Genomic DNA, 56603 nt, shown 5'->3' on the forward strand with positions numbered 1-56603 from the left:
CGTCGCGCAAGTCAGCGAGCGCTGGCTGCAGGAGTGCTTCCGCCGGCAGGTCGGCATGTCACCGATGTCCTATCTGCGCGAGGTCCGCATGGAACAGGTGCGTGCGGAGCTCACCGAGGCCGACCCGGCCTACACGTCCGTCGGCGATGTCGCCTACCGCTGGGGCTTCAACCACCTGGGACGCTTCGCCCAGCACTACCGCGCTCGCTTCGGAGAACTGCCCTCACACACGCTGACCTCCTGACCCGAGAGCATCTCGGCGCCCCTGAAGCCCCACGTCACAGGTCGGCCTGCCGGTGTCTTGCCGGTTGAGCCGAGACGGGGGTGCCGGGGTCACCGGTGAGGGGGGAACCGGCTTGGGACACAGGTTCCGTGATCCGGGTGAGCCGTCGGATCCGCGCGGTGCTCAAGGCGGACACAGCGAGCGCGGAGGTGGCCGACACGGCGCCGGCGAGGATCAGGCTCGATCGGGCGCCGAGGGTGTCCGACACCAGGCCGACCAGCGGGGCGCCGATGGGGGTGCCGCCGAGGAGGACGAGGAAGTAGACGGAGATGACCCTGCCTCGCAGGCGTGGGTCGGCATGAAGCTGAGTCAGCGCGTTGGCGGTAGTGGTCACGATCACGGCGGCGAAGCCTGTGGGGATCAGCAGGGCCATGAACGTGCCGTAGTCCGGCATCAGGCCGAGTGCGGCTTCGAGTGCCCCGAAGACGACCGTGGTGGTGATCAGCCGTCGTGCGGTGGGGGGCTTCCCCCGGCTCGCCCCGTATAGCGCGCCGACAAGGCTGCCCAAGGCGTAAGCGGCGGAGAGGTAGCCGAAGGCGGCGGCACCGGAGTGGAAGACCGTGATGGCCACGAGCGAGATGGTGACCTGGAAGTTGAGGCCGAAGGTGCCGACGAAGCCGATGACGGAGATCGGCAGGAGCAGCTCCGGGGTGGCGGCGATGTCCCGGAAGGCGTCACGCAGCCGGGTGGTGGGGTCCGGTGAGGACCTGCCGAGATCGCCCGGCTCGTGCGTACGGATGGTGATCAGACCGTAGAGGACCGCCAGGTACGAGACGGCGTTCAGGAGGAACACGGGGCCTGCGCCGAAGGCGGCGACGGACAGGCCCGCGAGGGCGGGGCCGAGGATGCGGGCCACGTTGAACTGGGCGGAGTTCAGGCTGACCGCGGTGGCCACGCGCTCGCGGTCGACGAGTTCGCAGACGAAGGCGTTGCGGGCGGGGCTGTCCACGGCGGTGGCGGTGCCGAGGGCGAAGGCCAGCGCGTAGACGGACAGCAGGTTCAGCGCTCCGGTGACGGTCAGCACTCCGAGCAGGAGCGACTGCGCTCCCATGGCGGTCTGCGTGAGAAGCAGAAGCCGCCGCTTGGGGAACCGGTCGGCGAGGACGCCTCCGGTCAGTCCGAACAGGGTCTGTGGCAGGAACTGCAGGGCGGTCACGATGCCGACCGCGCCGCCGCTGTTGCCGGTTATATGGAGGACGAGCAGGTCCTGGGCGGCGCGCTGCATCCAGGTGCCGACGTTGGAGGTCAGCTGCCCGAGCAGGTAGCGGCGGAAGTTCCGGACGGTCAGTGTGGCGAGCACCGCGCTCATGACATCTGAGGGGCGTAGCCGCGCGGGACGGACGCCTCCACGTCGTCGAGGTGGTGGAAGGTCGGGTGGGGGTGCATGAGGAAGGCATGGTGGGAGATGTTCCAGGCGTAGGCGCCGGCCATGGCGAAGGCGACTCGGTCGCCGATGCGCAGTCGGTCCACCATGACGCCGCGTGCCAGGACGTCCTTGGGCGTGCAAAGCTGTCCGACCAGTGTCACCGGCTCATCGCGGGCTTCCGGGCGGTTCCAGGGCGGGAGCCATTCGTCGTCGGGGATCACCTCGAAGGGCTGGTCGTGCTGTTTCGCGGCCGGGGTGCGCAGATGGTGGGTGCCTCCACGCAGCACGGCGAACGCCTGCCCCCGGCTGAACTTGATGTCCAGGACCTGGGTGACGTACCAGCCGCAGTAGGCGCTGACCGAGCGGCCGGGTTCGATCCTCAGCGTGAGGTGAGGATGGCGGCCCAGGATCCGGCGCAGTCCCTCGCCGAAGGCGGACCAGTCGAACACCTTGTGCGGATGCGCGTAGTCGACGCCCATCCCCCCTCCGACGTTGACCTCGGCCAGGTGGACTCCGCGTTCGCGAGCCCAGCCTTCGGTCCAGGTCAGGACTTTGTCGGTGAGGGCCAGTTGGGCGTGCGCCCGCAGTCCGCTGGCCAGGTGGAAGTGGAGGCCCCGCAGCCGGATGCGTGGGTCGGACGCGATCACCTCCAGGCAGTGGTCCAGTCGCGCGGGGTCCATGCCGAAGGGGCTGGGCCGGCCGCCCATGGCGAGGGCGACCTGGCCGGGGTCGACGGGCAGGTTGACGCGCAGCAGGACGTCGACGAGCCCGTCACCCAGCACGGTGGTGACCAGACGCAGTTCGTGTTCGCTCTCGATGTGCAGACGCTCCACTCCGGTGTTCAGCGCGCAGATCAGCTCTGTCTCTGTCTTGCCGGGACCTCCGAAGGCGATCGGCGCATCGGGAGTCACTGAGCGGACGTGGCTCAGCTCACCGCCGGAGGCCACCTCGAACCCGTCGACGTAGCAGGCCAGCGTCCGCAGGATCCGGGGGTCGGAGTTGGCCTTGGCCGCGTAGAGCAACTCGACGCGTTCCGGCAGGGCGGCCCGGATGGCGTGGACGTGCTCGCGCAGACCCGGCAGGTCGTAGACGTAGGCGGGCAGGTCGTCGGCGGTCATCCTGCCGACGAGGTCGAGGAGTGCGGGCCTCACCGGATCACCTCGCGGGGGAAGTCCGCGCCGAGCGGGCTGGGCAGGGGGACATAGGTGGCGTGCCGGTCGGCCTTGCGGGCCCAGCGCAGGAGGAGATTGGCCTTGGCGGGCAGCGGCACTCCGGACAGCAGGGCACGCAGGCGTGGCGGCTCGGCGGCGGTGCGGGCGTAGGCGCCGAGGTGGTCACGGAGCCGGCCCCAGAGGGCGGGTTCCAGCGTCGGGTCGAGGTCGGCCAGGGCGCCGAGCACTTCGGCGGCGTGGTTGACCAGGAGGCAGTACGCGACCCGGTTCCAGCCGCGTTCGGCATCGTAGGTGAGGGGCCCTCGGACGTCCTCCGGCAGGCCGCCGAGGGTGCGCTCGTGATGCCCGGGCAGGAGCTTGGTGCCCTCCAGGTCGCGGAAGAACATCTGCGCCGGTGTGCCGTCGGCGTTCACACCGACGACGACGTTCTGCAGGTGGGGTTCCAGTACGACGCCGTGTTCGAAGTAGGCGGCCAGTACCGGTGGCAGCAGCAGCCGTAGGTAGGTGTCCCACCAGGCCAGGATGTCGCCGTCGCCGCGCGCCAGCAGATGCGAGACGTGGGCCGGGCTGGTGGGGTACTCGTCCGCCACGGCGGCGGCGAGCAGGGGTGTCACCCCGGGACGCAGGTGGTGGCGCAGGCCGGAGCGGACGATGACGCCGAGACCTTCCAGTAGGTCGAGGTCGCCGTCGGTGTCGAGGGTGCGGTAGCCGGGCTCGGCCAGGAGCGCGCATCCGGGGAAGCGGCCGGTGAGCTCGGCGAAGACGGGCTGGAGCAGCCGGTTGAGGGCGACGGCGCCGGCCAGTTCGTAACGTGCGTGCTTGCGGACGCAGTTGGTGAGGCGGACGTTCAGGCTGAACTTCAGGAAGGTGTCGCTGTCGGGGTGGTACAGGGTGCGCACCGATGCGGTCGGCACCAGCTCAGGTCCGCTCACGCCGAGGTCGACGATGTCGCTGGCGGCCACTGCCTCTCGCAACCGGGCGTGGCCCCGGAGCAGCCGGTACTGCCAGGGGTGCACCGGCAGTATCGTGAATTCCGGGTCGGCCGTCGGGTGCAGCGCGTCCATCTCCTGCAGTTCGCCCTCCTCACCCACGAGATGGCGGCGCACCGCCAGGTAGCGCAGGCGGAAGCGCGCGCCGGTCTCCGGGCCGTACGCCAGCCAGTCCACCGGGTCGCCGGTGCGGGCCTTGGGAGTGGGGTGGAAGCGATGGCCGAACACCAGGGACTGCTCCGACGCCACGTACGGGTCCGTGTGCGGCGCGACGCCCGCCCGTTCCTGCAGTACGGTGCGGATCGTCTCGTGGCTGTCGGCGACCTGGGCCAGGAACTCGTCGTTGGCGACGCCCGTGCGCAGTTCCAGTTCGCCCTGGATGTAACTGGCCAGCTCCCTCCAGCCCACGGTCACCCAGGCGTGGTCGTCGAGCCGCTGCACCGGGCCCTGGAAGCGGTGCGCTCCGATCAGAGAGGTCCGTCGGAGTCGGGAACGCAGCAGGAGGCCCCGGCGTGGCAGACGCAGCAGAAGGTGGCCGTCGACGACGGTCACCTGGTGTTCGGGGGCGGAGACCTCACGGATCAGGCAGTTGAGCAGGGTGTGGGCGGTGACGGCGTCGGCCATCCGGGTCGGCTCGCCGGCCGGTGCGGTGACGGTTGTGGTGGCGAACCTGGTGTCGGGTGCGGTACCGGTGGTCATACGGTCCCTCCAGTGGGACGACGATCGGTGTCGGTTTTCAACGGCACAGGGCCAGCGGGTTGGGAACGGATGTCCACCGCGCCTTGCCCGGGTTCTCGGAGAGGCGCATGGCGATGGTCGCCTTCAGCGGCATGGTGTCGCCGAAGAACGCCGCCGCGTCTGCCTGGTTGGGCTCGCCCGCGTACACCCGGCGGCCGGCCTCGGCCACCGCACCCCACAGCGCCCGGGGATCGGCCTGGTGTGTCCGGCTGAGGACGTCGACCAGTTCGCTGAAGACTCCGCTGATCAGGCCGCCGAACAGTTTGGTGTGCAGCGCGTCGACGTCGTCGCCCGCGCGGGTGCCGAGCAGCGGTGGCAGCGTGAAGCCGCTCCGGGCCAGGCGCCGTGGACTGACGCGTACGCCGTCCAGATCCCGGTACAGCACCCGCACCGGCCGCCCGTTTCGCAGCACGACCAGGGTGTTCTGGCCGTGGGCCTCCAGTGCCACCCCCATGGACAGCAAGGTCAGTGCGGGCGGCAGGACGAGTCCGGCGAAGTCCGCCAGCCAGTGGACCGGATCTCCCGAGATCACGGTTGCTCCCGTCGCGTGGACGGCGGTGAGCGGAACCGCGATCTCCCCGGCGCCGAGGTGGCTCTCGGTCGACTCACGGATCATCGCCGCGAGGCTCGCCGAGGGCTGTCCGTCCACACACACCGCGCCGCCGCCCAGCTCACGCAGGATGCGCAGGCTGCCGTAGTAACCGGACTTGTCCAGGAGGGCCGAGACCAGGTCGGACAGCGGGGGCCCGTCGGCGACCTCGGCCGGGGAGATGGTGCGCCGGTAGTTGGTGACCTGCACGTCGAGCGCCGTCTTGATGTGGCAGCCCGGCAGGAAGCCCAGTGGTGCCAGGGTGCGCAACGACAGCAACGGCCGGGCCGGGATCGTCTCCTTCACGACGGCCAGGTCGGGATGGTGCGCGAGCACATGGTCGCGCTGCCAGGGGTGCAGCGGGACCAGGATCGTGTCGCCGTCGCGCAGTTGCCCGGGCCAGACGCCGGATCCCTGCCAGCGATCGGCCGGGACCCGGAGCAGCGCCAGCCGGACGACCGGGTGGTGCTCGGGAGCGTAGGCGAGCACGTCGGCGATCGACATACCGGTACGCGTCCGGCAGCAGGGATGCTGTGGGTGGCCCTCGACCACCGCCTGCTCGGCGTCCGCCGAGTCGTTGGGCGGGGCCGTCCGGTCTGTGTTGGCGGCCCTGGCCAAGGCCAGGTTGACCACGCTGTTGTTGAGTTCGGCCGCCAGTCGTTCCGCCGCGGGACTGTGCAGGCCCAGCTCGGCCAGGAGCTCCGCCGGGCCGGTGATCGGTCCCTCGGGCCCGGACACGGTGAAGTCCGCGGGCATCTCTGCGAACGGCTGCGCGCAGGACCAGGCCGCCGACAGCGAGCCGCCCCGTTCCAGATCGAGCACGAGACGGTCGGAGGCTCGGTGATGTCCGGTCACCCCCGGCACGGGTTCTCGTGAGAGAGCGCCCCACAGGCGGCCCAGCACGGTTGCCCGGGCTCCAGGGAGCGCGGCCGTGAACGACTCCACCAGGTCCGGCCGGGTGCGGCGCAGTTCATCAATGGGCATGAGGTGTCCCAGGTGCTCGGGGGCGCTTGTCACGCGGTGCTCCAGCGGCACCGGACGTGTAACCGACGCTAGGCGACGACGATCAAGGAAATTGCCAGAGCAAATGCAACGGCGATCCCGGAATCGTTCGAGGAGGTGTTGTGCTCCCTTCGACTCCAGCCGGTTCCGCGGCGGACGCTTCATCCGACACGGCATGACGCTGGATCAGTTTTCGACTCCGGCCCGGACGGCTGAACCCCGCGGTGGCCCTCAACCCGTCGGCTACGGGGAGGGCTTGCCTGCCGCGGGGGCAGTGTCGGCATCCGCCGCTGTTCGAAACTCTTGGTTCTCCGCTTGATCCACGTGCCGGCGTACTGGCTGTCGCCATCGCATCGTGTTTCAGCGGCTACGCCGTCCGTGGTGAACCCGGTTGGCCGCGAAGAAAGGATCACCGGCTCGGGGGAGGTTCCGGCGTTTGCGCCACACGCTCCGGCCGAAGTCTGTGAGCCTTCCGTCATGCGTGTATTGCTGATCGAGGACGACGACCGGGTGGCCGGACCGTTGACGGAGGGGCTGCGCCGTTTCGGGTTCACCGTGGAACACGCCAGAAGCGGCACCGACGGCCTCGCCGCACCGGAGGCGGCGATGGTGCTGCTGGACCTGGGGCTGCCCGACATGGACGGCATCGATGTCTGCCGCGCGCTCCGGGCCCGCTCGTCGGTGCCGATCATCATGATCACTGCCAGGGACGACGAGGTGGACCGGGTGCTCGGTCTGGAGTTGGGGGCGGACGACTACGTCTCGAAGCCGTTCGGCGTACGGGAGCTGGTCGCCCGGATCCGTGCGGTCACCCGCCGCACCCGCCTCGTCGGGCTGGACACGCCCCCCGAAGAACGGCAGCTGTCGGCGGACCCGGCCCGGCCCGGGATGCCCCACGTCCAGCGGATCGGCCCGCTGACCATCGACCGTCGCACCCGGCGGGTACAGCTGCACGAGGTCCCGGTCGCCCTTGCCCCGAAGGAATTCGACCTGCTCACCTGTCTCGCGCAAGACCCCGGAGCCGTCTGCTCCCGCCGGCAGATCCTCGACACGGCGTGGGAGCCGAACTACTTCGGCCCCACCAAGACCCTGGACGTCCATATCGCCGCGCTGCGCCGCAAACTCGGTGACTCCGCCTGGATCGAGAACATCCGCGGAATCGGCTTCCGCCTCGTGCCGCCGCCACCCGCCGACGCCAGGTCCGCCACGCCCGTCACGTCCGCGACGTCGGCCACGCGCGCCACGTCCGCCACGTCCGCCACGTCCGCCACGTCCGCCACAGCGTCGGCGCACGGCGGAGGGCCCCGGTGACGCGTCGTATCCTGCTCAGCCAGCTGAGCCTGATACTGCTCGTCCTGCTCGCGCTCGAAGTGCCGTTCGGTGTCTTCTACGCCCGCAGCGAGCTGTCCCGCTTCTCCCGCACGGCGCAGCAGGGGGCGATGACGCTCGCCGCGGTCTGCGAAGAGCGGATGGAGCACGGTCTGACGGCCGACCTCCCCGGCCTGGCCCGCGCCTACGGGCGGCGTACCGGCAGCCGCGTGCTCGTCGCCGACGAGAAGGGCGTCGTCCTCACCGACACCGCTCTTGACCTGGTCGGCAAGGACCTGTCCGCCGAGCCGGACATCTCCGACGCGCTGCGCGATCGGCCCGCGACCGGTATCCGGCGCGAGCCGTCCGCGGACGGCGAGGTCCTCTTCGTCACCGTCCCCGGTGGCTCCGGCGCCGGCGTGCCCTGTGTGGTGCGGACCGTGTATCCGCTGGGCCCGCTCACGGCGAAGGTCCATGCCACCTGGCTGGCGCTGGCCGTCGTCGGCCTCGGCGTGCTGGCCGCCGCCACCCTGATCGGCTTCGTTCTCGCCCGCTCGATCACTCGCCCGGTCAGGGCGTTGGAACGCGCCACCGCGCAACTCGCCGAAGGCCGGCTCACCGATCCACCGGCCACCGATCGCGGGCCGCCGGAACTGCGTCGGCTGGCCGCGTCGTTCACGACGACCGCGACCCGGCTGCAGCACGTGCTCCATGCTCAGCGGGCGTTTGCCTCCGAGGTGTCGCACCAGCTGAGAACCCCGCTGACCGCACTGCGCCTGCGGCTGGAGAATTTCGAGCCGTATCTCGCCCCCTGCGCCCAGGACAGCCTCGACACGGCGCTGACGGAGATGGAACGGCTCAGTCGTATGGTGCAGGGGCTGCTGGCACTCGCCAGGTTGGAGAACTCCGCGATCAGACCGGAAGCGGTCGATCTCGACGCCGTCGTCGCCGACCGCGCGGCCGTCTGGACGGCCTTCGCCGACGAACAAGACGTGGGTATCACCGTCCGCGGGGCGACGGCCGTCCGGGTGTGGGCGGTTCCGGGAGCGCTGGAGCAGATCATCGACAACCTGCTCTCCAACGCGCTGCGTGTGTCCCCACCGGGAACCGCCATCACGCTGGCCGTCCTCACCGCCCCGAGGGAAGGCGGCCGCACCTCGCCCATGGCCGAGCTGCATGTGATCGACCGAGGGCCCGGCATGACCGAGACCGAACGGCAGAAGGCTTTCGACCGGTTCTGGAGAGGCCCTGACGCCGACCACGACGGCACTGGCCTCGGCCTGCCCATGGTCCGGCAGCTCGCCCGCGCCGGCGGCGGTGAGGTCACCCTCGAGCCGGCCACCGGCGGTGGGCTCGACGCCGTGGTGCGCCTTTCGCACGCGGGGAGCCACACTCACCAGACGCGCCTGGGCACGCCGGCGGACGTCGACTCCGCAGGACGCCCGCGTCACCACGCCGTAGGCAGATCAGAGCGGTGAGTACGGCGGGGCATCACGCGTTCCCCGAAGCCGGGCCGCCGCAGAAACCGGCGCGAGAGGGGTGAGGCACGTGCCTCAGTCCTGCAGCGCCGGGGCGGGCGGCCCTGCCCATCGGGGCGCGAGTGGCGCGAACCGCCCAGGGGCCAGGACCGCCCTACCGGGGGTCGGCCACGGAGTCAGGGCTTCACTCGCGCCCACCCCGCGGCGGCCGGTGCCCGCAGCAGGCGTCCGGGATGTGGGACGAGCCTTCGGGCGGCAGGGCGTTCGTGTGCGTGCCCGATGCGGCGCATTGGGCCCGTTGGGCGTCGTCGAGCATCTTGTCGCTGTCGGAGGCGGCGTTGGCCAGGCCGACGCAGCACAGGGTCAGTAGCAGGGCCCCGCCGGCGATGGGCAGCGTACGCCGAGGCGGCGGTGGGGCCAGCAGGGCCCGGACCCGCTGGGGTACGGCGCCGCCGGTGACGGCGAGCGCCGGGGCACGCGACGGGCGGGACGAGGCGGCGAGGGCGGCCCGCCCGACGGCCCGGGCGACGACCCGGCGGCTGCCGACCCGCGCCGCGGCCTCCTCGTCGGCCCAGCGCTCCAGGGCGAAGCCGCCCGCGTCCGCCAGGGGCCGCAGCAGTGGATTGAGCGCCGCGGCCAGGCGCCACACAGCCTGGAACGCGTGATGCCGACCCCGGAGATGGGCTCGTTCGTGGGCCAGCAGGGCCTCGCGTTCCTCGTGGTCGAGGCAGCGCAGCATGCCGCAGGACACCACGATGCGTCCGGGCGCGCCGGGCAGCGCGAACGCCTGCGGGGTGTCGTCGTCGACGACGACCAGCTCGCCGTCGCCGGACAGCCGGGCGCACTCTCGCCGCGCCCAGAGGAGGTGCCGGGCCTGTCGTACGCCGGAGAGGACCAGGGAGCCGGCTCCCGCCACCAGGACGAGGGCGCTGACGAGCGCGACGATGAGATGGACCGGGTCCTCGGCCCGCAGCGCGGGTACCGACCAGCGGCCCTCCGCCGCCACCTCGGGGATCTGCGCCACCGCGGTGAACGCCAGCAGAGCCAGTGATCCCGTCCAGCCGACCGTCGTCACCAGCGCGGCACAGGCCAGGGCCCAGGCCGCGGGGCGCGGGGCGAGCCGGCGCGCCAGCCGTGGTGCGAGCACGGTCACCAAGGCCGTGACGGCGAGCGGAACGTAGACGCTGATCAGCACCGGCTCACGTCCCGCCGTAGGAGTGCCCGGTGCCGTCGGTGCCGTCGTGTCCGGACAGCAACTGGTGGAGCAGTTGCTCGTCTTCTTCGGAGAGTCCGGAGACGAAGCGGGACAGCACCGCCTCGCGGTCGGAGCCCTCCTCCAGCAGCGACTTCATGCGCTGGGCGGTGTGGGACGCCTCGTCGCGGACCGGCTCGTAGGCGTATCCGCGGCCCTCGCGGTGCCGGACGAGCATGCCCTTGTCGTACAGCCGGGACAGGATCGTCAGCACGGTGGTGTAGGCCAGATCGCCCGGCAGCCGCTCCAGGGCCTGCCGTGCGGTCAGCGGGCCGTCGGCGGACCAGAGGGCGGCGAGCACCGTGCTCTCCAGTTCGCCACGGCCCCGCCTGCTGGCGGCCCCGCCGGCTTCTTCTTCCCTGAGGTAATCCACCGTTCCTCTTTTCGTCGCCTGGCCTTCGGACAGGCTACCCGGGGACCTCCTACTACTTGTAGGAGGTATGCTCCGGGCTTTGAACCGCGAACTACTACAACTTGTAGTTACGCCTCCTCCCGTCTGCGTAAGAGGAAAGCCCATGGACCATCCCGGACGTACGCTTCCGAGACTCGCGACTGCGGATTTTCTGCCGGCGCCCCGCACGGCGGCCAAGCACTCCGGCCGGGTCGCGATCGTCTCGGCGAGTGTCGGCGCCGGTCACGACGGTGCCGCCGCCGAACTGGAGCGCCGCCTCGCGGCCGACGGGGTGGTCGTCGACCGGTACGACCTGCTGGATCTGCTCCCCGCCGGAGTCGGCCGGGCGATCAGCAACGGCTACCACCGGATGCTCGTCCAGGCGCCCTGGGCCTACCAGCGCATCTACGCCAGCACCGAGCGCGCCGGTGGAGGCGGCCCCATGGCCCGCGCCCTGCTCCGCGCCGCCGAGGACCGGGTACTGAGGGTCCTGCACCCGGGTGTCGGGGCAGTCGTCTCCACCTACCCCGGAGCCAGTCGCGTGCTGGGCAGCCTGCGCCTCGCCGGACGCCTGACGGCCCCGGTCCTCACGTACCTGACCGACTTCTCGGTGCATCCGCTGTGGGTGGCGGACGGTGTGGACGTCCACCTCGCGGCCCACGCCGTGCCCGCCGCCCAGGCACGGGCGGCCGGGGCCCGGGACGTCCGGGTGTGCGGGCCGGTCGCCAACCCCCGGTTCCGCCCCTGCGACGCACGGGAACGCGACCTCGCCCGGGCCCGGTTCGGGCTGCCGTCCGGCACCCCGCTCGCTCTGCTGGTCGCCGGATCCTGGGGTGTCGGGCCCGTCCGGCAGGTCGCCCTGGAGCTGCGCGACTGCGGGGCCGCGGTGCCGGTCGTCGTCTGCGGCCGCAATGAGGCCCTGGCCCGGCGCTTGCGTGCGGAAGGGATCGAGCACGCCTACGGCTGGGTCGACGACATGCCCGGCCTGATGCACGCCGCCGACGTCCTCGTCCAGAACGCGGGCGGTCTGACCTCCTTGGAGGCGTTCGCCACGGGGCTGCCCGTGGCCAGTTACCGCTGCATACCGGGGCACGGTCTGACCAACGCCGCGGCCCTGGACGAGGCGGGGGTCGCCGTGTGGATCCGCGACCCCGCCGACCTCAAGAGCGTCCTGTGCGACCTGACCGACGGCCCACTCGGGGTGCGGCAGCGCGAAGCGGGGCTCGGACTGTTCGCCGGCTCCTCTGACGACGGCCCGGCGGCCGAGATCACACGCGTGCACCGCTCGGGTCCGCCGCCCCTGACCGCGCGGGCCGTCGGGCGGCGGCGCGTCCGATCGCGCCGGCTCGCGGTCACCACCGCTGCGGCCTGCGCCGTGTGGGCGTCCGCCGTCGCCTCCGGGGCGGCGATGACGGACCAGGCACCGCTCCTGGCACGCACCGTTGGCCACACCCTCGACCTGGACCTCCTCACACCCAGCCACAGCGACGCACCGGAAGGACATCACTCATGACGGCGTCCTGGCCGATGCGCGCGGCCGCCCTGGCCGCCCTGCCCGCCGCTCTCGCGGTCGTCCACTCCGCGCCCGCCGTCTCCACCTTCGGGCCGCTGCGCAACCGCGCCATGCCCCGCCTCTCCGGCCGGGGCCGGACGAACCACGTCGCGCTCACCTTCGACGACGGACCCGACCCCCTGTCCACCCCCTTCTTCCTGCGACTGCTCGACAGGCACGGCGTGCAGGCCACCTTCTTCCTGCTCGGCCGCGAAGCCCGACGCTCTCCCGGCCTGGTGCGTGAGATCGCCGCCGCGGGCCATGAGATAGGCGTCCACGGCTGGCTGCACCGCCCCCTGGTGCTGCGCGGCCCGCGCGCCACCCACGACGACTTCGCCCGCGCCCGCGACACGGTCGCCGAGATCACCGGCCGCCGGCCCGCGCTCTTCCGCCCTCCGTACGGTGTCATGTCCACCGCCGCCCATCTGGCGGCCCGGCGCCTCGGTCTCACCCCGGTGCTCTGGACCTGCTGGGGCGAGGACTGGACATCACGGGCCACGCCGGATTCGGTGCACGGCACGGTGGTCCGCGACCTGGACGGCGGTGGCACGATCCTGCTGCACGACTCGGACTGCACCTCCGCCCCCGGCGCCTGGCGTTCGGCTCTGGGCGCCCTTCCCCGCATTCTCGACACGTGCGAGCAGCGGGGCTTCGAGGTGGGCCCGCTGAGCGACCACGGGTGGCCGGGCAACGCCGGGGATCACGGGATTCACCCTGTCGATGGCGATGCGCCTGGTCGCTGACAGCCGTTAGGGCACCGGGAACGTTCCTCGCTCATCCATCGTCTACAGTTCAGACCGTCTACATGCCTGTAGTCGATTCTAGGAAGGCCCGGCGCCCATGACCACATCGCTGCACCTCGCCTCACAGCTGGCCGTCAACGTGCTGGACGCCCGATCACTGCTGGCCGCCTTCGGTGTCCTGGGCGTGGGCGTGGTGATGTTCGCCGAGACGGGGCTGCTGGTCGGCTTCTTCCTCCCCGGGGACTCGCTGCTGTTCACCGCGGGGCTGCTGTGCACGGGTACGGCCAGCCAGGGTATTCACCTCTCGCTGGGGCCGTTGCTGATCGCGGCGGCCCTAGGAGCGCTGGCCGGGGCCCAGTGCGGATATGTGCTCGGCCGGAGGGCGGGTGGGGCACTGCTCGCACGCAGCCGCTCCAAGCGCCTGCACGAGGGAGCTCAGCGGGCCGAGGAACTGCTGGAGCGGTACGGATACGCGAAAGCGGTCGTCCTGGCCCGTTTCGTGCCGGTGGTGCGGACGGTGCTCAATCCGATGGCGGGCGCGCTGGGTGTGCCGGTGCGGACGTTCACGGTGTGGCAGGTGATCGGCGGCCTGGTGTGGAGCCTCGGCCTCACGCTCGGCGGCTACGCGCTGGGTTCCTCGATCCCGAACGTCGACCGCTATCTGCTCCCGATGGTCGCGTTGATCGTCGTCGTGTCGCTGATCCCTCTGCTCACCGAGGTCCTCCGCTCCCGCCGGACCGCGAGGGCGCGTGAGGAGCGCGGCTGATCTCGGCCTTGGACGGACCCGCGGCGCGGCCGGTACGCTCACCGGGCTGCCGCTGACGACTGTGGTGCGCAGCCCGCCGGAATCCCCGGCTGGAGGGATCGCCTCCCGGCGGCTGGGCTCACCGCTCGGCGCCCTGTGAACCAATCGTCCGTCACCGGCGAGATCCGCCGTGCCGAGAAGTCACTGGAAGATCATGTGCCACAAGATTCTGGTCGTTGAGGATGACCACGCCCTGCGCGATGTGCTGCGTCGTGGCCTGTCCGAGGAGGGCTACGCCCCCGTCCTGGCCGCCGACGGCTCGACCGCCCTCCGGTTGGCCTCCGCCGACGTCGCGGCGGCCGTCCTGGACATCGGACTCCCCGACGCGGACGGCCGGGACGTGTGCCAGGCGATGCGCGCCAACGGCTTCCTCGCTCCCGTGATCTTCCTGACCGCCCGGCACCAGCTCACCGACCGGCTGTCCGGCTTCTCCGCCGGCGGCGACGACTACCTGCCCAAGCCTTTCCACCTCGCCGAACTCGCCGCGCGGCTCAGAGCCGCCCTCAGACGAACCGCGCCGGCTTCGACGGCCACGGCAGGGGACCTCGTCCTGGACGCCGTCGGGCACAGCGCCACCGTGCACGGCATCCGCGTCGCCCTGACCCCCACGGAGTTCCGGCTGCTCGCCACGCTCGTCGCCGCGGCCGGATCCACCGTGGCCCGTCGCGAGCTGACCAGAGCGGCCTGGCCCCAAGGCGCGCACGTGAGCGACAACACTCTGGACCAGTACCTGACGCGGCTGCGACGCAAGCTGCGCGAGGCCGGCAGCACGCTCACCATCGGCACTGCACGCGGAATCGGACACCACCTGTCATGAGCCCGGGCCGTGTCCTGAGCCGCCTGACGCCGCGCACCCTGCGCGGACGCCTTTCCCTTGTCGCACTGACCACCGCCGCCCTGTTGATGACCGTCCTGACCGTGGTGTTCAACGTGGCGATGAGCCGTCACCTCCAGCACCAGGCGGACGACGAACTGCGCAGTCGGGCTGCCGCCGTGGCCACGACCGTGGACACCGGCGGCCGCCAGGTACGCGTCGTGGAAACCGCCAACGACGGTCTCCTCGACACGAACGTGTGGATCTACGCCGGCACCCGGCTGCTCGAAAAACCCCCGTCGACGACTCCTCGCAGCCCGCTGGCCAGGACCGCCGACCGGCTGGCCGCACAGCGCACGCCGGCGTGTACGACCTCGCACGCCCACGGTGACCAGCCCGTCCGCCTGTGCTCCCGGCCGCTGACCGGCCGCCACGCCGCCGCGACGGTCGTCACCGCCCTGGACCTCGGCCCGTACCGCAGTTCGGCCGACACCCTGTTGAGCGGATCACTGATCCTGGACGCCTTCATGCTCGCGTGCACCTACCTGCTCACGCGACTGGCCGTCGGCCGGGCGCTGCGCCCGGTGCGGACGATGACCGACCAGGCCACCCAGTGGAGCGCCGTGGGCTCCGACGACCGCTTCGGCGCCGACGCGCACCCGGCCGAACTCGCCCGCCTCGGTGCCTCGCTGGACGCGCTCCTGGACCGCATCCGCACCGTGCTGCGCCACGAACAGCAACTCACCGGCGAGCTGTCCCACGAACTGCGCACGCCACTCACCCGGATCATCATCGAACTCGACTGGTGGCGGGCCCGCCCGCGCACGGACGCCGAGACCCGTGCGACGCACGAAGTGATCGCCGAGGCCGCCCAGTCCATGCGCTCCATCTGCGACACGCTCCTGACCGAAGCCCGCGAGAACGCGCTGAACCCGTCCGCGACCGCAGAGACGACCGATGTCGTCGGTCTCCTGGACCGCGTGATCCAGCGCCTCGACATGCCGGATGCCGTGAAGGCCACCGTCGGGCCCGGTGTCCCGGGTGTGGAGGCAGGGGTTGCCCCCGCTCTCCTCGAACGCATCGTCAGCCCCCTGCTCGCCAACGCCGCCCGCTACGCGCGCTCCGACGTGAACGTCGCCGTACGGCGGGTGCCCGGCACCGTGCGGATCGACGTGGTCGACGACGGCCCCGGCGTGCCGGAAGCGTTCGTCGGCGAGCTGTTCCAGCCCGGCCGACGCGCCGACGACGGCGACGGCCACGACGGTGCGGGCCTCGGCCTGCCCCTTGCACGACGCCTGGCCCGGTCCGTCGGCGGTGACGTGTCCTACGACCCCGCCCACACCCCCGGGGCCAGGTTCACGGTCAGCCTGCCCGCCGCCTGACCGGTTCCTTGGCCACACGCTCCCGCGGATCAGGCCGTTCCTCCGGTCACCTGCGCCGGTTCTGAGACGTCCTTGCGGGTGACGAAGAGGTGGACGACCAGCGCGAGTATCACCGCGAGGAACAGGGCGCTGGTCACGGCGGTACCCAGACCGAGTCCGCCGTCACCCGTGGGCTGGGAGAGGTAGTCGCCGATGGAAGCGCCCAGCGGGCGGGTGAGGATGTAGGCGATCCAGAAGCTCCACACGGCGTCCAGACCCAGCGCGAAGTGCGTGATGGCCACCGCGGCGATGGCCACCGCGAACAGCACGGCGGACAGCCAGTACCCGAGGTCCAGGCGCTCGGAGACCAGGTCACCGGCGGCGGTGCCCAGGGCGAACGTGAAGAGGACCGCCAGCCAGTAGTAGGCCTCGCGGCCGGTGGTGTCGATGTGGTGGATGGACAGGGTTTGCTCGCGCCGGTACCAGACGACGAACACGATCGCGAGGATGATCGCGAAGACCGTGGTGCTCGTCTCCAGGGGCACGCCCAAGTTGTCGGTGAGGTTGTCGCTGATCAGCGTGCCGACGACGCTGATCAGCGCCACGGCGAGCCAGTACACGTCCGCCCGGTAGGCGCGTGTGCGGAACTGGACCACCAGCACGACGGCCAGCAGGGCACTCATCAGCAACGACACCCCGGTCAGCCCCAGACCGGCCTTCTGGTTCAGCAGGTCGGCCGCGGTCTCGCCGACCGTCGTGCACAGCACCTTGATGATCCAGAAGTAGAGGGTGACTTCTGGCACCTTGCTCCAGCGCACCCGGTGACGCGAGGGGACCGCCTCGCCGGTCGCCGGAAGCAGTGGGTTCTCGGACGTTTCGTTGGTCATGGTGCCCGACCGTGCCACTCTCCGCCTGAACACGTCCTGACTGCCCTCGCATCACCCGGTCCTCACGTTCCCTCGCGGCGGACCGGGACGAGCAGGGTGAAGGTGGTCGGAGCGCTGCCGGTCAGGGAGAGCCGGCCGCCGAGGGAGACCGCCAGGTCGCGGGCGAGCGCGAGGCCGATGCCTGTTCCGGCGCCGCCGGTGTGACCGCGGTCGAACAGCCGCCCCGCCGGACCGTGCACCCGGCCCTCGTCGGTGACGTCGAAGGCGAGGGCGTCGTCGAGGTCGCGTACGACCAGGCGGACGGTACCGAGGCCGTGGACGCGGGCGTTGTCCAGCAGGATGTCGAGGATCTCCGTGACGGGTCCGCCGGAAACAGGGATGTCCTCCGGCACATCCCGGGCGAGACACTCGAAGCGCCGGCCGACCTGGGCGAACGGTCCGTGCCAGCGTTCTTCCGTGGCATGCAGCACGTGCCCCAGGGGACGGTCGGCCGCGCCGGTCCCGGGCAGAGCGGTGGACTTGGACAGGCGCAGGACCTCCTCCACCGTGCGGTGCAGTCGGCGGGTGGCGGCGAGGGCCTCGGCGAGGACGGGGCGCAGCCGGAGGTCGTCGTCCTGTTCCAGGCCGGACTCCAGGGTGAGCTGAAGGCCGGCCAGGGGTGTACGGAGCTGGTGGGAGGCGTTGGCGGTGAAGTCGCTTTCCCGGCGCAGGAGTTCGGACAGGCTGTACAGCATCTCGTTGTGAGTGCGGGCGACTTGGTCGATCTCGGCGATGCTGCTGGGGGCCGCGCGGGCGTTCAGGTGTCCTTCGGTGACGGCTCGGCAGTGCCGGGAGAGGTCCTCCAGCGGCGCGGCCAGGGCACGTGCCTGCCGGCGGGCGACGAGGACGGCGACGGCCAGCGCCACCACGGCCACGCCCAGCAGTGCCGCCCACGCCAAGAGGACCCGGTCGCGTACCACGGCGGCCGGGGACGACGCCCGTACGACACCGATCACGCGCTCGGCGTGCGCGACGGGCACGGCGACGACCAGGTCGCCGCCCGACCTGGTCCGGACGGCCGCACCGCCGAGTGCGCGGCGGACCGGGGCGTCGGCGGTCGCGGGGCCGCTGCCCGCACGCAGCCGCGCCTGTGGGTCGTACAGGCCGAGGCTCCCGCCGGCCGGGGGTGCGGGCAGTTCCACGGGGTCGCCGACCGCGTAGTCCGGGCTCACGCGCACGGCCCCGGCCAGGGCGGCCCGTTCCAGGGTGTCGCGCTGATCGGCGTACAGGGCGGAGCGGATCGCGAGGGCCAGAGGGAAGGCGAGGAGGACGACGGCGACCAGGGCGGCGACGACGGCGACTCGCACCACGCGCTGTCTCATGCCCTCATCATGCGGTCCCAGCGGCCGCCCCGACCCCGTGCGCCACACGTTTTGCCGTCGTCTAACCATCGGCGAGCGGGGCGTTAACCGGGCTGCTCCTAGCGTCAGCTGCACAACCGTCCGAGGGCTCGCTGGAGGGCAGTGGACATGGCAACACACACACGGACGTCCGTGATCGTCGGCTTGGTGGTCGTCGCGGCGGCGACCGCAGGCTGTTCGGGATCCGGCTCGCCGGCCGCCAAGGGGGCCGCGCCCCCTGGTTCGTCGACGTCCTCGGCCCAGGGCGCGCAGAACAACGCGGCGCCCACCGAGTCCAACCCGCCCGGTGACATCCCCGACAACCAGGCATACGTCCCCTTCAGCGGATCCGGCTTCACCGTGAAGGTGCCCGAGGGGTGGGCCCGTACCCAGCAGGCCGGCGCGACGGTGTTCACGGACAAGCTGAACACCGTACGGATCGAGACGGCCAACGCGTCCACCGCGCCCACGGTCGGCTCGGTGACGAGCACCGTCGTCCCGCGCCTGCAGTCACAGGTCCCGAAGTTCGCCGCACCCAAGGTGTCCGAGGTGACCCGGCACGGCGGCCACGCCGTCCTGCTGGCCTACCAGGGGGATTCGGCGAAGGACCCGGTCACCGGGAAGGTGGTGCGGGAGGCCTTCGAACGGTACGCCTTCCAGCGCTCCGGTCACGAGGTGGACCTGACCCTGTCCGGGCCGGTCAACGCCGACAACGTCGACCCCTGGCGCATCATCAGCGACTCCATGGCGTGGCGGTGATCACCATGACGGACGAGACCGTCCTCACCGCCCGCGAGCTGTACCGCTTCTACCGGGCCGGCGAGGAGGAGACGCTCGCACTGCGCGGGGTGTCCCTGCGGGTACGGCGCGGCGAGACCCTCGCCGTGGTCGGGCCGTCCGGGTCGGGCAAGTCGACCCTGCTGGCCTGTCTGGCCGGGCTGGACGAGCCTTCCGGCGGTGATGTGCACGTACGCGACGTACGGATCAGCCATCGGCCGGAGACCGAACGGGCCCGGTTGCGGGCCCGGCACATCGGGGTGCTGCTGCAGAGCCGCAACCTGCTGCCCCACCTGACCGTCCGCGACAACATCCGGCTGGCCCAGCGGGCGGCCGCGGGCCGGCCCGCCGTCGCGGCGCACGAGCTGCTCGGCCAGGTCGGTCTCGCCGGGCGGACGCAGGCCCTGCCCCGGCAGCTGTCCGGCGGTGAACTGGCCCGCGCCGGGCTGGCCGTGGCGCTGGCCAACTCCCCCGACGTACTGCTGGCCGACGAACCGACCGGCGAACTGGACAGCGAGACGGAACAGATGGTGCTCACCCTGCTGCGCGACCAGGCCGCCCGCGGCTGCGCGGTGCTGATCGTCACCCACAGCGCGGCGGCCGTACGCGCCGCCGACCGGGTCGTCGGCCTGGCCGACGGCAAGACGGACAGCGCGTCGGCGGAAGACTCACCCGTGGAGGAGGCGCGCCATGGCAATGGATGAGCCCCTGGTCGCCTGCCGGAACGCGGCACTCACCTTCGGGCGCGGCCCCCAGGCAGTCGTGGCCGTGCACGGAGCCGACATCGAGATCGGGGCCGGTGATCGGCTCGCCATCGTCGGCCCCTCCGGGTCGGGGAAGAGTTCGCTGCTGCACCTCCTGGCCGGGCTGGAGCAACCCACCAGCGGCACCGTCACACGGGCCGACTCCCTGGGCCCGTACGACATCGGTCTCGTCTTCCAGGGCGACAGCCTGATCCCCGCCCTGAGCGTGGCCGAGAACACCGCCCTGCCCCTGGTCCTCGCCGACCGGCCCGAACCCGAGGCGCGGGAAGCCGCGCTGATCGCGCTCGCCCTGGTGGACGTCGGCGACCTGGCCGACCGGTTGCCCGAGGAGATCTCCGGCGGCCAGGCCCAGCGCGTGGCCGCCGCCCGGGTCCTGGCCCAGGCGCCGCGCCTGATCCTCGCCGACGAGCCGACCGGCCGCCTCGACCACGTCACCGGTGGCCGGGTACTGGACGCCCTGCTGACAGCCGCCGACCACGCCGGTGCCGCCCTCGTCGTCACCACCCACGACCCCGCCATCGCCGCGCGCCTCACCACCCGGCGCACCATGCGCGACGGCCGACTGCTCGCGCCCGAGGAGGCGTCATGATCACCGCTTGGTCACGCGGCCTGGCCCGTCACCGCACCGGACGGCTGATGGCCGCCGTGGCCGGGATCGCGCTCGCGGTCGCGCTCGTCGCGGCCCTCGGCTCCTTCCTCACCGCGTCGAAGGCGACCATGACCCAGCGCGCGCTGCGCTCGGTCGCCGTCGACTGGCAGGTCCAGGTGCAGCCCGGTGCCGACCCGAACAGCGTGCTGTCGCTGGTGCGCAAGACCCCCGGCACCGGGGCCGCCGCACCCGTCGGCTTCGCCCGTACCACCGGCTTCACCGCCCAGGTGCAGGGCAGCACCCAGACCACGGGTCCGGGCGTGGCCCTCGGTCTGCCCGACACCTACCGCAGCATGTTCCCCGACGCGATCCGCACGCTCACCGGCTCCTCCACCGGTGTTCTGCTGGCCCAGCAGACCGCCTCCAACCTGCATGCCGCCCCCGGCGACACCATCGCCGTCCGGCTGCCGGGGGTCGGAGCGCGGCAGGTGAAGGTGGACGGTGTGGTCGACCTGCCGCAGGCCGACTCCCTCTTCCAGACGGTGGGCGCCCCCAGCCAGTCCCAGCCGGCCGCGCCCCCGGACAACGTCGTCCTCCTGCCCGCCGCCCGGTTCGCCGCGCTCACGCAGGGCTCCACCGGTACCACCACCCAGATCCACGTTGCCCGCGACACCACGCGCCTGCCCACCGATCCGTCGGCCGCCTTCACCTCCGTCACCGGCGCCGCCCACAACCTGGAGGCCCGCTCCGCCGGTACCGCGCTCGTCGGCAACAACGTCGGAGCCGCACTCGACTCCGCCCGGCAGGACGCCCTCTACGCCCAGATCCTCTTCCTCTTCCTCGGTGTCCCCGGCGCGGTCCTGGCCGCCGCGCTGACCGTCGCGGTCGCCTCCGCCGGCGGTGAGCGGCGCCGCCAGGAGCAGGGGCTGCTGCGGCTGCGCGGACTGCGCCCCGGCCAGATCACCGCTCTCGCCGGTGTGGAGGCGACGCTGACCGGCCTGCTGGGTGGCCTGGCCGGAATCGGCATCGCCGCGCTGACCGGGCGCCTCGCCTTCGGTACCGCGTCGTTCGGGACGAGTGCCGGCACCTGGGTGCTCTGGTACGGCATCGCCTTCGTCCTCGGAGCCGCGGTGGCCGCCGGCGCCGTCCTCGTCCCCGCGCTGCGCGATCTGCGCACGGTGACCGTCGCCGACACCCGCAAGGAGTCCGGCGCGCGCGGCACCCGCAGCCCCTGGTGGGCGCGGTACGGCCTGGACTTCGCGCTGCTGATCGGCTCGTGGCTGATCTTCCGTGCCTCGTCCGGCAACCAGTACGCCCTGGTCCTCGCCCCGGAGGGGGTGCCCAGCATCTCGGTGTCGTACTGGGCCTTCCTCGGCCCCGCGCTGCTGTGGCTCGGCGCCGCCCTCCTCCTGTGGCGGCTCATGCTGCTGGCCCTGGCCCACGGCCGCCCCGCGCTCGCCCGCCTGGCCCGCCCGCTGACCGCGAGCCTCGCCGGCACCACCGCCGCCACCCTCGCCCGGCGCCGCCGCCCGCTCGCCCGCGCGGTGGTCCTGCTCGCCCTCGCCGTGTCCTTCGCGGTGTCCACCGCCGTCTTCAACTCCACCTACCAGCAGCAGGCCGAGGTCGACGCCCGGCTGACCAACGGCGCCGACGTCACGGTCACCGAACCGCCCGGCGCCCGCGTCTCACCCAGCGCCGGAACACCGCTGCGGGTCTCCGGCGTCCAGCACGTCGAACCCGTCCAGCACCGCTTCGCCTACGTCGGCTCCGACCTCCAGGACCTCTACGGCGTCCGCCCCGACACCGTCGCACAGGCCACCTCCCTCCAGGACGCCTACTTCGCCGGCGGCACCGCCCAGCAGCTCATGCAGCGGCTCGCCCAGCGCCCCGACAGCCTGCTGGTCAGCTCCGAGACCGTCAGCGACTTCCAGCTCTCCCCCGGCGACACCGTCAACCTGCGCATCCAGGACGCCCGTACCAAGGCCCTGCGCACCGTCCCCTTCCACTACGCCGGCATCGCCAAGGAGTTCCCCACCGCCCCCAAGGACAGCTTCTTCATCGCCAACGCCTCGTACATCGCCAAGGCGACCGGCAGTGACGCGGTGGGCGCCTTCCTCCTCGACACCGGCGGCACCCACCAGAAGCAGGTCGCCGCACAGGTGCGGACGAAGGTCGGCACCAGCGCCACGGTCACCGACCTCACCCAGACCCGGGGCACCGTCGGCACCAGCCTGACCTCCGTCGACCTGGCCGGACTGACCCGTATCGAGCTGGCCTTCGCCGTCCTGCTGGCCGCCGGGGCAGGCGGGCTCGTCCTCGCCCTCGGACTCGCCGAACGCCGCCGCACCTTCGCCATCGCCACCGTCCTCGGCGCCCGGACACGCCAGCTGCGCGGCATGGTCCTCACCGAGGCCCTGCTCCTGGCCTTCGCCGGCCTGGCCGGAGGCGCCCTCATCGGCTGGGGCCTGTCGGAGATGCTGGTCAAGGTCCTCACCGGTGTCTTCGACCCGCCGCCCGCCGTCCTGGCCGTGCCCGGCTCCTACCTGGCGCTCACCGCACTGGCCGCCCTGATCGCCATACTGGCGGCGTCCCTCAACGGCATCCGCCGGGCCCGGCGCCCGGCCATCGAGGAACTGCGTGACCTGTGAACCGGCGGACGGGGAGGGAGTCTTCTACCCTGTCCGCCATGGGCACGCTCACCGCACCGGACAGCAGCCGTTTCCGTGTCCTCGTGGTGGAGGACGACGACGTCATCGGCCACCACCTGGAGACGGGCCTGCGCGGAAACGGCTACACCACCGCCTGGAGACGCACCGGCGCCGCCGCCCTGACCGAGGCCACCCGGGCCGCCCCCTACGACGCCCTGCTCCTGGACCTCGGTCTGCCCGACATGGACGGCCTCGATGTCGCCCGGAGCCTGCGCGGCCGTTTCCGGGACCTCCTGATCGTGGTCCTCACGGCCCGCACCGACGACATCGACATCATCGCGGGCCTGGACGCCGGCGCCGACGACTACCTGGTCAAGCCCTTCAGTCTCACGGTCCTGCTGGCCCGCCTGCGCGCCCATCTGCGCCGCCGGACCCTCGGCGCGCCCGCCCAGAAGCAGCCGATCCCCCTCGGCGACCTCGTCCTCGACCCGGTGGCACGCCGGTGCCACCTGCACGACGAGGAGGTGCCGCTGCGCCCGAAGGAGTTCGAGCTCCTCGCCCTGCTCGCGCGGCACGCGGGCGAGGCCGTCTCCCGGGAGACCCTGATGGCCGAGGTCTGGGACGAGAACTGGTTCGGGTCCACCAAGACCCTCGACGTCACCATGGCGGGCCTGCGCCGCCGCCTCGCCGAGGCCGCCGAGACGGGTCCCGGCCCCAGCCGTCTGCCCCGCATCACCACGCTGCGGGGGCACGGCTACCGCCTGGAGACGTGACCTCGTGCCGTGCGGTGGATCTCTTATTCGCGCTGCCAAGGCCTGGCCTGGCTCGCCGGCTCAGCTCGCCTGCGGCCGGGCCAGGCCCTGGTCATAGGCGAAGATCACCGCCTGGATGCGGTCGCGTGCGCCGATCTTGGCGAGGACGCGGCCGACGTGGGTCTTCACCGTGGACTCCGACACGACGAAGCGGGTGGCGATCTCGCCGTTGGTCCAGCCCTTGCCGATGGCGACGAGGATCTCCCGTTCGCGGTCGGTGAGCCTGCTCAGTCTGGGGTCCTCCTCGGAGCCGCCGGGGCGGGGCGGTACCAGCCGGGCGAACTCGTGGAGCAGTCGGCGGGTGAGTGCGGGCGCGATCACGGCGTCCCCGACGGCCACGGCGCGGATGCCCGCGAGGAGTTCCTCGGGGCGGGCGTCCTTGAGGAGGAAGCCGCTGGCTCCGGCGCGCAGGGCCGCGTGGACGTACTCGTCGAGGTCGAAGGTGGTCAGGACGAGGACGCGGGAGCGGTCGCCGGCGGCGACGATACGACGCGTGGCCTCGATGCCGTCCATGCCCGGCATGCGTACGTCCATGAGGACGACGTCAGGGCGGAGTTCGGCGGTCTTGCGCACCGCTTCGGCCCCGTGCGCGGCCTCGCCGACCACCTCCGTCTCGGGCACGGAGTCGAGGAGCATGCGGAAGCCGTAGCGCTGGAGCGGCTGGTCATCCACGACGAGGACGGTGGTCATCGGGCACCGCCCTGGGGAGTCAGGTCGAGCGCGGCCCGCACCGCCCATCCCGCACCGGCGGGACCGGCGCTGACGTGTCCGCCGTACAGGGCCGCTCGTTCACGCATACCCACCAGACCGTGTCCTTCCTCGTTGGCCGGTCCGCGCGGGCCGGCCGGGGCGGGCGGGCCGGAGTCCTGGACGGTGATGGTCAGCCGCGTGTCCGCCACGACGACCGCCAGGTTCGCACGAGTGCCGGCGCCCGCGTGCTTCAGGGTGTTCGTCAGAGCCTCCTGCACGATGCGGTAGACGGCCAGTTGCACCCCGTCGTCGAGGGCTTCGACGTCACCGGCGGTGCGGTAGACGACCTCCAGGCCGGCGGCGCGCACCCCCTCGCACAGCGCCTCGATGTCCGCGAGACCGGGCTGCGGGCTCAGCTCGGGCTCGGTGCGCGGGCCGTCCGCCTCGCGGAGCACGCCGAGGACGCGCCGCAGCTCGCTCAGTGCCTGGCGGCCCGTGTCGCCGATGAGGTGCAGGGCCTCCCTGCCCCGTTCCGGAGCGACGGCCGTGGCATACGCGCCGGCGTCGGCGAGCGTGATGATGACGGACAGGTTGTGGCCGACGATGTCGTGCATCTCGCGGGCGACCCGTACCCGTTCGGCCGCGACGGCGAGCCTGCCGCGCTGGTCGCGCTCTGTCTCCAGCCGGGCCGCGCGATCCCGCAGCCCGGCCAGCTGAGCCCGCCGGATGCGGATCATCAGGCCGAGCGCGAGGGCCGCGGTCGCCGTGCTGAGGAGGAAGAAGAGCGCGTCCCAGATCGACACCGCCGCCGAGACGCGTACCGCGACCAGGCCCAGCGCGCCCGCCATGGCGGCGCAGGCCCACGGCAGCTGCCGTAGCCGCCCGTGCAGCGCCAGGCTGTACAGGGCCACGAAGAGGGCGACGTCCGCGCGGAGTGCGGCGCCGAGAGACCACTGCAGGACGAACACTGCCGTGACGGCGCCGAAGGCCACCGCTGGCGCCCTCCGCCGCCACAGCAGCGGCAGCACCAGCCCGGCCTGCAGGGCCAGCATGCCGGCCGGGGGCAGCTGGGTGAACGCCAGGCGGAAGTGGCGTGGGCCCTCGCCGTCCCCTTCTGCGCCGCTCCCGTGCAGCAGGTCCGGCAGGCAGAACATCAGGAAGACCAGGACCACCACCGCGGTGTCCAGCACCCACGGACGGGCCTGGTCGGCATGGCGGAGCCGCTGGCCGGCCCGGCTGAGCCGGGCGACCAGCGGCGCCATCCCGCCGAGGTCTTCGGTAGTCACGGAGTTCACCAGCCCATGATGCGGGTCCGGCCCATGAGGCGGGCGCAGGGGCTCAGACGTCGCTGCGCCGCAGCCGGTACGCCGCCCCGGCCAGCGCCAGTGCCGTCCAGCCGGCGAAGACCAGGAGCCCGGCGGCGGGCGACAGGCTGGTGGAGTCGTGCGTCAGGGCGAACATCGACTCGCCCGCGTTGCTCGGGAGGTAGGGGTTGATGTCACCCTGCCAGGAGCTGGGCAGCAGGGAGATCAGTCCGGGTACGAGCATGAGGGCGGCGACCAGGACCGAGATGCCGCCGGCCACGGACCGCAGCACCGCGCCCAGGGCGGTGCCGATCACGCCGACGAGGCCGAGGTAGAGCCCGGCGCCCAGCAGGCTGCGTACGACACCGGCGTGGCCGAGGCCCATGGCGGCGGGCGTGCCCGAGACGATCTGGCTGCCGATGAGGAATGCGACGAACGCGCCGACGGTGGCGACCACCAGTGCGACCAGCCCGTACACCGCCGCCTTGGACCACAGCACGGGGAGCCGGCGCGGCACCGCGGCCAGGGTGGAGCGGATCATGCCGGTGGAGTACTCGCCCGCCATGACCAGCACGCCCAGTACGCCCAGGGCCAGCTGGGCGAAGTTCGTGCCGAACAGGGACAGGCTCACGGCCGTCGCGGTGGCGAAGTCGCGGTCCTGGTGGCCGGAGTTGATCCCGGACTTGTAGTGGCTCGCGGCGATGACACCGAAGGCCACGAGGAACAGCAGGCCCAGGCCCAGGGTGATCCAGGTCGAGCGCAGGGACCAGAGCTTGGCCCACTCCGAGGACAGCACGCGCCGTCCTGTCACCCGGTAGACGGGCCGGGCCGCGACGGTCCGGGCGGTCTCGGGGGTCTCGGGGGTCGCAGTGAGGGTGCTCATGCCGCGCTCCCGGTGGTCTCGGTGGTGCCGGTGCCGGTCGTGGAGCCGTGGTACTCCACGGCGTCCCTGGTCAGTTCCATGAATGCCTCCTCGAGCGACACCGCCTTCGTGGTCAGCTCGAACAGCGGGATCCCGTGTTCGGCCGCCTTCAGCCCGATCTCGCGGGCGGGAATCCCGGTGACCTGCAGCTCCTCCGAGCCGACGCGGCCGGTGACCTCCACACCCGGACCGGCCAGCACGTCCCGCAGCCGGGCGGGGTCCTGGGTCGCGACCTTCACGGCGTCGCCGCCCGCCTCGCGGACCAGGTCCCGTACGGTCGTGTCGGCCAGCAGCCGTCCCCGGCCGACGATGATCAGGTGGTCCGCCACCAGCGCGACCTCGCTCATCAGGTGCGAGGAGACGAACACCGTCCGCCCCTCGGCCGCGAGCGACGTCAGCAGATTGCGGATCCAGAGCACGCCCTCCGGGTCCAGTCCGTTGACCGGCTCGTCCAGCATCACCGTCTGGGGGTCGCCCAGCAGCGCGGCCGCGATGCCGAGCCGCTGCCCCATGCCGAGCGAGAAGGCACCGGCGCGCTTCTTCGCGACACTGCCGAGACCGGCGAGTTCGATCACCTCGTCGACGCGGCGACGAGGTATGCCGTGGGTCAGCGCGAGCGCCCGGAGGTGGTTGTAGGCCGAGCGGCCCGGGTGGATCGACTTCGCCTCCAGGAGCGCTCCGACCTCCTGCAGCGGCGCCTGGTGACGGGCGTAGTGATCGCCGTTCACCGTGACGGAGCCGCTCGTCGGCGCGTCCAGCCCGACGATCATGCGCATCGTCGTGGACTTCCCCGCCCCGTTGGGCCCGAGGAAGCCGGTCACCGTGCCCGGCTTCACGGTGAAGTCCAGACCGTCGACCGCCGTCTTCTCCCCGTACCTCTTGGTGAGCTGCTGTGCGTCGATCATTCGCGTTCTCTCTCTCGGACCACGGCGTCCGGCATGCCTGACGCCTCTTGATCAACGCTAGGCCCGCGACCCCCCGGATCCGGTGGTACCGGGGGCTGAACAGTGCCGGACGGCTGGTACCGGGGTACTACCGCAAGCCGTCAGCACGTCGCCCACCGCGCGGTCAGCCCGCGAACAGGCTGCCCAGCAAGGTCACGTTGAGAGCCACCACGACCGCGCTCACCATCCAGGCGGCGTAGGTGGTCCTGCGCCGGTTGACCCAGCGGCCCATGAGGGACCGGTCACTGGTGAGCAGGACCAGCGGGATCAGGGCGAAGGAGATACCGAAGGACAGGATGATCTGGCTCAGCACCAGGCTCTGGGTGGGGCCCGCGCCGGCGGCGAGGACCGCGACCGCGGGCGCGATGGTGATGATCCTGCGCAGCAGTACGGGGATCCTGCGGTCGAGGAAGCCGCCCATCACCACTTCGCCCGCGTACATGCCGACGCTGCTGCCGGCCAGGCCCGACACGAGCAGGGCCAGCGCGAAGGCCAGGGCGGCGGCCTGGCCGACGAGGCTGCCGTACGCGTCGTGGGCCGCGGCGAGCGATGCGCCGGCCTGGGGGGCGCCCGGGTGGAACAGCGTCGCCGCCGACACCAGAAGAGCCACGTTCACTGCGCCCGCCAGGCCCATGGCGATCAGTACGTCCGCGCGCACATGGCGCAGGAGGCGGTGGCGCAGCGGCCGGTCGGGGTCGTCGGGCGGTCCGCCGGCGCCGGGAGTCAGAGACAGGCTGTAGCGGTCGCCGGTGAGCGCCGAGTGCAGATAGATGACGTGGGGCATGACCGTGGCACCGACGATGCCGCCGGCCAGCATCAGACTGTCGGCGCCGGAAAGCCGTGGCGTCAGCCCGTCGGCGGCGGTGGCGAGCGGGGCGCCGGCACCGAGCACCTGGCCGAGGAAGAGCGCGAGCAGACAGACCAGGCCTGCGGCCATCAGCACCTCGAAGCGGCGACGCCCGCGACCCCTCATCGGCATGAGCAGCAGCGACGCCGTGCCGACGACCACGCCGCCGAGCCACAGCGGGAGGCCGAACAGCAGTTGGACGGCGATCGCGCCGCCGACCACCTCGGCGAGGTCGGTCATCACGACGACCGCCTCGGCCTGCGCCCACAGCCCCCACACCACCGGTCGCCGATAGCGCGCGCGGCACAGTTGCGGCAGGCTCATCCCCGTGGCGACGCCCAGCTTGGCGGAGAGGTACTGCAGCAGCATCGCCACGACGTTCGCGGTGAGCAGCACCCACAGCAGCATGGGCCCGAAGGTGGCGCCGGCCTGCACGTTGGTGGCGAAGTTCCCCGGATCGACGTAGGCCACGGCGGCGACGAAGGCGGGTCCGAGCAGGGTGTACGACAGCCCCGAGCGCAGCGGGGGCCGCCGCTCGCCGGGAGTGCGGCCGACGGAGCCCGCTGTGAGGCGGGGGGTGAGCCGTCCCGACCGGGCTGCGGACTCTTCGGTCGTCATGATGCGCTGCTCTCCTTCTCGCTGGAGGGGGTACGCGCCCCTTCAGAGGCGCGTACAGGGCAGACGCGAAGGGGCCACCCCATTACGGAAGGGATGCGGTCACCCCCTAGGGAATGTTGGAGGGCCGCGGCAGGCCCTCAGCGAGATCTCCGATCTCAGGGGAGTGGATCGAGCCGGGGTGCCCGATGACCTCCTCGACGACCAACGTCTCCGTCGTCAGCAGCAGAGCCGCGATCGACGCCGCGCTCAGCAGCGCGCTCCGCGTGACCTTGACCGGGTCGATGATCCCGCGCCGATGCAGGTCGGCGTAGTCGCCGCGTAGGGCGTCCAGTCCGCTGCCGACCGGCAGGGCGGCGGTCTGCACCTCCGCCTCCTCGGGATCGAGCCCCGCGTTGATGGCGATCCAGCGCAGGGGTTCGGCCAGCGCCTTGGCGACGATGGCGCGGCCGGTCGCCGCGTCGCCGTCGGCCGGCGGGAGCGCATCGATGTCGGCGCGCGCGTGCAGCAGCGCCGAGCCCCCTCCCGCGACGACACCCTCCTCGGCGGCCGCCCGGGTCGCCGCGAGGGAGTCCTCCAGCCGCATCTGCTTCTCCTTGAGTTCGACGCCGCTGGCGGCGCCGACGCGGATGACGGCGACTCCGCCGGACAGCTTGGCGATGCGCTCGCCGAGCTTGTCGCGGTCGTGGTCGTTGGTGGTGCGCTCCAGCTCGGTCTTGAGGTTCTCGATGCGTTCGGCCACGCGCTGGTCGCCGCCCGCTCCGCCGAGGACGGTGGTGGAGCGCTCGGTGGCGATGACCTTCTCGGCCCGGCCGAGGTCGCCGAGCGTGACGCCCTCCAGGGTCCGGCCGGCGGTGCCCGTGATGACCCGGCCGCCGGTGAGCGCGGCCATGTCCTCCAGTTCGGCGATGCGCCGGAAGCCGAAGCCGGGAGCCCGCACGGCCAGCGAACGGAACGTGCCGTGCGCCGCGTTGGTGACGAGCATGCCGAGAGCCGGCCCATCGACGTTCTCGGCGACGACGACCAGCGGGGACCCGGTGCGGGTGACCTGCTCCAGGACCGGCATCAGCTCCTGCACCTTGGTGATCTTCGTGTCGCAGTAGAGCAGGTACGGGTTCTCCAGCACGGCCTCCATGCGCCCCTGGTCGGTGACCATGTACGGGGAGATCCAGCCGTTGTCGAACTCCAGCCCCTCCGCGTACTCGACGCTCAGCCCGTACGCCGACGACTCCTCCACGGTGACCACTCCGGTGCGGCCGACCCGGGCCACGGCCTCGGCGATGGCCTCCCCGATCGCGGGGTCGTTGTTGGCGGACAGCGCGGCCACCCGGACGAGTTCGTCGTCGCCGGCCACCGGACGGGCCTGGGCCCCGAGCGACTCGACGGCCGCCGCCACGGCGGTCTCGATGCCGTTCTTCAACAGCACGGGATTCGCGCCGTCGTTGACCGCCTTGAGCCCCTCGCGGACGATCGCCTGGGCGAGCACGGTCGCGGTGGTCGTGCCGTCGCCCACGTCGCCGTTCGTCCGGGTGGCCACCTCTTTGACGAGCTGCGCGCCCATGTTGGCGAAGGGGTCCTTGAGCTGGATCTCGCGGGCGATGGTGACGCCGTCGTTGGTGATGGTGGGCGGCCCGGTCAGCTTCTCCAGGACCGCGTTGCGGCCCTTCGGTCCGAGGGTGACGCGCACCGCGTCCGCCAGCGCGTTCACCCCGCTCTCCAGGAGTGCGCGCGCTTCGGCGTTGAAGCGCAGTTCCTTCGCCATGGCTTTGTCGTCCCTTCGAGACTACGGCTGTGCTGGAGGGGGTGGCGGCGGCCGGGGTACGGTCTCCGCGGTGCGCCGACCCCCGTGCTGGGGGTCCACGGATGAATCGGCCGCCGCCACCGGCTTGGGAGGTACGGCTCAGGGCACGAGCACGGCGCGCCCCCGTACCCGGCCCTGGTCGAGGTCTGCCAGGGCCCGGTCGAAGTCGGTCAGCGGATAGGTGACGGTGTGCAGCGTGACCAGGCCGCGCGCCGCGAGGTCCATCAGTTCCACGAGGTCGGTGTACGAACCGACGAGGTTGCCCACGAAGTTGATCTCGGCGGAGATGATGTCGATGGTGGGCACGGACAGGGTGCCGCCGTAGCCGATGACGTAGTAGTCGCCGGCCCTGCGCAGCATCCGTGTCCCGTCCTCCAGGGCGCCGCCCTCCCCGACGAAGTCGAGGACTGCCTCGGCGCCCTGGCCGCCGGTGAGGTCGGCGACCTGCTCGACCTGGCTGCCGTCGGCGACGACGGTGTGGTGGGCGCCGAGCGTCTCGGCGAGCTTCAGCGCCTGCGGCGACCGGTCCACGACGATCAGTTCGGCCGGGGTCAGGGCCCGCAGCACCTGGACGCCGATGTGTCCTAGGCCGCCCGCGCCGATCACCACGGCCTTCGTTCCTGGCGCGAGCCTGTGGGCGGCCTTCTTCGCCGCGTGGTAGGCGGTCAGGCCCGCGTCCGCGAGCGCGGCCACGTCGGCCGGGGCGAGCCCCGCATCGAGCGGGACGACGGCACGGGCGTTGGTCCGCAGGTACTCGGCGAACCCGCCGTCCGTGTCGATCCCGGGGAAGGCACTCGCCGCGCAGTGCACGTCGTCGCCGCGCCGGCAGGCCGCGCACAGTCCGCAGGTGACGAGTGGGTGCAGGATCACGGGGTCGCCGGGCTGGAGCCCGGTGACGGCCGAGCCGACCTCGGCTATCCAGCCCGCGTTCTCGTGTCCCTGCACGTACGGCAGGTCCACTCCGCTCTTCTCCTGCCACTGGCCCTCGATGATGTGCAGGTCGGTGCGGCACACTCCGGCGCCTCCGATCTTCACGATCACGTCGAGCGGTCCCTTGACGACCGGGTCCGGCACCTCGTCGAGTTCGGGTGTGCGGTCGTACTGGTGCAGTCGTACGGCCTTCATGACGCTTCCTCCTCTCCGGGGCCGGGTCCGTAGCGGGTGGCCAGCAGCCCTTCGCAGAACTCGGTGTTGGTCTCGATGCCGACGCCGGCGGTACGGCCCCGCAGCAGGTGCCGCTCCATGGCCATGGGCGGTACGGCGCGGCCCTCGTCATCGGTGAACAGCGGTGCCGTCGCGTCCGCGGGCAGGCCGAGCAGGGCGCGCCGGCGCCGAACCGTCACCGTGAGGTGGTCCGGCAGGTCGCCCAGCACGGCGTCGGCCAGCTGCCGCACGGTCCAGCCGTGTTCGAGGAGCCGTTTGCCGAGCCGCGACTGTGCCGCGAGGTGCCCCTTGCGCAGGAACTGGGCACGCAGCTCCGCCATGCGGTCGGCATCGGCGAGGCCGGGAAAGGCCTCGTCGAACGACTTCCCGCAGCCGACGCCGTGGTTGATCTCGTCGGAGGCGAAGTGGTCCTCCAGGACCACCGTGCACACCCCCGTCCAGGACAGTCCGGCGAGGGCGCGCCGGGCGTCCTCCACCATCAGCCAGGCGAAGTTGGGGGCGCAGAAGTACGTCGGCAGCCGGAGCCGGGCCTCCACCGAGCCGTCGGGGCCGACGCTGACGGACCGGACGAAACCGAGGTCGGTGATGGGCCGGTCGAGTTCCGGGTCGAGCACCTGGGCCAGGGCCTCGTTGACCGCGGTGACCCGGTCGACCGCCTCGGCGACGGTGGTCATGCCGCCACCCCGAGCGTGGGGATCTGCGCGCTCTCGGGGACCTTCAGACCGTACAGCCGGGCGTGGTTGAGGCCGAGGATCTTCCGTTTGGCGTCGGTGGTGAGGGTGCCGTACTCGCTCTGCAGGTCCTCGGGGATCTGGAAGTCGACGAACTTCTCGATGAGCCACTTGGGGCTCCAGATCGCGTAGTCGCTGCCGAACACGATCCGGTCCTCGTCCAGCCAGTACAGCAGCTCGCCGATGACCTTGGCGAAGTAGCGGGGCCTGGTGTGGATGAAGGGCATGACCACCGACAGGCCCGCGTACACGTTGGGCTCCTGTGTGGCGATCCAGCAGAAGTCCTCCAGGCGGGGCAGCCCCGAGTGCTCCACGATGAACTTCAGGCCCGGGAAGGCGCTGGCCGCGTCGTCGACATCGGCGACGTCGAAGGCGTCCCGGTTCAGCGGCCAGATGGTGGGGCCCTTGTGGACGTGGATGTTGCGGATGCCGAGTTCCTCGCACAGCGCCAGGTACTCGTACGCCTCGGGGTCGGACAGCTTCCAGCCCTTGGAGGAGCCGCGCCACTCGGCGGTGTAGAGCTTGACGCCGCGCAGGTCCCACTCGGCGTGCAGCTGCCGCAGCCGTTCCAGGCCGGCCTCGCCCTCGCGCGGGTCGAAGGCGCCGTTGGCGATGAGGCGGTCGGGGTACTTGCGGGACAGCACCCCGTTGGTCTCGGTGGTGTTGAAGCCGCGGTGGTAGAACTCGTTGAGGTAGGTCGGCTGGAAGATGCCCCAGTCGACGTACCCCGTCTCGAACAGGTCGTGGACCAGGTCCTGTTCGGTGTACTTCCGGAACTTCTCCAGCGGCCACACCCACTCCTGGGGGCTGAGGTTGCGCTGGTAGTCGTAGAAGCAGCGGATGAAGCCCTCGCCGTACTTGTTGGCGGTGTTCTCCTCGCTCGCGTCCCAGAAGTGGATGTGCCCGTCGACGATGAAGTAGTCGACGCCGTCCTTGCGGTACATGGGTCTCCTCCTCGGGGACGTCAGTCGACCGGGGTGAGGTCGAAGTCGATGTATTCGGCGGCGTCCTCGGGGTTGGCGAAGAGGACGGTGCGGTCGTCGAGGTGGACCATGCGCCCGTAGTGGGTGGACATGATCTCCTCGAAGTCGGACTGGTCGAAGTCGAAGCCGAGGGCCTTGGAGATCTCGTCGAAGTCGAAGGTCAGCACCCGCTCACCGTCGACGCGGATCATCGACGGGTAGTCGGTGACCGTCACGTTCTCCTTGGCGCGCATGACGTCGGCGACGACATGGCCGTTCTGGTTGTTCATCAGCGTCACGCCACACCGGTTGGAGGAGGTGTGGTCCGCGCTGAAGGACTGGGGAAGGGTGCTCACTGGGCGCTCCTCTCGCTCGTCTGGTCCTCGGGGGTCCGCAGGCCCAGGTCCTCGGCAAGGCGGGCGAAGCGCTCCTTGGCGCGGTCGAGGCTGTCCTCGAAGCGGACGGGCTTCTCCGTGGGCTGTGACCACAGCGGCTGCAGCCGGCGCGCCGCGTCGAGGCTCACCGGCACCCAGCGCTCCAGCCACTCCTGTGCGAGGGCCTGATTGAAGGCGCCGTAGGTGCCGTCGGCCAGCAGCAGGGTGAACAGGGCGCGGGTGTAGCGCAGGTCCCGGTCGTAGTCGTTCTCGCCGGCGCCCATCACGGTGGGCGTGGTGTAGTCGCCGTTGCGGGCGGCGATCTGCTGGACGAGATGGCTGCGGAACAGTTCGCCCACGAGAGGTTCGAAGACGACGTTCGCGGCGAACACCGCCTCGGCCCAGTCCGCCACGGCGGTGAGCCGCTCGACGTTCTCGCGTACGCCCTGCCAGGCCGGGTCGTTGTGCCACACGTCCTTGTGGACGGAACCGTCGAAGCCGTCGAGCTGCTCCTCGATGTCTAGGTTGTACAGCGCGAGGTCCTGGGCGAAGCGGAGCTTGTGGGCGCCGTTCACCGCGAGCGCATTGTTGATCATGTTGGTGGGAGCGGAACGCTGGACAGCGACGAACACATGCATGCCGAGGCCCTGTTCGGCGTGCATCCACGCGCCGACGTGCCGTTCGACGAAGGAGGTCCAGGACCGGGTCCACAGGTCGTAGGCACGCGCCTTGCGGGCGCCCGCGAGGTTCTGCTGCACCTGCCGTACGACGTTGGCGTTGTTGCGGTAGATCGTCTGCTCCCACTCCTCGTTGGGGTCGAGGAAGCGGTGCCAGTCGGAGGACTTGACGGCGGTCCAGTCCTGCGGGTAGCCGGAGGTGCCGTCGGCGAAGCCGTAGATCCAGCCCTGGAGGAGGTGGCGTTCGGGGTCCGGCTGGACGTCGAAGGTGACGTCCTCGTACATCGTCGCCCGCATCTTCTGCGGCTTGTAGTACGAGAAGGCGCGGCTGGTGGAGCTGGGGAAGGTGAGCGCTCCCGCCTCGGCGTCGGTGAACTGCGGCTTGGGGAAGCTGCGTTCGGTCCCGGCGGGCTTGTCGGCTTGGGTGGTCATCGCGTACGGCTCCTCGCGTCGGATCGGGTTCGGGTAGGGCTCAGGTGTCGATGGACGTGGTGAACTTGTCGAGGAAGATCCGCTCCTCGGGCATTCCCTTGCCGGTGAGCAGTTCCAGGGCGGCGTCGCACATCGGCGGCGGGCCGCAGAGGTAGGCGTCGGCGTGTGAGAGGTCGCCCTCGTGGCGGTCGACGACGTCGGTGATCAGGCCCTGCTCGTGCGTGCCCGAGGGGTCCTCGGACAGGGCCGGTACGAAGGCGAAGTCGTCGAGTTTGCCGCCGAGTTCGCCGATCTCTTTCAGGGCGAACAGGTCCCGTGCGGTGCGGGCACCGTAGTAGAAGCGGGTGCGGCGGGAGCTGCCGGTGGCCGCGAGGCCGCGCAGCTGGGCCAGGATCGGCGCCATGCCGGCACCGCCCGCGAGGAGGATCAGGTCACGGTCGGGCGCGTCGCGCATCACGCAGGTGCCGTACGGGCCCTTGACGGTGAGCGGGTCGCCGGGGGCAAGGGTGCCGTCGAGCAGTCCGGAGAACGCTCCGCCGGGATAACGCTTGATCAGGAACTCCAGACCGCCGCCGTCGGGCAGGCCGGCCATGGAGAAGGAGCGCCACTGCTCGGCGGCGCCGGGGACTTCGATGTCGACGTACTGGCCGGTGCGGTACGGGAGTTCGTCGGCGGGATCGAGGGCGAGCGCCAGCCGGACGATGTCGTGTGTGACGTGCTCGACGGCGGATACGGTGGTACGGACCTCGCGTGGCGGGATGCCGTTGAGGAGCATCTCCTCGTCGTAGTTGATGAGTTCGACGCTGAGGTCGCCGTAGGCGTGCACCCGGCACAGCAGGACGTAGCCCTCCTCGCTCTCGTAGTCGGCGAGCGCGAAGGTGGAGTAACGCTCCATCTGCTGGTCGCCGTCGAGCAGGAAGGACTTGCAGGAGGAACACTGGCCCTCCTTGCAGCCGTGCATGAGCATCAGGCCCTGGCGGAACGCGGCGTCCAGGACGGTCTCGTCCTCGTCGGCCTCGATCTCGATGCCGACCGGTTCGAATCGGATGCGGTGTTTGTCGCCCATAGGGACCGGTCCTTCCGGGGCGGCGACCCCGCGACGGTACGTCGCCGCCCCTGCCTGGGATGCGTCAGAGCATCGACGGAGTGATGTTGCTGCGGCCGCGGTAGTCCGCGACGTGCGCCTCGCGCTCCTCGTCGGACATCTCGTTGAGCGACACGTTGGGGCTGATGAAGGTGTTGCCCCGGACGTCGTCCAGGGTCCACAGCTTCTTCGGGTCGTCCAGGTCGAGGTGCGGCTGCGGGACGAGCGTCTTTCCGTCGTCGCGGACGTAGCCGAGGTCCTGGACGATGTCGGCGAGGTCCTGGCCGTGGTAGACGGTCTCCCACTCGCGCTTGCCGGTCAGGCGGCCCATCGACGGCGTGGCGCGGCCCTCGTACTCGGGCCGGAACGCGGTGGTGTCGGTCCACGCGCACGTCTCGGAGCAGTAGGTGCGCCACTGCCCGTCGACCTTGTCGACCACCATGTCCTGCCGGATCAGGCAGGGCACCATGCAGGTCCAGCAGCGGTGCGGGTACTGGTAGCCGACGTCCTCGAAGGCGATCGGCTTGTTCGCGCCCGGGTGCCGCAGCCTGTTGTACGCCTCCCACCAGGCGCCGTACTCCGCGTACCAGCCGGGGTACTTGGACTCGAACCACTCGAAGTCCTCGTCCGTCATCCCGTCGATCCGCCAGAAGTTGACGGGCCAGCCGGTGGCGAAGAACTGGGCGACCTTGTGGACGTAGCCCTGGTCCCAGATCCGCTTCCACGCCTCCTCGACGAGGTCGTGCGGGATCTTCAGGCCGTACTTCTCCAGCGGGATCAGGTACGACCGGTAGTAGTCGTCGTAGATCCAGCGGCGCCACATCTCCGCGTACGACTCGCGGTCCTTGCGGCGGTCCTTGGAGCCGTACTCGATGAACGTGCCGATGGCCGCGTCCACCACGCAGTGGTTGTTCCACCAGGCGTAGCGCAGGTCGCGCTCCAGGAGCTGGCGGTTGTCCTCGTCGGCCAGGGCCATCAGCAGGATCGAGTAGCCGTTGGAGATGTGCCGGGACTCGTCCGACTGCACCGAGTGGAAGACGGTGGGCAGCAGGTGGTCGCCGTTGGCGGCGGCCTCCGCGGGCATCGCCACGAACAGGGTGTTGGTGAAGGCGGTCTCGGCGACCAGCGTCAGGTAGACGTTGGCGGCGGTGATCGCGTCACCGGTGATGAACCCCTCGCCGAACTGGCGGCCGATGGTGCCGGCGTAGCAGTTGGCGAACGCCTTCTCGGAGATGTCGAACCCGGCGGGGTCGATGTAGTGGTTCATGTAGAGGCGCTTGAGGTTCATCTGGATCGTCGAGTGCCTCACCTCGTCGATCATCTGGACCGCGAGCCCGTTGTGCAGCTGCGGGTTCGGGACCGCGCCGATCGCCATCGGCATCGCGCGGGCGGCGCTGATCTCGGGGAACGGGATGATCGACAGGAACAGCTTCTGCCACTCCATCCAGCGCTGCTGGACCTGGCGGAACATGTTGCCGCGGATCGCGCCGTCCATCGCGCCGTAGACCCGGTTGTCCTTCTCCTCCTCCATCGGGAAGTAGGAGCGCAGGACCTGCTTGAGCGGGTCCTTCTTGGGGGCCTTGTCGAAGCGGTAGTCGGTCGCGAAGCGCGTGGCCGGGGTGGCGAACGTCGGCTCCCACGACAACTCGGTGATCTTCTTGTGCGCCTTGCTCAGGCTCTGTCGGCTCACGGGTGATACTCCTCCGGCAGACTCGGCGGCGAGGGAAAACGCCTGGTCGGCCCGGTGAGTGCGGCGGCGCACTGCCGTCTGTCACCGGGGTGTCGCCCATCGTGGGGGCGCCCGGGCCGGCCGGTCGTCTCATGTTGAGACAGGCGTCCCGACACAGGGCTGGCCACTGCCCGTCAGCCGGACGTAACGTTCGAGTAAACGTGAATGCTTGCTTCTCGCGCACGACGACAGAACAGGCACGGCAGCAGAAGGCGTCGCACGGCAGAAGGCACTGAGCCGATGGAACCTGTGGAATCCGTGGAACCCCCGAGGGGGACGAAGCAGTCCCCTGGCGTGTCCGCACCCACTCGGGACCGCCCCCTTGCGCACCTCAACCCCGTCCATGCCCGGGTGCGGTTCCTGGAGGGCGGGACGATCTCGGCCTCCGACGTACGCGCGCCGATTCTGGACTCGTGGCAGCGCTCGCGCTTCTGGGGGGTGGACGCCGACCGCATCCAGGCCCCCTACAACGCCGACTTCGACCCGCACTCCCGGCTCGCCACAGCGGCCGGTCCGGTCCTCGACCGGCTGTCGGACGCCCTCCAGGGCACCCCGATGTGCCTGATCCTGACCGACTCGAAGGGGCGGGTGCGCGAGCGCAGGACCGGCGACCGGACCCTGCACCGGCACCTTGACGACATCTGCCTCGCCCCGGGCTTCAGCTACGCCGAGGAGTACGTCGGCACGAACGGCATCGGCACCGCGGCGGAGGACGGCCGTACGGCCCAGGTCTTCGGCTCGGAGCACTTCTCCGAGCGGCTCCAGCGGGTGTCCTGCGCGGCCGCGCCGATCCGCAACCCCGCCAGTGGCCGGCTGATCGGGCTGATCGATCTCACGTCCTGGCGGCACACGGCCTCTCCCCTGATGATGGCGCTGGTGCGGGAGGCTGCCGCGGACATCGAGGAACGGTTGCTCGACATCGGCTCGGCGCGCGAACGAGCGGCCCTGCGCGCCTTTCTGACGTCACGGCAGAACTCGCGGCGGGCGCTGGTCACGCTGACCGACGGGCTGCTGCTCGCGGACGCGGCCGCTACGGAGATGCTCGGCCCGGACGACCATCGCAGGCTGCGGGAGCTGGCCGCCGACCCGGCGGGGCTGCCCGAGCAGCGGCTGCTGCTGAGCGACGGACGGACGGTCCAGGTCCGCGGTCGTCAGGTGGAGGGCGATGCCGACGGCGCGGGTCCGGCGGCGTTCCTGGTCGAGCTGAGACTGGTCGCCGAGCGGGAGGAGCCCGTGCCGCGGACGGCGCCGGCCCCGGTGCCGCGACTGCAGGGCATCGCCGGTTCGAGTCCCGCGTACCGCGGGGTTGTGCGCCAGCTGATCCGGAACTGCGAGCACGGCCGCTGGACACTGGTGGAGGGTGAGGCGGGAACGGGTAAGTTCGCGCTGGTCAGGGCCGTGCACCGGCACGTTGCGCCCGCGCAGCCGTTCGCCGTGCACGACGGGGCCGAAGCGCGGACCGGCGCCGCGAAGTGGCTGCAGGCCGTGTTCCAGGATCTCGCGGAGGACCGGGGCACGGTCGTGTTGCGGCATCTGGAACTGCTGCCCGCGCAGCTGCTGAGGCAGCTCGACGGAGTGCTGCGGAGCACGGCGGGGCGGTCGGGATGGGTGGCCGCACTGCTCGTGCATGACCGGCCGACGCTGATCGCCGCCGACGACAGCTCGGGCACCGGGCGGCCCACCGCCGTGTGGGGCCGGTTCAAGGCCGAGGTCATGGTGCCGCCGCTCCGGCATCGCACGGCCGACATTCCGGCGCTCGTGACCTGCCTGCTGGCCCGTCACGGCACAGACATGCAGTGCTCCGACGGCGCGTTGTGGGCCCTGTCCCGGGCGCCGTGGCCGGGAAACGTCCGCCAGCTCGACGGCTCGCTCCGCTATGCCGAGGCCCACCGTTCGGGTCCGCAGATCGAGGCGGCCGACCTTCCACCGTCCCTGCTCGGCCAGGCCCAGCACCCCCTGTCCGCCTGGGAGTCCACGGAACGGGACCTCATCGTCCAGGCGCTCCTCGATCACGGCGGCGACAAGGCGAAGGCCGCGAAGTCCCTCGGGATCTCCCGGGCGACGATCTACCGCAAGATCACGGCGTACGGGATCCGGCTGGGCCCGGACAGCGGGTGACATCCGGCCGGTCGGGGAGCGGTCCGCGCCGATCGCTACTCATGGCATCCCCTGCGGTACGCGCTTTTGACCCACAGGCCGATCCCCTCCCAGCAGCCCAGCACCGCGCCCGTGAGGGCGACACCGGGGCCGGCCGCCGCGCCGGCCGCCGTGGCGACGGCGCCGCACAACGCGATCAGAGCCCCGAGCCCGCACAGCGCCAGCAGCCGCTCCCGGTGCCCCCATGACCGTGTCGCCATCGTGACCTCCGTTGTCTCCGGGCGTGGCTGCGATGGTGCCGGACAGCGGCCCCGGCCGGAGTCTCACTGTGAGACACGCGACATGGGCGCACGAACGATGGCGCGAACTCCCCCTTGACCGGCGTCTCGGGCGTGCCCGGTCGCCTCACCCAGCGGTGCGCGAGTGTCGATGAAACGATGCGCCACTCTATTGACGCCACTCGTCAACTTTCATATGTTACCACCGCATTAGCAGTTTGAAACGATTCAATCACGTGGCCGCCACGGCGCTCTGCCCGTCACCGGCCACGAACACCGACGATCGTCCGACCCGCCACAGACGGCGACCGGACGGGTGCCCCCGTCCGCGTCCGCCGCTCACCGAGCCGTCCTGCTTCGCCCGTCGCGCGTCAAGGAGTACTCCGTTGGCCAGTCAGACCACGCCCCCCGCCCCCGGCTCACCCGGTTCGCCCGACTCCGGCTCGCGCACGCCCCACGAGGAATCCCCGGTCAGCAGACGCGGTTTCCTCGGCACGGCGTCGGCGCTGGCGGCGGGAGCTCTCGCCGCGGGAACCGTCGGCACGTTCGCCGGCCACGCGCAGGCGGCCGCCGCGACACCCCCGGCCGGGCCCGTCGGGCTGTCCCCGGCCCACTGGATCTGGTACCCGGAAGGAGATCCGGGCTCCGACGCCCCCGCCGGACACCGCTACTTCCGCACGAGTTTCACCGTCGCCGAGGGCGAGGTGACCGACGCGCAGCTCGTCGTCACCGGGGACGACTCCGTCGACGTATGGCTCAACGGGAAACCCCTGGCCGGCTCCCCCAGAGTCGCCCAGTCCTGGCGCGAGGCCCTGTACGTGGACCTGCGGCCCGCCGTGACCGCGGGGACCAACACCATCGCGCTGGCGAGCCGGAACGAGGGCGGCCGGGCCGGTGTCATCGGACGGATCCGCGTGCTGACCACCGGTGGCACGACCGATGTCGTCACCGACGGCCGCTGGTCGGCGGGCAAGGACGCGGCCGCCGGATGGGTACAGCCCGGTTTCGCCGACGACGGCTGGTCGGCCGCCCGGGATCTCGGCGCCTACGGAACGGCCCCCTGGTACTCCCGGGTCGCCGCTCCCGACCTCTCGTCACCGTCCCCGTTGAGCGTGGCCGCCTGCACCGTGGAGCATCGCGCCCTACCCCTGGGCGTGGACGCGGCACACCCGCGCTTCGGCTGGATCCTCGACTCAAAGGAGCCTCAGCAGCGCCAGGGCGGCTACCGGATCCAGGTCTCGTCCACGGCCGGCGGCTCTGGTGATCTGTGGGACAGCGGGCGTGTCGCGTCCGACCGGCAGATCGACATCGCCTACGCCGGCGGGCCCCTGAAGAGCCTGACCCGCTACTTCTGGCGGGTGCGCGTCTGGGACACGCAGGGCCGGGCGGCCGCCTGGAGCAAGCCGGAGTGGTTCGAGACCGGGCTGCTCGCGCCCGCCAAGGAGTGGTCCGCCGCGTTCATCGGGCGGCCGCCGGGCCCGGATCTCTCGGGGGCCACCTGGATCTGGTACCCGGAAGGCGATCCGGCGTCCGGGGCGCCCGTCGCGACCCGCTGTTTCCGGCGCACCTTCACGCTGGCGGACGCACCCGCCGCCGCCGGCCTGATCGTCACCGGGGACGACACCGCGGACGTCTGGGTCAACGGAACCCCGGTGAGCACCTCACGACGCGTGACCGACTCGTGGAAGAGCGCGGCGACGGTCGATGTCACCGCGCATCTCAAGAGTGGCGCCAACACCCTCGCGGTCGCGAGCCAGAACACGAGCCTCTCCCCGGCCGGGCTCATCGCCAAACTCACGGTGACGGGCGGCCCGACGGTGGTCACCGACGGTGCGTGGAGGGCGCACCAGGATCCGCCCACGGACTGGCAGAGCCCCGGATACGACGACAGCGCCTGGCCCGCCGCACGCGCGCTCGCGTCGTACGGCAGCGGCCCGTGGGGATCGAACGTGCAGGTCGTGACACCGGCGCCGATGCTGCGCAAGAGCTTCAGCGTGCGGGGGCGAGTCGCCTCGGCACGGCTGCTGACCACCGCGCTGGGTCTTCACGAGACTCGGCTCAACGGCTCGAAGGTCGGCGAGGACGTGCTGGCCCCCGGGTGGACCGACTACGCGAAGCGCCTTCAGTACAAGGTGTTCGACGTCACCGCGCACATCCGGCGGGGGGCCAACGTGCTCGGCGCCTGGCTCGGCAACGGCTGGTACTCCGGCAACCTGGGCTTCGCCGGCAGCCGGCACTACGGCACGCAGCCGTTCTACGGCGCACAACTGCTCATCACCTACACTGACGGATCCACCCAGCTGGTGACGACGGACCGCAGTTGGAAGACGGCCACCGGGGCGATCACCGCGGACGATCTGTACCAGGGCGAGGCCTACGACGCGCGCCTGCACGCCGAGGGCTGGGACACGCCGGGCTTCGACGACAGCGGCTGGACCACCGTCGCCGTCCACGACGGGGCCGTCCCTCGGCTGGTGGCGCAGGTCGACAACGGTGTCACCGTGCAGGGGGAACTCCGTCCGGTGTCGGTGACCGAGCCGCGGCCGGGGGTGTGGATCTTCGACATGGGGCAGAATTTCGCCGGCTGGAACCGCATCGCGGTCCGGGGCGACGCCGGCACCACGGTCACCGTCCGGCACGGCGAGGTTCTCAACCCCGACGGCACGCTCTACACCACCAACCTGCGCGCCGCCCAGGCCACCGACTCCTTCGTCCTCGCCGGCACCGGGAGTGTGGAGACGTACGAGCCCCGGTTCACCGTCCACGGCTACCGTTACGTCGAACTCAGCGGACTGCCGTCCGGTTCGCGGCCCGACGACGGCACCGTCACCGGTCGCGCCGTGTGGACGGACGCCCGGCAGCCGGGCACGTTCAGCGCATCCGACGCGCTGCTCAACAAGCTCCAGCACAACATCGTGTGGGGCGAGCGCAGCAACATGCTCTCGATCCCGACCGACTGCCCCCAACGGGACGAGCGTCTGGGCTGGACGGGCGACATCGCCGCCTTCTGCGCGACCTCCACCTTCAACCTGGACACGCACACCCTCCTCACCAAGTTCGTCGACGACCTGGCGGACGCCCAGCAGGCGAACGGCGCCTTCACGGATGTCGCGCCCGCGGTGATCGGCGGCTCCGGCACGGCCGGCTGGGGAGACGCGGGAGTGGTCGTTCCCTACACGTTGTGGCAGCGCTTCGGCGATCTCAGCGTCGTGGACAGGCATTTCACGGCTATGGCCCAGTGGGTCGACTATCTGCGCGCCACGTCCGGCAGCGACCTGATACGCGATCAGCAGACCTTCGGCGACTGGCTCAACGTCAACGACAACACGGCCCAGGACCTCATCTGCACGGCCTACTTCGCGTGGTCGGCCCGCCTGGTGTCGCGCATGGCCGCCGCCACCGGCCGGAGCACCGAGTCCACCGTCTACGGGCAGCTCGCCGACCAGATCACCGGCGCCTTCCGTGCCCGTTTCGTCTCGGACGACGGCACGGTCCGCGGCAACACCCAGACCGGCTATGTGCTGGCCCTGGCCTTCGAGTTGCTGCCCGCGTCCCTGGTCCGGGCGGCAGCGGACAAGCTGGCCGCCAAGGTCGCGGCTACGGACGGACACCTCAGCGTCGGCTTCCTCGGCGTGGAGAACCTCCTGCCCGTGCTGGCGGACCACGGTCATGTCGAGACGGCGTACCGGATTCTGCTCCAACGCGGCTTCCCCGGCTGGGGCTACATGATCGACCACGGGGCCACCACGATCTGGGAGCGCTGGGACGGCATCCGCACCGACGGCTCGTTCAACGACCCTGGCATGAACTCGTTCAACCACTACGGCCTCGGCTCGGTCGGCGACTTCCTCTACCGCCAGGTCGGCGGCCTCGGCCCCGCGAGCCCTGGTTACGCCTCCCTGCGTATCGCGCCGCGGCCGGGCGGCGGCCTGACCTCCGCCGTCAGCACGTACGACACCCCGTACGGCAGCGCGGCGAGCAACTGGGCCATCTCCGGCGGCCGGTTGAGGCTCCACGTCACCGTGCCCGTCAACACCTTCGCCGCCGTCACCGTGCCCACCTCACGGCCGGAGTCGGTCGTCGCCCCGGCACAGGCCGTCCCGACAGGCCCGGCCACCTACCATCTGCCGGCCGGGCACTACACCTTCACGGCGGCCGTCTGACCAACCGGAACGTACGCGGGGACGGTGCGCAGGCGCCGTCCCCGTACAGCCGCCACGGTCGCCGCGGCCGTCGCAGAGGTCGGGCAGGCTGTCAGTCTCGTCGCGGTCGGGCCGCACGGCCCGACCGATCAAGGGCACGGCACGCCGCCTGTCGGCGACGGTCGTCAGGCAGTTGCTGCGCCATCCGGTGTGCCGGGCTTGTAGCGGGCCCTCATGGCGTGGCCGGCGGCGGGGCCGGCCGTGAACACGTAGGTGTGGCTGTCGTCGAGACGGCGGCCGGTCCTGGCGTCGACGACCACGGGTTCCACTTCTTCACCGCTGTCGGCGTCGACCAGGACCATGCTGCGCTGCTCGGGGGCGAGGCGGGAGTTGCCCCATGCGGCGAGCGTGATGATCACCGGGCGCAGGGAGCGGCCAAGGTCGGTCAGGACGTACTCGTGGCGGACCGGGTTGGTCTGGTACGGGCGGCGTTCCAGCAGCCCGTCGGCGACGAGCCTCTTCAGGCGTGCGGTGAGCATGCTGGTGGAGATGCCGAGGTTCTCCTGGAACTGGTCGAAACGGGTGTACCCGTCGAAGGCGTCGTGGAGGAGCAGGAGCGTCCACCATTCGCCGACGTGCTGCGCGGTCGTGGACAGCGGGCATTCGAGGTCCTCTGCCCTGATGCGGCTTGTCAAGGTCGACCATCCCCACAGAGTTACTGCTAAAGTCGAAGTTACTAGCTTCTATTTTAGCAGTAACGAGGGGCGAGGTGCTCCTGCCTGCCCGCGCCCGAGAACGGGACTCACCATGACCACCACCACCGCAGCAGTCAGCGAATCCCTGCAGGGCCGACGCGCCCTGGTCACCGGCGGCACCAAAGGAGTCGGCGCAGCCGTCGCCCGGCGCCTGGCCCAGGCCGGCGCGACCGTGCTGGTGACCGCGCGCAGCCGACCGGACGACGTCGCGGCCCCGGACATGATCGCCGCGGACCTGGCCACCCCCGAGGGGGCCGCCACCGTCGTCGAGGAAGCCCTTCGCCGCCTCGGCGGCATCGACATCCTGATCAACAACCTGGGCGGCTCGGACGCGCCCTCGGGCGGATACGCGGCGCTCGACGAGGACGACTGGGCCAGAGAGCTGAACGTCAACCTCCTGGCCGCCGTGCGCCTGGATCGCGGCCTGCTGCCCGGCATGATCGACTCCGGGCGTGGCGTCATCATCCACGTGTCCTCGATCCAGCGCCGCATGCCGCTGTGGAACGGCACCCTCGCCTACGCGGCCGCCAAGGCCGCCCTGACCACCTACAGCAAGGGGCTGGCCAACGAAGTCGCCCCGCACGGCGTCCGCGTCAACACGGTCGCCCCCGGTTTCGTCCGGACCACCGCCGCCGACCACCTTGTCGCCCGTATCGCCGAGAACGCGGGCACCAGCCAGGAGGCGGCCCTGAAACAGCTCATGAACTCCCTCGGAGGTATCCCCCTGGGCCGCCCCAACCGCCCCGGGGAAGTCGCCGAACTCGTCGCCTTCCTCGCCTCCGACCGCGCCTCCGCCATCGTCGGCGCCGAGCACGTCATCGACGGCGGCACCATCCCCACCGTGTGACCCCTCCCCCTAAGGAAGCCACCATGCACACCGACCGGCCCCAGGACATCGACCCCGACGCCCTCCCCGAAGTGATCACCCGCTACCTCGACGCCCACCGCGTCCGCGACACTGCCACCGCCCGCAGCGCCTTCCATCCAGGCGCCAGCGTGACCGACGACGGCAAGACCCACCGGGGAGCCCCTGCGATCGAGACCTGGCTGACGCGTGCCGCCGGCGAGTACACGTACACGACGGAACTCACCGGCGCGCAGAAGGTCGACACCGACCACTACGTCGCCACCCAGCACCTCGAAGGCAACTTCCCGGGCGGAGTGGTGGACCTGCACTACCGCTTCACCCTCGGCGACGGCCTCATCGAGAACCTCGTCATCGAACCCTGACACGCGGCTCTCTTTGAGAAGTGACAACGATAAATCCGATGTGCGTGAGCTGTTGGACTCGGGAATCGAGCCGGGGCACAGTAGGCACGTTCGCCCCCCCGAACGGCATCAAACCCACTGTCACCTGCGGAGACCCCCATGAACCACGTCGCGGACCCCGAGCGGTACAACGGCACCATGCGCTACCGGCGCACCGGGCGTTCGGGCCTCGACCTGCCCGTGCTGTCGCTGGGCTACTGGCACAACTTCGGTGACGACCGGTCGTTCGAGAGCCAGCGTGACATCGCGTTGCGCGCCTTCGACCTCGGAATCACCCACCACGACCTGGCCAACAACTACGGGCCGCCCTACGGCTCAGCGGAACTCAACTTCGGGCGGCTGCTGAAGCAGGACCTCGCACCGTACCGGGACGAGCTGGTCGTCTCCACGAAGGCCGGCTGGGACATGTGGCCGGGCCCCTACGGCCAGGGCGGTGGCTCCCGCAAGTATCTGCTGGCCTCCCTCGACCAGTCCCTGCAGCGCATGGGCCTCGACTACGTCGACATCTTCTACTCCCACCGCCTCGACACGAGCACGCCCCTGGAAGAGACGATGAGCGCGCTGGACACCGCCGTCCGCCAGGGCAAGGCCCTGTACGTCGGGATTTCCTCCTACGACGCCGAGCGCACCCGGCAGGCCGCCGCGATCCTGCGGGAACTGGGGACGCCCCTGCTCATTCACCAGCCGTCGTACAGCATGGTCAACCGCTGGATCGAGACGGACGGGCTGCTCGACGTGGCGCAGGAAGAGGGCTTCGGCGTCATCGGGTTCACGGCGCTCGCGCAGGGCCTGCTCACCGGGCGCTACCTCGACGGCATCCCGGCGGACTCGCGGGCCGCGGCCGGCACGTCGTTCGACGCGGACTGGCTGTCGGACGACATGGTGAACCGGCTCCGCGCACTCAACGCCATCGCCCAGCGCCGTGGCCAGACCCTCGCACAGATGGCACTCGCCTGGGCACTGCGTGACAAGCGGGTCACCTCGCTGGTCATCGGCGCGTCCCGTACCGAACAGCTGGAGCAGAACGTCGCCGCGCTGGAGAACCTGGAGTTCACCGCGGAGGAGCTGGCCGAGATCGACACGTACGCCGTCGACGGCGGCGTCGACCTGTGGCAGGACGCCCGGACCGGAAAGATGAACTGAGGCCATACCTGTGTCGGCCGGTGGCGGCCGTGCCGAACGCTCTCCCCGTGGCGGTGCTGGGCCCCGCCGGCCCTCGGTCAGGCGAAGGCCAGCGAGCGGAACGTGTCGCGGACGTGGATGAGGGATCCGTAATCCCTGGTGTAGTAACGCGCGTTGGTCAGCAGGACCGCCCATCGGCCCTGTCTGGGGGACACCCATGCGCCTGCCGCGCCGGAGCCGCAGTGCTCCCAGATGTCGTCGGTCCCGGAGACCGTTCCCGGGGCCGGGCGCCAGAACAGGCCGCCGCCAGGGGCGAGTTCGCCTGTCTGGAGCCGCAGCGACTCCTTGATCCAGGCGATGCCGAGGCCCGGTCGGCCGGCGTCCTGTCCCGGCTGGAGCAGGTGTCGGAGGAAGACCGCGAGGTCGGGGAGGACGGAGAACACTCCGGAGTTGCCGCAGACCCCGCCGAGCAGGCGCGCTGACGAGGCATAGGCGGTACCCCTCAGGCGGGACCCCGTGGTGTCGTCGACCTCGGTCGGCGCGCAGCGGGCGGCTGCTTCGCCCGGCAAGGGGCCGTAGCGAGTGCGGGTCATGCCCAGGGGCTGCCACACTTCGGTGGCCGCGAGGGCGTCGAGGCTCTGCCCGGAGAGTTCTTCGGCGAGGTAGCCGAGGACGAGGGCGGCCCGGGCGGTGTACTCCACGGCCTCTCCGGGCAGGCGGCGCACGCCTTCGTGGAGGACGCCGTCGCGAATGTCCTGGGGGTCGGTGCCGTACAGGTCCATCAGGTCGGTTCGGAGCGGGATGCCGGCCGTATGGGTGAGCAGGTGGCGGGTGCTCACCCGGCCCAGCGGATGGCCGCGCACCTCGGACCAGAAGTCACCCAGTTGCTCGTCGAGGCGCAGCTTGCCGCCTTCGACGAGGGATCCGATGGTCGACCACACCGCGAGGACCTCCGTGAGGCCCTCGACGTCGAAGACGGTGTCGTGCCGCATCGGTTCGTCGCGCTGGTCGGGATCCGGGACCCCCGGGGTGCCGAGGGCCATGTTTCCGGAGCGGTCACCGACGGCCCAGACGGCGCCGGGGTAGACCTTGTCGCGGACACCTTCGCCGACGCACTGGCGGATGCGGTCGATGTCGAGCTCGAGGGCCATGGTCTCCCGATCTGTCCTGGTCCGTGCGGTCTCCGTCGCTCAGCGTAGTGAGACGAGTCGGGAGGTCCCGGCTGCGCCACGGCGGGCGGGTGCGCTGTTCGCCGAGGTTGAGCGCCTGCCGCCGGGGCGGTGAGCGGGCGCCGCCCGCCGACCGGCTGAGGTCGCGCCGCCAACCGGCGGGTTCTGTGCGCCGGCCGCCGGAGGGCAGGCTCCCCCGGGGGTACGCATCGACCGGGGCACGTGAGGAGCGGAGCGCACATGATCCGGGTACTGGTGGTCGATGACGAGGCTTTGATCCGCACGGGTTTCACGCACATCCTCGAGACGGCGGGCGACATCGAGGTGGTCGCGGCGGTACCCGGTGGCGAGGCCGTGCACACGGTGCGGGAACTGCGCCCCGACGTCGTCCTGCTCGACATCCGGATGCCGGACGTGGACGGGCTCACGATCCTGGCCGACCTCCGCCGCATGCCGGAGCCCCCGGTGGTCGCCATGCTCACCACGTTCGACACCGACGAGTACGTGGCGACCGCTCTGCGTTCGGGCGCCGCCGGATTCCTGCTCAAGGACACCGATCCCGAACAGCTTCCCTACCTGGTGCGCACCCTCGCCGAAGAGGGGACCGTACTGTCGTCCAAGGTCACTCGCCTGGTGGTGGGCGGCTACCTCGACAACACCGTTCGTGAGCCCACCGCCGTCCGTCTCACGGCCCGGCTCACCGAGCGCGAGCGTGCCGTGCTCGTCCTCATGGCGGAGGGACTGGCCAACAACGAGATCGGCGAGCGGCTGCACCTGAGTACCGGCACCATCAAGGGCCACGTGACCAGCGTGCTCGGCAAACTGCGGGTGAGCAGCCGCGTCCAGGCGGCCCTGATCGCCGAGCGCGCGGGCCTGCTCGCTCCCGCGCAGGACGAGGGCGCCCGGTGAGCCGCCGGCAGTCGCGGGCCGCGCTCGTGGACATCGCTCTGGTCGGGATCGCGCTGGCGGACGCATGGGCGCACGTCGACCTCAGGGACCGGCCGACTACTGCCTGTGCGGTGCTCGGCGCCCTTGCCCTGGCGCTGCGTCACCGGCTGCCCCTGACGACCTTCGTCCTCACGCTCCCCACCGGCCTGGTCACCGACGCGGTGGTCGCCCCCATGACCGCGCTGTACACGCTGTCCTCCCTCAACCGGCACCGTCTCCTGCTGGCCGGCTGCGCGCTGCTCTACGCCGTCATCGACTTCCTGCCCTGGCCGTGGTCGTCCCTCGACGCCACCGAGCTGTCCCAGACGAACAGCCTGTTCCACCTCAGCTACACCCTGGCCACCGCTGCCGCTCCCGTCTTCCTGGGCCAGCTCGTCCAGGCCCGACGCGAGCTGTCGCTGCGGCTCGTCGACATCTCCGAGGCCCGCAAGCAGGAACGGCTGCTGACCGAGCAGAGCGTGCTGGCGAAGGAGCGCGCCCAGCTGGCCCGGGAGATGCACGACGTGGTCTCCCACCAGGTCAGTCTCATCGCCGTACAGGCCGGAGCGCTCCAGGTGGGCGGCCGGGACGCCGAGACGCGACACGCCGCGGCCACCATCCGCCGGCTGAGTGTGCAGACCCTGGACGAACTGCGGCACATGGTCGGCGTCCTGCGGGCATCGGGCAGCAGGCCCACGGAGCTCACCCCGCAGCCTTCGCTCGCCGACCTGGAGCATCTGCTGGAGGCCGGCGGCATCGAAGCGAAGCTGGAGATCGATCTGCCCGAGGAACCTCCGCCCACGGTTCAGCGCGCCGTCTACCGAACCGTGCAGGAAGCACTGACCAACGTCCGCAAACACGCCCCCGGCGCCAGCGTGACCGTCCGCATCGGGGTCAGGGACGGCGCGCTGCGCGCCTCGGTCACCAACACCGCCCCCACCCGAAGCCCGCTCGCCCTGCCGAGCGCCCACCACGGCCTGGCGGGACTGGCCCAGCGCGCGGAGCTGCTCGGCGGCACCGTCACATCCGGCCCCACGGCTGAGGGTGGCTACGAGCTCCGGCTCCAATTGCCCCATGATCGCAACCGGTGAACGCCGCCGCCGAGACGACCACCCACGCGTTCGCGGGCCGCGGGCCGTCCCTGCCTCGTCCCCGCACGCTTCCCGCCCTCCCGGTGCTCCTGCCGACGCTGTCGCCGGCACTCCGGCTGTCAGCGGCCCGTGGTCCGCTACGGCAGCCGGCCGGGCGAAGCGCAACCGGTGGCGGGTAGGTCGGCCGGTCGGCGGGGTGGTTTCGGACACCTGGCGGATGGCGCCGCTGGGGGGCCTGCACCGACTGTGGAGCACGTGAAGCACGGCGGGCCGGCAGCGGTCCACACCCTCTGAAGCCACGCCCGGCCAGGAAAGAGGTAGACCCATGTCGATTCACCTGACGCTTCTGTGCGCGCCCGGCGGCGACCCCACTCTGGACCCGCTCCTCGGCGACGCCCATCTGAGCGAGGACGGCATGCATATGGCCAGCGCCGCGAGAGCAGTGCTCTCTCCCTGCCAGCCGGCCTTCCGGGCGCCTTCGATCCGTTGCTCGGAGACTGCTGACGCCATCGGTCTCGCGGCATCGCCCGAGCCCATGCTGCGCGATCTCAACGTGGGCAGGTGGTGCGGTCGCACTGTCAGCGAAGTCGCCGCAACCGACCCCGCCGGGTTCACCGCCTGGCTCACGGATCCGGATGCCACGCCACACGACGGAGAGTCCGTACGACAGCTCTGCCGCCGGTCGGCGGACTGGCTGAGCAGCGTGGCGCCGCCCACCGGCCACGCGGTGGCCATCACTGAAGCAGCCGTCGTCCGGGCCGTGCTCATTGATGCGCTGGCCATACCGGCAAGAGCTTTCTGGCACCTCGCCGTGCCACCCCTGTGCGCGGTCTCCCTCACCCGGCGAAACGGCTGCTGGGACGTCCAGTTCGGCGGCGTCTCGCCCCAGGAGCCCCGGCGTCGACTTCTCTCTCAACGTGCGACGCTCGCGACGAGTAGGGCCTGACCAGGGCATTCGAGGCCAGGGGGCGATGTTCGCCGGGCGGCCGCGTAGCAGTGCGTTCCCATGTGTCCCGGCCGGCCGTTCTGGACCCACGGGAACGCACCACACCGAGGCATGCCAGCGGGGCTGTCAACTCCCCCGCCGACGGCTCGGCTCGGCAGGCTCCCGCTTGGTGAGTGTCACCGGCCCCTGTCCGTCAGGCGCAGTGGGGTTGTCACCGGCTGTCGGGGTTCCCGCGGAATCCACCGCCGCGGTGTCGGCGCTGGTCACGGGCGGAGAACTCGGCGCTTGGACGTCGGCAAGAGCCTGACCTGGCAGGGCCAGCGTGGCGAGCAGGCCTGCCGCGACCCGTGATCTGTCATGCACAGATCGGTAGGCATCGTATCGCTCGCCACGGACACCGCGTGAACGGCCTGACCGCGCGCCGGTGGCCGACCCCGATGCCCATGTCCGCCGGTCGCCCGGATCTATGACGGGAAGAATCCCTTCCGTGTCGTCGGGACGGAGAAGCTCCCGACTCACATCCGGTAGTAGGCGAGGCATCCGTTGGCGCTCGACGTGGGTGTTTGCCAGGGCCTCGGTCAGGGGCCGGTGGTGCCAGGCGTCTTCAGGGCCGCCCTGGGGCACGTCATCCGCTGACGGCGTCCTCGGCCTCCCAGCGCAGCAGGTCGCCCGGCTGGCACTTGAGCACCTCGCAGAGCGCGGCGAGCGTCGCGAAGCGTACCGCCTTGGCGCGGCCGTTCTTGAGTACCGCCAGGTTGGCGGGCGTGATCCCCACCCGGTCCGCGAGCTCGCCCACGGACATCTTCCGCCTGGCCAGCATCACATCGATGTCGACGACGATCGGCATCAGATCACCTCGTCCAACTCGGCCCGCATCCGCGCCGCTTCGACGTCGCGCGCGACGGCCTGGGCGAGCAGCATCCGCAGCACGAGCACGATGAGCGCGACCCCGAGGATGGCCACGCCAACCCCGCCCATGATGACGGTTACGCCCGGGTCGTCCCGCTGGCCCGGCGCATTGAGCACCGTGACCGCGAACCACAACAGAGCAGCCGCCACGATCGCGCCGATCACGAAGTCCACGTACCGAAAGGCGACGTGGGAGAACACGGTTCCGCGTCGCACCATCGTCACCAGCCGCCATACGCAGACCAGGGCTACCTGGGCCGACACCATGCCCAGGATCGTGATCACGCGCAGCGGATTCAGCGGGAGTGACCCGTCCTCCGGGTCGCTCCCGCTGACCAACGCCCAAACCATCCCTGCCTGTACGAACACGGTGCCGGTGAGCACCACCGCGAGCACGGCGCGCAGCGCACGCACTGTCAGCTTTCCCACGACCCATCCTTCCATCGAGTTACGATTGGAATCTATCGACTCTCGATAGGTTCAGCAAGGGCTGGGGTGGATGACGGGGCAGCGGCTTGGCACCGTGGCGTCTTGACCTTGTGGAAGTCGGCCTCCTTGAGCACAAATCGGACGCCACCTGACTACGCCGAAGCCCTGACCTCGTGAGGAACAGGGCGGCCGTGGGAATCACGCGGCCGCCCTGCGCAGCCGCCGGACAGGTCACGCACCCCAAGCTCCAGTCCAACGGCACCCAGTCGGTGACGGCCTGCACCTTTGAAGCTTCCCCTTGGCGCGGCGGACGGTTCTGTTGCTCAGGGCGGGCATCACCTGAGCTCGACGGAGTACGAGGCACCGGTGAATTCCCATCCGTCGGTGCCGTCGGGCAGTGACAGCGGGCACGGGGTCCGGACGCCACGCCGTGGGAAGCCACGCCCGACGAGGAGCGACCGACCGCGTCACACTGACAGCAGGTGTACCCACGAGACGAGGTAGTCGCGGATGAAGTTCGGAGTATCGACATTTGTCACCGACGAGGGCATTGGCCCCAAGGCGTTGGGACCCGCCCTGGAGGAGCGCGGGTTCGACTCCCTGCTGCTGGCAGAGCACTCGCACATTCCGGTCAAACGGGAGTCCCCGTACCCGGCAGGCGGTGAGCTGCCGCGGATCTACTACCGGACGCTCGACCCGTTCGTGGCGCTCGCCGCTGCCGCCTCGGTGACCCGTGACCTGCTCCTGGGCACTGGCATCGCTCTGGTGGTCCAGCGCGATCCCATCCACACCGCGAAGGAGGTCGCCTCCCTCGATCTGATCTCCGGCGGCCGGGCCGTGTTCGGGGTGGGCGCGGGCTGGAACCGCGAGGAGATGCGCAACCACGGGACGGATCCGGCCGTCCGCGGACGGCTCATGGACGAACGCATCCGCGCCATGATCGAGCTGTGGACCAAGGAGGAGGCCGAGTTCCACGGCGACTTCGTCGACTTCGACCCCGTCTATGCCTGGCCCAAGCCGGTCCAGAAGCCGTATCCGCCCATCTGGGTCGGCGGCGACAGCGAGCGCGCCTTCGAACGCGTCGCCGCGTACGGTGCGGCGTGGATGCCGAGCGATGTGCCGCTCGAGAAGCTGGGTGAACGCATCGCGCGTATGCGGCGGACGGCCGGTGACCGCCCGTCCGTCGTGGTGTACGCGGGCCGGCACGACCAGGAGGCGCTCGACACCTACGCCGAACTCGGCGTCGAACGTGTTCTGTTGTATCTGCCGACCCTGCCGGAGGACCAGACGCTGCGTACCCTGGACGAACTGGCCGAGGCCACGTCGGGCCACCGGTGACGTCTCGCGGCTGCCGCTGAATCGGAGCTGACTGTGCCGGACATGACCGAGGACGAGGCGCGCCGCCGGTTCACGACCGCGCGGGTGGCGCGGCTGGCGTCGGTGGACGCGGGCCTGCGCCCGCATCTGGTTCCGGTCGTCTTCGCGGCCCACGGCGAGGAGATCGTCACCGCCGTCGACTGGAAGCCGAAGAGGTCACAGCGGCTGAAACGGCTGGACAACGTCGCGGCCCACCCGGCTGTCTGCCTGCTCGTCGACGCGTACGACGAGGACTGGGAGCGGCTCTGGTGGGTCCGCGCGGACGGTGAGGCCCGCGTGCTGCCGCCCGGCACCCAGGGCGAGTACCCGGCGGCCGTCGCCCTGTTGCGGGAGAAGTACGCGCCGTACCGGCAGCGACCGCCGACCGGTCCGGCGCTCGTGATCGCCGTCCGCCGGTGGCACGGCTGGCGTGCCGCGTCGGGGGGATGACCGTACCGACAGCGGACACGCCGCCCTCGGCATCACCAGTACCGGCACCATCACGGCTCGTGGTCGCCGTCATGCGCTCGGCCAGGAGTCACCGAGGGCAGCGGCCCGGTGTCCGGTGGAAGGCGGGCGAGGCGTTACGGAGTGGGTGGATGTCGTCGCCGGGAGAGTTTCGCGGTCCGCCAGCAGCAGCTCCCCCGTTTCAATGCCCGACAGCTCGGTGTGGTCACCGGGGACGACCCGCGCCTCGTCCAGGATTCCGCATCGCCGCTCCGGCCCGTCGGGCCTGTGGAAAACTCTCGGACCGGCGGCTGCCCGGCCCGTCAGTGGGCCGTCCAGCCGCCGTCGAGCACCAGCGAGGTGCCTGTGACGAAAGAGGCCTGAGGACCGCAGAGATAGGCCACGGCCTCGGCGACCTCCTCCGGTTCGAGAAGCCGTTTCACGGCTGAGTCCGTCAGCAGCACCTCGGACAGCACCTGTTCCTCGGGGATGCCGTGCGCCCGGGCCTGGTCGGCGAGCTGCTTCTCGACCAGTGGGGTGCGCACATAGCCGGGGTTCACACAGTTGGAGGTCACACCATGGGGTGCGCCCTCCAGGGCGGCCGTCTTGGACAGTCCCTCCAGACCGTGTTTGGCGGCCACATAAGCGGACTTGAAGGCTGAGGCGCGCAGTCCATGCACGGAGGACACATTCACGATCCGCCCCCAGCCCTGCCCGTACATGTGCGGCAGCGCGCCCCGGATGAGCCGGAACGGGGCCTCCAGCATGACCGTCAGCACGGTGTGGAAGACGTCCGGCGGGAACTCCTCGATGGGCCGCACCAGTTGGATGCCGGCGTTGTTGACGAGGACGTCGGTGCCGGCGGCGGCGCGTTCGGCCGCGTCCAGGTCAGTGAGGTCCAGGACGTACGGCTCGACGGGACCGCCCGCAGGGCCCGCGACCCGCTTGGCCGCCTCGGTCAGTTCGGCCAGTCCCGCCGCGTCCCGGTCCACGGCTCTCACCTCGGCTCCGGCGGCCGAGAGGCGCAGTGCGCAGGCGCGGCCGATGCCACTGGCGGCACCGGTGACGAGGGCGGTGCGGCCGCGCAGGTCGAGGGCGGGAGTGTGGGGGCCGGGGAGGGCACTGGGCGAGCTCATGATCCGACCCTAGGCGGCTCTCCCCCGGCACCACATAGGGTCAGCGCCCATACTTCAGCTGAAAGCCGTGGCGTCGAACCATGTGGGTGCATCCGACATGGCCTGCTTGATCCGGAGCACACCGAACGCGTTCAGCTCCGGCAGGGCGTCCACGTCGAACCAGGCCACCTCCAGCGACTCGTCGTCGTTGACGCGGGCCTCGCCGCCGACGGCCCGGCAGCGGAAGGTGATGTCCATGAACTGGCAGATGTCGCCGTTCGGGTAGGTGACGGGGTTCACCGCCTGGACCAGGACCACCCGCTCGGCGACACAGCGCACCGCCGTCTCCTCGAAGACCTCCCGCACCGCGCAGGCCGCGGGCTGCTCCCCGGGCTCCGGAATGCCACCGATGACCGACCACTTGCGGGTGTCGCTACGACGGCCCAGCAGCACCCTGCCGTCGTCGTCGAAGACGATGGCAGTGATCCCGGGCAGCCACAGCAACTGTTGGCCCGCCGAGGCCCGGACCGTGCGGATGAAGTCAGGAGTAGCCATGCGCCGACCCTAGCCGTCCGT

At 71.2% G+C, this 56603-nt stretch carries 51 protein-coding genes; 23 read left to right on the forward strand and 28 right to left on the reverse strand.

From position 1 onward, the window contains the following. The coding region (locus ABZ396_RS16500) for a helix-turn-helix transcriptional regulator (protein ID WP_358918084.1) at window positions 1–244 on the forward strand (244 nt) is incomplete at its 5' end. 34 nt (window positions 245–278) lie between these two features. On the opposite strand, the gene ABZ396_RS16505 is transcribed toward ABZ396_RS16500, so the two are convergent. Genes ABZ396_RS16505 through ABZ396_RS16520 form a run of 4 tightly spaced genes read right to left on the reverse strand, consistent with a single transcriptional unit; the run spans window position 279 to window position 6154 of the window. Continuing rightward, window positions 279–1592, reverse strand: coding sequence for an MFS transporter (locus ABZ396_RS16505; RefSeq protein WP_358918086.1), 1314 nt, complete (start codon window positions 1590–1592; stop codon window positions 279–281). Beyond that, window positions 1589–2800: a type III PLP-dependent enzyme gene (locus ABZ396_RS16510; protein ID WP_358918088.1), complete on the reverse strand. Its 1212-nt coding sequence runs from the start codon at window positions 2798–2800 to the stop codon at window positions 1589–1591. Before ABZ396_RS16510 ends, ABZ396_RS16505 begins: the two co-directional genes overlap by 4 nt. Next, window positions 2797–4509, reverse strand: a complete 1713-nt coding sequence (locus ABZ396_RS16515) for an IucA/IucC family protein (RefSeq protein WP_358918090.1) — start codon at window positions 4507–4509, stop codon at window positions 2797–2799. The genes ABZ396_RS16510 and ABZ396_RS16515 overlap by 4 nt, the downstream gene beginning before the upstream one ends. A 37-nt stretch (window positions 4510–4546) precedes the next feature. Then, complete coding sequence (locus tag ABZ396_RS16520; RefSeq protein WP_358918092.1) at window positions 4547–6154, reverse strand: IucA/IucC family protein; 1608 nt, start codon at window positions 6152–6154, stop codon at window positions 4547–4549. A gap of 462 nt (window positions 6155–6616) precedes the next feature. Here ABZ396_RS16520 and ABZ396_RS16525 point away from each other — a divergent pair, with 462 nt between their 5' ends. Together ABZ396_RS16525 and ABZ396_RS16530 are read left to right on the forward strand one after the other, a co-directional pair. Continuing rightward, a complete protein-coding gene (locus ABZ396_RS16525) occupies window positions 6617–7450 on the forward strand; it encodes a response regulator transcription factor (protein WP_358918094.1) in 834 nt (277 codons plus the stop codon). Next, on the forward strand, window positions 7447–8925 hold the full coding sequence (locus ABZ396_RS16530; protein WP_358918096.1) for a HAMP domain-containing sensor histidine kinase: 1479 nt from the start codon (window positions 7447–7449) through the stop codon (window positions 8923–8925). Before ABZ396_RS16525 ends, ABZ396_RS16530 begins: the two co-directional genes overlap by 4 nt. Before the next feature lie 184 nt (window positions 8926–9109). Here ABZ396_RS16530 and ABZ396_RS16535 read toward each other — a convergent pair whose 3' ends face one another. After that, window positions 9110–10120 carry a M56 family metallopeptidase gene (locus ABZ396_RS16535; RefSeq protein WP_358918098.1) on the reverse strand — a complete coding sequence of 337 codons (1011 nt, stop codon included), beginning with the start codon at window positions 10118–10120 and terminating at the stop codon, window positions 9110–9112. A 4-nt stretch (window positions 10121–10124) separates the two neighbouring features. Continuing rightward, window positions 10125–10550 carry a BlaI/MecI/CopY family transcriptional regulator gene (locus ABZ396_RS16540; protein ID WP_358918100.1) on the reverse strand — a complete coding sequence of 142 codons (426 nt, stop codon included), beginning with the start codon at window positions 10548–10550 and terminating at the stop codon, window positions 10125–10127. A 142-nt stretch (window positions 10551–10692) separates the two neighbouring features. On the opposite strand from ABZ396_RS16540, the gene ABZ396_RS16545 reads away from it, so the two are divergent. From ABZ396_RS16545 to ABZ396_RS16565, 5 genes are all read left to right on the forward strand, one after another. Then, window positions 10693–12081, forward strand: coding sequence for a glycosyltransferase (locus tag ABZ396_RS16545; protein WP_358918102.1), 1389 nt, complete (start codon window positions 10693–10695; stop codon window positions 12079–12081). Then, window positions 12078–12863, forward strand: a complete 786-nt coding sequence (locus ABZ396_RS16550) for a polysaccharide deacetylase family protein (RefSeq protein ID WP_358918104.1) — start codon at window positions 12078–12080, stop codon at window positions 12861–12863. The genes ABZ396_RS16545 and ABZ396_RS16550 overlap by 4 nt, the downstream gene beginning before the upstream one ends. Window positions 12864–12960: 97 nt before the next feature. Further along, a complete protein-coding gene (locus ABZ396_RS16555; RefSeq protein WP_358918106.1) occupies window positions 12961–13629 on the forward strand; it encodes a DedA family protein in 669 nt (222 codons plus the stop codon). Window positions 13630–13822: 193 nt separating this feature from the next. Next, complete coding sequence (locus tag ABZ396_RS16560; protein ID WP_358918108.1) at window positions 13823–14485, forward strand: response regulator transcription factor; 663 nt, start codon at window positions 13823–13825, stop codon at window positions 14483–14485. Then, on the forward strand, window positions 14482–15864 hold the full coding sequence (locus ABZ396_RS16565; RefSeq protein WP_358918110.1) for a HAMP domain-containing sensor histidine kinase: 1383 nt from the start codon (window positions 14482–14484) through the stop codon (window positions 15862–15864). Before ABZ396_RS16560 ends, ABZ396_RS16565 begins: the two co-directional genes overlap by 4 nt. 29 nt (window positions 15865–15893) lie before the next feature. On the opposite strand, the gene ABZ396_RS16570 is transcribed toward ABZ396_RS16565, so the two are convergent. Together ABZ396_RS16570 and ABZ396_RS16575 are read right to left on the reverse strand one after the other, a co-directional pair. Continuing rightward, window positions 15894–16730, reverse strand: coding sequence for a hypothetical protein (locus ABZ396_RS16570; RefSeq protein WP_358918111.1), 837 nt, complete (start codon window positions 16728–16730; stop codon window positions 15894–15896). A gap of 62 nt (window positions 16731–16792) precedes the next feature. After that, complete coding sequence (locus tag ABZ396_RS16575; protein ID WP_358918113.1) at window positions 16793–18091, reverse strand: HAMP domain-containing sensor histidine kinase; 1299 nt, start codon at window positions 18089–18091, stop codon at window positions 16793–16795. Window positions 18092–18238: 147 nt separating this feature from the next. Between ABZ396_RS16575 and ABZ396_RS16580 the strand changes: the two genes are divergently transcribed. From ABZ396_RS16580 to ABZ396_RS16600, 5 genes are read left to right on the forward strand one after another with little or no spacing between them, the layout of a single operon-like run. Next, the gene (locus tag ABZ396_RS16580; RefSeq protein WP_358918115.1) at window positions 18239–18868 is read left to right on the forward strand and encodes a hypothetical protein; all 630 of its coding nucleotides are present in this window, start codon (window positions 18239–18241) and stop codon (window positions 18866–18868) included. A 5-nt stretch (window positions 18869–18873) separates the two neighbouring features. Beyond that, window positions 18874–19590, forward strand: coding sequence for an ATP-binding cassette domain-containing protein (locus ABZ396_RS16585; protein ID WP_358918117.1), 717 nt, complete (start codon window positions 18874–18876; stop codon window positions 19588–19590). Then, window positions 19577–20239: an ATP-binding cassette domain-containing protein gene (locus ABZ396_RS16590; protein WP_358918119.1), complete on the forward strand. Its 663-nt coding sequence runs from the start codon at window positions 19577–19579 to the stop codon at window positions 20237–20239. Before ABZ396_RS16585 ends, ABZ396_RS16590 begins: the two co-directional genes overlap by 14 nt. Next, complete coding sequence (locus tag ABZ396_RS16595; protein ID WP_358918121.1) at window positions 20236–22887, forward strand: FtsX-like permease family protein; 2652 nt, start codon at window positions 20236–20238, stop codon at window positions 22885–22887. Before ABZ396_RS16590 ends, ABZ396_RS16595 begins: the two co-directional genes overlap by 4 nt. Before the next feature lie 38 nt (window positions 22888–22925). Beyond that, window positions 22926–23660, forward strand: coding sequence for a response regulator transcription factor (locus tag ABZ396_RS16600; protein WP_358918122.1), 735 nt, complete (start codon window positions 22926–22928; stop codon window positions 23658–23660). Window positions 23661–23720: 60 nt separating this feature from the next. Here ABZ396_RS16600 and ABZ396_RS16605 read toward each other — a convergent pair whose 3' ends face one another. The 13 genes from ABZ396_RS16605 to ABZ396_RS16665 all read right to left on the reverse strand — a co-directional run bounded on the left by ABZ396_RS16605 (window position 23721) and on the right by ABZ396_RS16665 (window position 37936). Beyond that, complete coding sequence (locus tag ABZ396_RS16605; protein WP_358918124.1) at window positions 23721–24389, reverse strand: response regulator transcription factor; 669 nt, start codon at window positions 24387–24389, stop codon at window positions 23721–23723. Further along, window positions 24386–25675, reverse strand: a complete 1290-nt coding sequence (locus ABZ396_RS16610; RefSeq protein WP_358918322.1) for a histidine kinase — start codon at window positions 25673–25675, stop codon at window positions 24386–24388. The genes ABZ396_RS16605 and ABZ396_RS16610 overlap by 4 nt, the downstream gene beginning before the upstream one ends. Before the next feature lie 52 nt (window positions 25676–25727). After that, a complete protein-coding gene (locus tag ABZ396_RS16615; protein WP_358918126.1) occupies window positions 25728–26576 on the reverse strand; it encodes an ABC transporter permease in 849 nt (282 codons plus the stop codon). Beyond that, window positions 26573–27520 (reverse strand): ATP-binding cassette domain-containing protein, encoded by a 948-nt coding sequence (locus tag ABZ396_RS16620; RefSeq protein WP_358918128.1) that lies wholly within the window; start codon window positions 27518–27520, stop codon window positions 26573–26575. Before ABZ396_RS16620 ends, ABZ396_RS16615 begins: the two co-directional genes overlap by 4 nt. Window positions 27521–27683: 163 nt before the next feature. Continuing rightward, window positions 27684–29024 carry an Nramp family divalent metal transporter gene (locus tag ABZ396_RS16625; RefSeq protein ID WP_358918130.1) on the reverse strand — a complete coding sequence of 447 codons (1341 nt, stop codon included), beginning with the start codon at window positions 29022–29024 and terminating at the stop codon, window positions 27684–27686. 106 nt (window positions 29025–29130) lie between these two features. Then, window positions 29131–30783 (reverse strand): chaperonin GroEL, encoded by a 1653-nt coding sequence (gene groL, locus ABZ396_RS16630; RefSeq protein ID WP_358918132.1) that lies wholly within the window; start codon window positions 30781–30783, stop codon window positions 29131–29133. 138 nt (window positions 30784–30921) lie between these two features. Then, entirely contained in the window at window positions 30922–31947 is a 1026-nt protein-coding gene (locus tag ABZ396_RS16635) for an NAD(P)-dependent alcohol dehydrogenase (protein ID WP_358918134.1), read from the reverse strand. After that, entirely contained in the window at window positions 31944–32660 is a 717-nt protein-coding gene (locus ABZ396_RS16640; protein ID WP_358918135.1) for an iron-sulfur cluster assembly protein, read from the reverse strand. The genes ABZ396_RS16635 and ABZ396_RS16640 overlap by 4 nt, the downstream gene beginning before the upstream one ends. Beyond that, window positions 32657–33661 (reverse strand): amidohydrolase family protein, encoded by a 1005-nt coding sequence (locus tag ABZ396_RS16645; RefSeq protein WP_358918137.1) that lies wholly within the window; start codon window positions 33659–33661, stop codon window positions 32657–32659. Before ABZ396_RS16645 ends, ABZ396_RS16640 begins: the two co-directional genes overlap by 4 nt. Window positions 33662–33681: 20 nt before the next feature. Then, entirely contained in the window at window positions 33682–34035 is a 354-nt protein-coding gene (gene mimD / locus ABZ396_RS16650) for a propane 2-monooxygenase effector subunit MimD (RefSeq protein WP_358918139.1), read from the reverse strand. Next, a complete protein-coding gene (locus tag ABZ396_RS16655; protein ID WP_358918141.1) occupies window positions 34032–35162 on the reverse strand; it encodes an aromatic/alkene monooxygenase hydroxylase subunit beta in 1131 nt (376 codons plus the stop codon). The genes mimD and ABZ396_RS16655 overlap by 4 nt, the downstream gene beginning before the upstream one ends. Window positions 35163–35202: 40 nt before the next feature. Further along, window positions 35203–36228 (reverse strand): 2Fe-2S iron-sulfur cluster binding domain-containing protein, encoded by a 1026-nt coding sequence (locus ABZ396_RS16660; RefSeq protein WP_358918143.1) that lies wholly within the window; start codon window positions 36226–36228, stop codon window positions 35203–35205. A 64-nt stretch (window positions 36229–36292) separates the two neighbouring features. After that, window positions 36293–37936 (reverse strand): methane monooxygenase, encoded by a 1644-nt coding sequence (locus ABZ396_RS16665; protein WP_358918145.1) that lies wholly within the window; start codon window positions 37934–37936, stop codon window positions 36293–36295. A gap of 333 nt (window positions 37937–38269) precedes the next feature. Here ABZ396_RS16665 and ABZ396_RS16670 point away from each other — a divergent pair, with 333 nt between their 5' ends. Then, on the forward strand, window positions 38270–40093 hold the full coding sequence (locus ABZ396_RS16670; protein WP_358918147.1) for a helix-turn-helix domain-containing protein: 1824 nt from the start codon (window positions 38270–38272) through the stop codon (window positions 40091–40093). 35 nt (window positions 40094–40128) lie between these two features. On the opposite strand, the gene ABZ396_RS16675 is transcribed toward ABZ396_RS16670, so the two are convergent. After that, the gene (locus ABZ396_RS16675) at window positions 40129–40332 is read right to left on the reverse strand and encodes a hypothetical protein (protein ID WP_358918149.1); all 204 of its coding nucleotides are present in this window, start codon (window positions 40330–40332) and stop codon (window positions 40129–40131) included. A 404-nt stretch (window positions 40333–40736) separates the two neighbouring features. Here ABZ396_RS16675 and ABZ396_RS16680 point away from each other — a divergent pair, with 404 nt between their 5' ends. Further along, on the forward strand, window positions 40737–44513 hold the full coding sequence (locus tag ABZ396_RS16680; protein ID WP_358918151.1) for a family 78 glycoside hydrolase catalytic domain: 3777 nt from the start codon (window positions 40737–40739) through the stop codon (window positions 44511–44513). Window positions 44514–44677: 164 nt separating this feature from the next. Here ABZ396_RS16680 and ABZ396_RS16685 read toward each other — a convergent pair whose 3' ends face one another. Next, window positions 44678–45187: a helix-turn-helix domain-containing protein gene (locus ABZ396_RS16685; protein ID WP_358918153.1), complete on the reverse strand. Its 510-nt coding sequence runs from the start codon at window positions 45185–45187 to the stop codon at window positions 44678–44680. A gap of 112 nt (window positions 45188–45299) precedes the next feature. On the opposite strand from ABZ396_RS16685, the gene ABZ396_RS16690 reads away from it, so the two are divergent. The 3 genes from ABZ396_RS16690 to mgrA all read left to right on the forward strand — a co-directional run bounded on the left by ABZ396_RS16690 (window position 45300) and on the right by mgrA (window position 47659). Continuing rightward, entirely contained in the window at window positions 45300–46094 is a 795-nt protein-coding gene (locus ABZ396_RS16690) for an SDR family oxidoreductase (protein ID WP_358918154.1), read from the forward strand. A 23-nt stretch (window positions 46095–46117) separates the two neighbouring features. Then, window positions 46118–46477 carry a nuclear transport factor 2 family protein gene (locus tag ABZ396_RS16695; RefSeq protein WP_358918156.1) on the forward strand — a complete coding sequence of 120 codons (360 nt, stop codon included), beginning with the start codon at window positions 46118–46120 and terminating at the stop codon, window positions 46475–46477. 138 nt (window positions 46478–46615) lie between these two features. Next, window positions 46616–47659 (forward strand): L-glyceraldehyde 3-phosphate reductase, encoded by a 1044-nt coding sequence (gene mgrA / locus ABZ396_RS16700; protein WP_358918157.1) that lies wholly within the window; start codon window positions 46616–46618, stop codon window positions 47657–47659. A 77-nt stretch (window positions 47660–47736) separates the two neighbouring features. On the opposite strand, the gene ABZ396_RS16705 is transcribed toward mgrA, so the two are convergent. Further along, a complete protein-coding gene (locus ABZ396_RS16705; RefSeq protein WP_358918159.1) occupies window positions 47737–48789 on the reverse strand; it encodes a serine hydrolase domain-containing protein in 1053 nt (350 codons plus the stop codon). Between the two features lie 258 nt (window positions 48790–49047). On the opposite strand from ABZ396_RS16705, the gene ABZ396_RS16710 reads away from it, so the two are divergent. The 3 genes from ABZ396_RS16710 to ABZ396_RS16720 all read left to right on the forward strand — a co-directional run bounded on the left by ABZ396_RS16710 (window position 49048) and on the right by ABZ396_RS16720 (window position 51771). Beyond that, the gene (locus ABZ396_RS16710) at window positions 49048–49716 is read left to right on the forward strand and encodes a response regulator transcription factor (protein ID WP_358918161.1); all 669 of its coding nucleotides are present in this window, start codon (window positions 49048–49050) and stop codon (window positions 49714–49716) included. Then, a complete protein-coding gene (locus tag ABZ396_RS16715) occupies window positions 49713–50825 on the forward strand; it encodes a histidine kinase (RefSeq protein ID WP_358918163.1) in 1113 nt (370 codons plus the stop codon). Before ABZ396_RS16710 ends, ABZ396_RS16715 begins: the two co-directional genes overlap by 4 nt. Before the next feature lie 325 nt (window positions 50826–51150). After that, window positions 51151–51771: a histidine phosphatase family protein gene (locus ABZ396_RS16720; protein ID WP_358918165.1), complete on the forward strand. Its 621-nt coding sequence runs from the start codon at window positions 51151–51153 to the stop codon at window positions 51769–51771. Window positions 51772–52396: 625 nt separating this feature from the next. Here the strand turns inward: ABZ396_RS16720 and ABZ396_RS16725 are convergent. Both ABZ396_RS16725 and ABZ396_RS16730 read right to left on the reverse strand, forming a co-directional pair. Continuing rightward, window positions 52397–52618, reverse strand: coding sequence for a helix-turn-helix transcriptional regulator (locus ABZ396_RS16725; protein ID WP_358918167.1), 222 nt, complete (start codon window positions 52616–52618; stop codon window positions 52397–52399). Then, entirely contained in the window at window positions 52618–53109 is a 492-nt protein-coding gene (locus ABZ396_RS16730; protein ID WP_358918169.1) for a DUF2975 domain-containing protein, read from the reverse strand. Before ABZ396_RS16730 ends, ABZ396_RS16725 begins: the two co-directional genes overlap by 1 nt. A gap of 510 nt (window positions 53110–53619) precedes the next feature. Between ABZ396_RS16730 and ABZ396_RS16735 the strand changes: the two genes are divergently transcribed. Further along, the gene (locus tag ABZ396_RS16735; protein ID WP_358918171.1) at window positions 53620–54447 is read left to right on the forward strand and encodes an LLM class F420-dependent oxidoreductase; all 828 of its coding nucleotides are present in this window, start codon (window positions 53620–53622) and stop codon (window positions 54445–54447) included. Window positions 54448–54480: 33 nt separating this feature from the next. Then, window positions 54481–54915 (forward strand): TIGR03668 family PPOX class F420-dependent oxidoreductase, encoded by a 435-nt coding sequence (locus tag ABZ396_RS16740; RefSeq protein WP_358918172.1) that lies wholly within the window; start codon window positions 54481–54483, stop codon window positions 54913–54915. Window positions 54916–55235: 320 nt separating this feature from the next. Here ABZ396_RS16740 and ABZ396_RS16745 read toward each other — a convergent pair whose 3' ends face one another. After that, entirely contained in the window at window positions 55236–56048 is an 813-nt protein-coding gene (locus tag ABZ396_RS16745) for a 3-hydroxybutyrate dehydrogenase (RefSeq protein WP_358918174.1), read from the reverse strand. 54 nt (window positions 56049–56102) lie between these two features. Continuing rightward, on the reverse strand, window positions 56103–56582 hold the full coding sequence (locus ABZ396_RS16750; protein WP_358918175.1) for an NUDIX domain-containing protein: 480 nt from the start codon (window positions 56580–56582) through the stop codon (window positions 56103–56105). Window positions 56583–56603 lie beyond the last annotated feature (21 nt).

Origin of the sequence: Streptomyces sp. NPDC005866, assembly GCF_040629895.1 — a bacterium.
In the GTDB taxonomy this organism is placed as follows: domain Bacteria; phylum Actinomycetota; class Actinomycetes; order Streptomycetales; family Streptomycetaceae; genus Streptomyces.

Excerpts from the sequence above, each read along its gene's own strand:
- ABZ396_RS16640 (WP_358918135.1), bottom strand. The coding sequence starts at position 32,660 with ATGACCACCGTCGCCGAGGCGGTCGACCGGGTCACCGCGGTCAACGAG.
- ABZ396_RS16515 (WP_358918090.1), bottom strand. The coding sequence starts at position 4,509 with ATGACCACCGGTACCGCACCCGACACCAGGTTCGCCACCACAACCGTC.
- ABZ396_RS16545 (WP_358918102.1), top strand. The coding sequence starts at position 10,693 with ATGGACCATCCCGGACGTACGCTTCCGAGACTCGCGACTGCGGATTTT.
- groL (WP_358918132.1), bottom strand. The coding sequence starts at position 30,783 with ATGGCGAAGGAACTGCGCTTCAACGCCGAAGCGCGCGCACTCCTGGAG.
- ABZ396_RS16690 (WP_358918154.1), top strand. The coding sequence starts at position 45,300 with ATGACCACCACCACCGCAGCAGTCAGCGAATCCCTGCAGGGCCGACGC.
- ABZ396_RS16550 (WP_358918104.1), top strand. The coding sequence starts at position 12,078 with ATGACGGCGTCCTGGCCGATGCGCGCGGCCGCCCTGGCCGCCCTGCCC.
- ABZ396_RS16695 (WP_358918156.1), top strand. The coding sequence starts at position 46,118 with ATGCACACCGACCGGCCCCAGGACATCGACCCCGACGCCCTCCCCGAA.
- ABZ396_RS16675 (WP_358918149.1), bottom strand. The coding sequence starts at position 40,332 with ATGGCGACACGGTCATGGGGGCACCGGGAGCGGCTGCTGGCGCTGTGC.
- ABZ396_RS16575 (WP_358918113.1), bottom strand. The coding sequence starts at position 18,091 with ATGAGACAGCGCGTGGTGCGAGTCGCCGTCGTCGCCGCCCTGGTCGCC.
- ABZ396_RS16615 (WP_358918126.1), bottom strand. The coding sequence starts at position 26,576 with ATGAGCACCCTCACTGCGACCCCCGAGACCCCCGAGACCGCCCGGACC.
- ABZ396_RS16570 (WP_358918111.1), bottom strand. The coding sequence starts at position 16,730 with ATGACCAACGAAACGTCCGAGAACCCACTGCTTCCGGCGACCGGCGAG.
- ABZ396_RS16725 (WP_358918167.1), bottom strand. The coding sequence starts at position 52,618 with ATGCCGATCGTCGTCGACATCGATGTGATGCTGGCCAGGCGGAAGATG.
- ABZ396_RS16635 (WP_358918134.1), bottom strand. The coding sequence starts at position 31,947 with ATGAAGGCCGTACGACTGCACCAGTACGACCGCACACCCGAACTCGAC.
- ABZ396_RS16560 (WP_358918108.1), top strand. The coding sequence starts at position 13,823 with ATGTGCCACAAGATTCTGGTCGTTGAGGATGACCACGCCCTGCGCGAT.
- ABZ396_RS16625 (WP_358918130.1), bottom strand. The coding sequence starts at position 29,024 with ATGACGACCGAAGAGTCCGCAGCCCGGTCGGGACGGCTCACCCCCCGC.
- ABZ396_RS16595 (WP_358918121.1), top strand. The coding sequence starts at position 20,236 with ATGATCACCGCTTGGTCACGCGGCCTGGCCCGTCACCGCACCGGACGG.
- ABZ396_RS16605 (WP_358918124.1), bottom strand. The coding sequence starts at position 24,389 with ATGACCACCGTCCTCGTCGTGGATGACCAGCCGCTCCAGCGCTACGGC.
- ABZ396_RS16565 (WP_358918110.1), top strand. The coding sequence starts at position 14,482 with ATGAGCCCGGGCCGTGTCCTGAGCCGCCTGACGCCGCGCACCCTGCGC.
- ABZ396_RS16645 (WP_358918137.1), bottom strand. The coding sequence starts at position 33,661 with ATGTACCGCAAGGACGGCGTCGACTACTTCATCGTCGACGGGCACATC.
- ABZ396_RS16660 (WP_358918143.1), bottom strand. The coding sequence starts at position 36,228 with ATGGGCGACAAACACCGCATCCGATTCGAACCGGTCGGCATCGAGATC.
- ABZ396_RS16585 (WP_358918117.1), top strand. The coding sequence starts at position 18,874 with ATGACGGACGAGACCGTCCTCACCGCCCGCGAGCTGTACCGCTTCTAC.
- ABZ396_RS16590 (WP_358918119.1), top strand. The coding sequence starts at position 19,577 with ATGGCAATGGATGAGCCCCTGGTCGCCTGCCGGAACGCGGCACTCACC.
- ABZ396_RS16705 (WP_358918159.1), bottom strand. The coding sequence starts at position 48,789 with ATGGCCCTCGAGCTCGACATCGACCGCATCCGCCAGTGCGTCGGCGAA.
- ABZ396_RS16710 (WP_358918161.1), top strand. The coding sequence starts at position 49,048 with ATGATCCGGGTACTGGTGGTCGATGACGAGGCTTTGATCCGCACGGGT.
- mgrA (WP_358918157.1), top strand. The coding sequence starts at position 46,616 with ATGAACCACGTCGCGGACCCCGAGCGGTACAACGGCACCATGCGCTAC.
- ABZ396_RS16505 (WP_358918086.1), bottom strand. The coding sequence starts at position 1,592 with ATGAGCGCGGTGCTCGCCACACTGACCGTCCGGAACTTCCGCCGCTAC.
- ABZ396_RS16750 (WP_358918175.1), bottom strand. The coding sequence starts at position 56,582 with ATGGCTACTCCTGACTTCATCCGCACGGTCCGGGCCTCGGCGGGCCAA.
- ABZ396_RS16720 (WP_358918165.1), top strand. The coding sequence starts at position 51,151 with ATGTCGATTCACCTGACGCTTCTGTGCGCGCCCGGCGGCGACCCCACT.
- ABZ396_RS16655 (WP_358918141.1), bottom strand. The coding sequence starts at position 35,162 with ATGACCACCCAAGCCGACAAGCCCGCCGGGACCGAACGCAGCTTCCCC.
- ABZ396_RS16600 (WP_358918122.1), top strand. The coding sequence starts at position 22,926 with ATGGGCACGCTCACCGCACCGGACAGCAGCCGTTTCCGTGTCCTCGTG.
- ABZ396_RS16580 (WP_358918115.1), top strand. The coding sequence starts at position 18,239 with ATGGCAACACACACACGGACGTCCGTGATCGTCGGCTTGGTGGTCGTC.
- ABZ396_RS16555 (WP_358918106.1), top strand. The coding sequence starts at position 12,961 with ATGACCACATCGCTGCACCTCGCCTCACAGCTGGCCGTCAACGTGCTG.
- ABZ396_RS16525 (WP_358918094.1), top strand. The coding sequence starts at position 6,617 with ATGCGTGTATTGCTGATCGAGGACGACGACCGGGTGGCCGGACCGTTG.
- ABZ396_RS16620 (WP_358918128.1), bottom strand. The coding sequence starts at position 27,520 with ATGATCGACGCACAGCAGCTCACCAAGAGGTACGGGGAGAAGACGGCG.
- ABZ396_RS16735 (WP_358918171.1), top strand. The coding sequence starts at position 53,620 with ATGAAGTTCGGAGTATCGACATTTGTCACCGACGAGGGCATTGGCCCC.
- ABZ396_RS16745 (WP_358918174.1), bottom strand. The coding sequence starts at position 56,048 with ATGAGCTCGCCCAGTGCCCTCCCCGGCCCCCACACTCCCGCCCTCGAC.